The 57,478-nt window shown below is 57.5% G+C and carries 53 protein-coding genes, 1 tRNA gene and 2 pseudogenes (1 of these 56 cut by a window edge); 30 read left to right on the forward strand and 26 right to left on the reverse strand.

All coding sequences use genetic code 11. The annotated features are described in order from the left end of the window. Positions 1-150: 150 nt before the first annotated feature. Positions 151-227: transfer RNA gene (locus tag QZ869_RS21100), tRNA-Met, on the forward strand. A 119-nt stretch (positions 228-346) separates the two neighbouring features. Further along, positions 347-1,359 (forward strand): annotated as a pseudogene (locus QZ869_RS21105) (IS3 family transposase); the annotation flags it as partial. A 103-nt stretch (positions 1,360-1,462) separates the two neighbouring features. Here the strand turns inward: QZ869_RS21105 and QZ869_RS21110 are convergent. After that, a pseudogene (locus tag QZ869_RS21110) lies at positions 1,463-1,708 on the reverse strand (SOS response-associated peptidase); the annotation flags it as partial. Between the two features lie 248 nt (positions 1,709-1,956). Further along, positions 1,957-2,643, reverse strand: coding sequence for a GntR family transcriptional regulator (locus QZ869_RS21115; RefSeq protein WP_296107158.1), 687 nt, complete (start codon positions 2,641-2,643; stop codon positions 1,957-1,959). 168 nt (positions 2,644-2,811) lie between these two features. On the opposite strand from QZ869_RS21115, the gene QZ869_RS21120 reads away from it, so the two are divergent. The 6 genes from QZ869_RS21120 (at position 2,812) to QZ869_RS21145 (ending at position 11,037) form a co-directional block, all read left to right on the forward strand. Then, positions 2,812-4,752: an ABC transporter substrate-binding protein gene (locus QZ869_RS21120; protein WP_296107161.1), complete on the forward strand. Its 1,941-nt coding sequence runs from the start codon at positions 2,812-2,814 to the stop codon at positions 4,750-4,752. A 72-nt stretch (positions 4,753-4,824) separates the two neighbouring features. Beyond that, on the forward strand, positions 4,825-5,811 hold the full coding sequence (locus QZ869_RS21125) for an ABC transporter permease (RefSeq protein WP_062426921.1): 987 nt from the start codon (positions 4,825-4,827) through the stop codon (positions 5,809-5,811). Continuing rightward, positions 5,808-6,956 carry an ABC transporter permease gene (locus tag QZ869_RS21130; RefSeq protein ID WP_062426922.1) on the forward strand — a complete coding sequence of 383 codons (1,149 nt, stop codon included), beginning with the start codon at positions 5,808-5,810 and terminating at the stop codon, positions 6,954-6,956. Before QZ869_RS21125 ends, QZ869_RS21130 begins: the two co-directional genes overlap by 4 nt. Continuing rightward, positions 6,956-8,647, forward strand: coding sequence for an ABC transporter ATP-binding protein (locus tag QZ869_RS21135; RefSeq protein WP_296107163.1), 1,692 nt, complete (start codon positions 6,956-6,958; stop codon positions 8,645-8,647). Before QZ869_RS21130 ends, QZ869_RS21135 begins: the two co-directional genes overlap by 1 nt. A gap of 12 nt (positions 8,648-8,659) precedes the next feature. Further along, complete coding sequence (manD, locus tag QZ869_RS21140) at positions 8,660-9,868, forward strand: D-mannonate dehydratase ManD (RefSeq protein WP_296107165.1); 1,209 nt, start codon at positions 8,660-8,662, stop codon at positions 9,866-9,868. 14 nt (positions 9,869-9,882) lie between these two features. Then, complete coding sequence (locus tag QZ869_RS21145; protein ID WP_296107167.1) at positions 9,883-11,037, forward strand: mandelate racemase/muconate lactonizing enzyme family protein; 1,155 nt, start codon at positions 9,883-9,885, stop codon at positions 11,035-11,037. A gap of 63 nt (positions 11,038-11,100) precedes the next feature. On the opposite strand, the gene araH is transcribed toward QZ869_RS21145, so the two are convergent. From araH to QZ869_RS21165, 4 genes are all read right to left on the reverse strand, one after another. Then, entirely contained in the window at positions 11,101-12,054 is a 954-nt protein-coding gene (gene araH / locus QZ869_RS21150; protein ID WP_296107169.1) for an L-arabinose ABC transporter permease AraH, read from the reverse strand. A 17-nt stretch (positions 12,055-12,071) separates the two neighbouring features. Beyond that, the gene (gene araG, locus QZ869_RS21155; protein ID WP_296107172.1) at positions 12,072-13,577 is read right to left on the reverse strand and encodes an L-arabinose ABC transporter ATP-binding protein AraG; all 1,506 of its coding nucleotides are present in this window, start codon (positions 13,575-13,577) and stop codon (positions 12,072-12,074) included. 69 nt (positions 13,578-13,646) lie between these two features. Then, positions 13,647-14,627 (reverse strand): arabinose ABC transporter substrate-binding protein, encoded by a 981-nt coding sequence (locus QZ869_RS21160; protein WP_296107175.1) that lies wholly within the window; start codon positions 14,625-14,627, stop codon positions 13,647-13,649. A 99-nt stretch (positions 14,628-14,726) separates the two neighbouring features. Next, complete coding sequence (locus QZ869_RS21165; RefSeq protein ID WP_296077510.1) at positions 14,727-15,500, reverse strand: FadR/GntR family transcriptional regulator; 774 nt, start codon at positions 15,498-15,500, stop codon at positions 14,727-14,729. A gap of 176 nt (positions 15,501-15,676) precedes the next feature. Between QZ869_RS21165 and QZ869_RS21170 the strand changes: the two genes are divergently transcribed. The 7 genes from QZ869_RS21170 to QZ869_RS21200 all read left to right on the forward strand — a co-directional run bounded on the left by QZ869_RS21170 (position 15,677) and on the right by QZ869_RS21200 (position 23,785). Continuing rightward, positions 15,677-16,648, forward strand: a complete 972-nt coding sequence (locus QZ869_RS21170) for a substrate-binding domain-containing protein (protein ID WP_296107177.1) — start codon at positions 15,677-15,679, stop codon at positions 16,646-16,648. An 88-nt stretch (positions 16,649-16,736) separates the two neighbouring features. Continuing rightward, a complete protein-coding gene (locus QZ869_RS21175; protein ID WP_296107180.1) occupies positions 16,737-18,263 on the forward strand; it encodes a sugar ABC transporter ATP-binding protein in 1,527 nt (508 codons plus the stop codon). A gap of 13 nt (positions 18,264-18,276) precedes the next feature. Further along, entirely contained in the window at positions 18,277-19,284 is a 1,008-nt protein-coding gene (locus tag QZ869_RS21180) for an ABC transporter permease (RefSeq protein ID WP_296107181.1), read from the forward strand. A gap of 7 nt (positions 19,285-19,291) precedes the next feature. Beyond that, positions 19,292-20,182 carry an aldose 1-epimerase gene (locus tag QZ869_RS21185; protein WP_296107185.1) on the forward strand — a complete coding sequence of 297 codons (891 nt, stop codon included), beginning with the start codon at positions 19,292-19,294 and terminating at the stop codon, positions 20,180-20,182. Positions 20,183-20,203: 21 nt separating this feature from the next. After that, entirely contained in the window at positions 20,204-21,829 is a 1,626-nt protein-coding gene (locus QZ869_RS21190) for a GMC family oxidoreductase (RefSeq protein WP_296107188.1), read from the forward strand. A gap of 13 nt (positions 21,830-21,842) precedes the next feature. Further along, positions 21,843-22,991, forward strand: coding sequence for a galactonate dehydratase (gene dgoD / locus QZ869_RS21195; protein ID WP_296078030.1), 1,149 nt, complete (start codon positions 21,843-21,845; stop codon positions 22,989-22,991). 14 nt (positions 22,992-23,005) lie between these two features. Continuing rightward, positions 23,006-23,785, forward strand: a complete 780-nt coding sequence (locus QZ869_RS21200) for an SDR family oxidoreductase (RefSeq protein ID WP_296107190.1) — start codon at positions 23,006-23,008, stop codon at positions 23,783-23,785. 329 nt (positions 23,786-24,114) lie between these two features. On the opposite strand, the gene QZ869_RS21205 is transcribed toward QZ869_RS21200, so the two are convergent. Together QZ869_RS21205 and QZ869_RS21210 are read right to left on the reverse strand one after the other, a co-directional pair. Next, the gene (locus QZ869_RS21205) at positions 24,115-24,498 is read right to left on the reverse strand and encodes a type II toxin-antitoxin system VapC family toxin (protein WP_296107193.1); all 384 of its coding nucleotides are present in this window, start codon (positions 24,496-24,498) and stop codon (positions 24,115-24,117) included. Then, positions 24,495-24,695, reverse strand: coding sequence for a type II toxin-antitoxin system VapB family antitoxin (locus tag QZ869_RS21210; protein WP_296107196.1), 201 nt, complete (start codon positions 24,693-24,695; stop codon positions 24,495-24,497). The genes QZ869_RS21205 and QZ869_RS21210 overlap by 4 nt, the downstream gene beginning before the upstream one ends. Positions 24,696-24,914: 219 nt before the next feature. Between QZ869_RS21210 and QZ869_RS21215 the strand changes: the two genes are divergently transcribed. Together QZ869_RS21215 and QZ869_RS21220 are read left to right on the forward strand one after the other, a co-directional pair. Further along, complete coding sequence (locus QZ869_RS21215) at positions 24,915-25,169, forward strand: plasmid stabilization protein (protein ID WP_296107198.1); 255 nt, start codon at positions 24,915-24,917, stop codon at positions 25,167-25,169. Next, a complete protein-coding gene (locus tag QZ869_RS21220; protein WP_296107201.1) occupies positions 25,166-25,585 on the forward strand; it encodes a type II toxin-antitoxin system VapC family toxin in 420 nt (139 codons plus the stop codon). Before QZ869_RS21215 ends, QZ869_RS21220 begins: the two co-directional genes overlap by 4 nt. Before the next feature lie 62 nt (positions 25,586-25,647). Here the strand turns inward: QZ869_RS21220 and QZ869_RS21225 are convergent, their stop codons facing one another. The 8 genes from QZ869_RS21225 to QZ869_RS21260 all read right to left on the reverse strand — a co-directional run bounded on the left by QZ869_RS21225 (position 25,648) and on the right by QZ869_RS21260 (position 33,032). Further along, positions 25,648-26,379 carry a hypothetical protein gene (locus QZ869_RS21225; protein ID WP_296107203.1) on the reverse strand — a complete coding sequence of 244 codons (732 nt, stop codon included), beginning with the start codon at positions 26,377-26,379 and terminating at the stop codon, positions 25,648-25,650. Continuing rightward, a complete protein-coding gene (locus QZ869_RS21230; RefSeq protein ID WP_296098029.1) occupies positions 26,379-27,410 on the reverse strand; it encodes an alcohol dehydrogenase catalytic domain-containing protein in 1,032 nt (343 codons plus the stop codon). The genes QZ869_RS21225 and QZ869_RS21230 overlap by 1 nt, the downstream gene beginning before the upstream one ends. A gap of 29 nt (positions 27,411-27,439) precedes the next feature. Beyond that, positions 27,440-28,297: an ABC transporter permease gene (locus tag QZ869_RS21235; protein WP_296107207.1), complete on the reverse strand. Its 858-nt coding sequence runs from the start codon at positions 28,295-28,297 to the stop codon at positions 27,440-27,442. Then, entirely contained in the window at positions 28,290-29,057 is a 768-nt protein-coding gene (locus QZ869_RS21240) for an ABC transporter ATP-binding protein (protein WP_296098034.1), read from the reverse strand. The genes QZ869_RS21235 and QZ869_RS21240 overlap by 8 nt, the downstream gene beginning before the upstream one ends. A 49-nt stretch (positions 29,058-29,106) precedes the next feature. Beyond that, positions 29,107-30,129, reverse strand: coding sequence for an ABC transporter substrate-binding protein (locus QZ869_RS21245; protein WP_296098036.1), 1,023 nt, complete (start codon positions 30,127-30,129; stop codon positions 29,107-29,109). Between the two features lie 129 nt (positions 30,130-30,258). Beyond that, positions 30,259-31,182 carry a LysR family transcriptional regulator gene (locus tag QZ869_RS21250; RefSeq protein ID WP_296107209.1) on the reverse strand — a complete coding sequence of 308 codons (924 nt, stop codon included), beginning with the start codon at positions 31,180-31,182 and terminating at the stop codon, positions 30,259-30,261. A 7-nt stretch (positions 31,183-31,189) separates the two neighbouring features. Further along, a complete protein-coding gene (locus QZ869_RS21255) occupies positions 31,190-32,107 on the reverse strand; it encodes an alpha/beta hydrolase (protein ID WP_296098041.1) in 918 nt (305 codons plus the stop codon). 16 nt (positions 32,108-32,123) lie between these two features. After that, positions 32,124-33,032 (reverse strand): LysR substrate-binding domain-containing protein, encoded by a 909-nt coding sequence (locus tag QZ869_RS21260; RefSeq protein ID WP_296098044.1) that lies wholly within the window; start codon positions 33,030-33,032, stop codon positions 32,124-32,126. A 110-nt stretch (positions 33,033-33,142) separates the two neighbouring features. Between QZ869_RS21260 and QZ869_RS21265 the strand changes: the two genes are divergently transcribed. After that, positions 33,143-33,961 (forward strand): shikimate dehydrogenase, encoded by an 819-nt coding sequence (locus QZ869_RS21265; protein ID WP_296098046.1) that lies wholly within the window; start codon positions 33,143-33,145, stop codon positions 33,959-33,961. Beyond that, entirely contained in the window at positions 33,954-35,219 is a 1,266-nt protein-coding gene (locus tag QZ869_RS21270) for an FAD-dependent oxidoreductase (RefSeq protein WP_296107212.1), read from the forward strand. Before QZ869_RS21265 ends, QZ869_RS21270 begins: the two co-directional genes overlap by 8 nt. 638 nt (positions 35,220-35,857) lie before the next feature. Here QZ869_RS21270 and QZ869_RS21275 read toward each other — a convergent pair. From QZ869_RS21275 to QZ869_RS21295, 5 genes are all read right to left on the reverse strand, one after another. Next, on the reverse strand, positions 35,858-36,253 hold the full coding sequence (locus QZ869_RS21275) for a hypothetical protein (protein ID WP_296098050.1): 396 nt from the start codon (positions 36,251-36,253) through the stop codon (positions 35,858-35,860). Positions 36,254-36,375: 122 nt separating this feature from the next. Further along, positions 36,376-37,020 carry a hypothetical protein gene (locus QZ869_RS21280; protein ID WP_296107215.1) on the reverse strand — a complete coding sequence of 215 codons (645 nt, stop codon included), beginning with the start codon at positions 37,018-37,020 and terminating at the stop codon, positions 36,376-36,378. A gap of 173 nt (positions 37,021-37,193) precedes the next feature. Then, positions 37,194-37,688 (reverse strand): hypothetical protein, encoded by a 495-nt coding sequence (locus QZ869_RS21285; protein WP_296107217.1) that lies wholly within the window; start codon positions 37,686-37,688, stop codon positions 37,194-37,196. A gap of 268 nt (positions 37,689-37,956) precedes the next feature. Beyond that, positions 37,957-38,835, reverse strand: coding sequence for an abortive infection family protein (locus QZ869_RS21290; protein ID WP_296107219.1), 879 nt, complete (start codon positions 38,833-38,835; stop codon positions 37,957-37,959). Positions 38,836-39,154: 319 nt separating this feature from the next. Beyond that, positions 39,155-39,520 (reverse strand): tyrosine-type recombinase/integrase, encoded by a 366-nt coding sequence (locus QZ869_RS21295; protein WP_367115340.1) that lies wholly within the window; start codon positions 39,518-39,520, stop codon positions 39,155-39,157. A gap of 10 nt (positions 39,521-39,530) precedes the next feature. Between QZ869_RS21295 and QZ869_RS21300 the strand changes: the two genes are divergently transcribed. Next, positions 39,531-40,061 carry a recombinase family protein gene (locus QZ869_RS21300; protein WP_296098062.1) on the forward strand — a complete coding sequence of 177 codons (531 nt, stop codon included), beginning with the start codon at positions 39,531-39,533 and terminating at the stop codon, positions 40,059-40,061. 365 nt (positions 40,062-40,426) lie between these two features. Here the strand turns inward: QZ869_RS21300 and QZ869_RS21305 are convergent, their stop codons facing one another. Genes QZ869_RS21305 through QZ869_RS21325 form a run of 5 tightly spaced genes read right to left on the reverse strand, consistent with a single transcriptional unit; the run spans position 40,427 to position 46,228 of the window. Then, positions 40,427-41,548, reverse strand: a complete 1,122-nt coding sequence (locus tag QZ869_RS21305; RefSeq protein WP_296098065.1) for a glycerol dehydrogenase — start codon at positions 41,546-41,548, stop codon at positions 40,427-40,429. A 28-nt stretch (positions 41,549-41,576) separates the two neighbouring features. Next, the gene (locus QZ869_RS21310; RefSeq protein ID WP_296037438.1) at positions 41,577-42,359 is read right to left on the reverse strand and encodes an SDR family NAD(P)-dependent oxidoreductase; all 783 of its coding nucleotides are present in this window, start codon (positions 42,357-42,359) and stop codon (positions 41,577-41,579) included. Between the two features lie 31 nt (positions 42,360-42,390). Then, positions 42,391-43,962 carry a GMC family oxidoreductase gene (locus QZ869_RS21315; RefSeq protein WP_296098068.1) on the reverse strand — a complete coding sequence of 524 codons (1,572 nt, stop codon included), beginning with the start codon at positions 43,960-43,962 and terminating at the stop codon, positions 42,391-42,393. A gap of 54 nt (positions 43,963-44,016) precedes the next feature. Then, positions 44,017-45,555, reverse strand: a complete 1,539-nt coding sequence (locus tag QZ869_RS21320) for a UxaA family hydrolase (protein WP_296107222.1) — start codon at positions 45,553-45,555, stop codon at positions 44,017-44,019. 1 nt (position 45,556) lies between these two features. Next, positions 45,557-46,228 carry a GntR family transcriptional regulator gene (locus QZ869_RS21325; protein ID WP_296078593.1) on the reverse strand — a complete coding sequence of 224 codons (672 nt, stop codon included), beginning with the start codon at positions 46,226-46,228 and terminating at the stop codon, positions 45,557-45,559. Positions 46,229-46,538: 310 nt separating this feature from the next. On the opposite strand from QZ869_RS21325, the gene QZ869_RS21330 reads away from it, so the two are divergent. The 10 genes from QZ869_RS21330 to QZ869_RS21375 all read left to right on the forward strand — a co-directional run. Then, positions 46,539-47,651, forward strand: coding sequence for an iron-containing alcohol dehydrogenase (locus QZ869_RS21330; protein WP_296037450.1), 1,113 nt, complete (start codon positions 46,539-46,541; stop codon positions 47,649-47,651). A gap of 58 nt (positions 47,652-47,709) precedes the next feature. After that, positions 47,710-48,750 carry a sugar ABC transporter substrate-binding protein gene (locus QZ869_RS21335; protein ID WP_296037453.1) on the forward strand — a complete coding sequence of 347 codons (1,041 nt, stop codon included), beginning with the start codon at positions 47,710-47,712 and terminating at the stop codon, positions 48,748-48,750. A gap of 95 nt (positions 48,751-48,845) precedes the next feature. Next, positions 48,846-50,351, forward strand: coding sequence for a sugar ABC transporter ATP-binding protein (locus QZ869_RS21340; RefSeq protein WP_296037456.1), 1,506 nt, complete (start codon positions 48,846-48,848; stop codon positions 50,349-50,351). Next, complete coding sequence (locus QZ869_RS21345; RefSeq protein WP_296037458.1) at positions 50,348-51,328, forward strand: ABC transporter permease; 981 nt, start codon at positions 50,348-50,350, stop codon at positions 51,326-51,328. Before QZ869_RS21340 ends, QZ869_RS21345 begins: the two co-directional genes overlap by 4 nt. An 11-nt stretch (positions 51,329-51,339) precedes the next feature. Continuing rightward, a complete protein-coding gene (locus QZ869_RS21350; protein ID WP_296098075.1) occupies positions 51,340-52,329 on the forward strand; it encodes an ABC transporter permease in 990 nt (329 codons plus the stop codon). A gap of 14 nt (positions 52,330-52,343) precedes the next feature. Beyond that, positions 52,344-53,381 carry an aldo/keto reductase gene (locus QZ869_RS21355; protein ID WP_296107224.1) on the forward strand — a complete coding sequence of 346 codons (1,038 nt, stop codon included), beginning with the start codon at positions 52,344-52,346 and terminating at the stop codon, positions 53,379-53,381. A 50-nt stretch (positions 53,382-53,431) separates the two neighbouring features. After that, positions 53,432-53,854, forward strand: coding sequence for an RbsD/FucU domain-containing protein (locus QZ869_RS21360; protein WP_296037467.1), 423 nt, complete (start codon positions 53,432-53,434; stop codon positions 53,852-53,854). 28 nt (positions 53,855-53,882) lie between these two features. After that, positions 53,883-54,707, forward strand: coding sequence for an amidohydrolase (locus QZ869_RS21365; protein ID WP_296107226.1), 825 nt, complete (start codon positions 53,883-53,885; stop codon positions 54,705-54,707). A gap of 40 nt (positions 54,708-54,747) precedes the next feature. Further along, complete coding sequence (locus QZ869_RS21370; protein ID WP_296037470.1) at positions 54,748-56,181, forward strand: aldehyde dehydrogenase family protein; 1,434 nt, start codon at positions 54,748-54,750, stop codon at positions 56,179-56,181. A gap of 41 nt (positions 56,182-56,222) precedes the next feature. Beyond that, a protein-coding gene (locus QZ869_RS21375) for a sugar ABC transporter ATP-binding protein (protein ID WP_296107229.1) crosses the window boundary here: on the forward strand, positions 56,223-57,478 show its 5' portion. Its footprint extends 271 nt past the window's final position; only the first 1,256 of its 1,527 coding nucleotides appear in the window; the start codon lies at positions 56,223-56,225; its stop codon lies beyond the right edge, outside the window.

Raw genomic sequence — 57,478 nt, forward strand, 5'->3', positions numbered from 1 at the left:
CTTTTGCACCTCTAAAGCTTACTCGACATCAAAGTCGATCAAAGTCAACGAGGGCTCGAGCAGCCCCTGCCGAACCGCAGGAAGCAAAGCTTCCGAGGACCGGCAAAACAAAAACATCCGGGCAATCACTCGGACATCGCTCAAAATCAACGCGGGGTGGAGCAGCCCGGTAGCTCGTCAGGCTCATAACCTGAAGGCCGCAGGTTCAAATCCTGCCCCCGCAACCAAAAACACAATATGCAACAAAGCCCCTCGGCATAAGCCTTGGGGCTTTTTGTGTTTGGGCCTGCGCCGAGCGCCGTAGAAGCTGAATTGTCCAACTAGCGCTGACGTGCCCCCGTTAAATAAGGCGGGAATTTCGGACGCGACGTTTTACAAATGGCGCAAAAAATACTCAGGTCTGATGCCCTCGGAGATGAAGCGGCTACGACAGCTTGAGGAGGAGAATGCCAAGCTGAAGCGGATTGTTGCCGACCTGTCGCTGGACAAGGCCCTGCTGCAGGATGTGCTTTCAAAAAAGCTTTGAGGCCTGCCCGCAAGCGCAAGCTTGTCGACACGATCAAGGCGGATTGGAAGGTTTCGATCCGGCGTGCATTCTCAGTGTTGAAAGTCGATCGGTCGCTCTATGTCTACAAGTCCAGGCGTGGTGAGCAGGCCGAGCTAAAGCTGAAGATCAAGGACATCTGCCAGACGCGGGTACGCTACGGCTACGGGCGTGTGCATATCCTTATCAAGCGTGAAGGCTGGTCTGTGAACCCGAAGCGAATCTATCGTCTTTACAAGGAGATGGACCTCCAGCTTCGCAACAAGGTTCCCAAGCGCCGGGTCAAGGCGAAGCTGCGGGTTGAGCGCACGGAGCCGACCCATTCCAACCATGTTTGGGCGATGGATTTCGTTCATGACCAACTGGCCACTGGTCGCAAGATCAGGGTTCCGACGGTTGTTGATACCTTCTCTCGCTTCTCGCCAGTGGTGGATGCTCGCTTTAGCTACAAAGGCGAGGATGTCGTTCAGACATTGGAGCGGGTCTGCCGACAGATCGGATATCCGGCGACCATACGTGTGGATAATGGCAGCGAATTCATCTCCCGAGACCTTGACCTCTGGGCCTATCACAAAGGCGTCGTACTTGACTTCTCGCGGCCAGGCAAACCGACCGACAACAGCTACATAGAGAGTTTTAATGGCAAGTTCCGCGCCGAGTGCCTGAACGCTCACTGGTTCATGAGCCTTGACGACGCGCGGGCAAAGATGAAAGATTGGCGTAGAGACTATAATGAGTTCCGGCCACACAGCGAAATCGGCAACAAAGTGCCGATCGCGCTCACGAACGGCTCATCGGCACCAGCGCCGACATGAGCCATAACCACGGAAAATTCCAGTTCCGGCTGGCCCAAAATCGGGCAGCACTTCAAAAACCGCTGGAGCGAACTAAAGACTGGATAAAACTTCGGGGCAAGGTCAGCTCGTCCATATCGACTGCCTGACCCTTGGCCCTCAGTTTGTCCGCTCGAGCTTCCGCAGCCTTCTTCTGGACGACAATCGGTGATGGCAGCCCCCAGTGGGCATGGACGAGCTGCTTCTTTCCGTTCGCCGTGTTGCGGGCAATCGGCCACATCTGGTCGGGGGTCATCTGGTAGGCCGGCATCAGATTGATCAGGCTTTCGGCATCCTGGGCCCATTTCGCGATCCAGTCCTTGTCTTCCATGCGATAAAGATCATAAATCCGACGCCATCTAATTCGACCAGCTTATAGAAGACAATCTAGCGGGTGATGCGTGGGATAGCGAGGTTTCATCCAGTCTACGCGTGAGAGGCGCAAAATCGGCTGTCTCCAGCACAATCATATGCATACATCATTTCAATGATGCCGAGATTACGGGTCTTAGGTCCGTCTCCCTTCAAGGTGAGGAAGTACGTCGAGCTTCGCGCCAAATATTTTGTCAGAATATGAACTCACATTCGTCGTTTAATTAGACGCATATGCTCGATGATATGACGGCCAGAGCCCTCCACGTGTTGTGCAATGATCGCTGCTGCGCCATCAGCGTCCTGCTTCTTGATGCACTGAATTAATCCGCGGTGTTCGTTCACAACGCTTGTCTGGCGGCTAAGCGAGGTCGGGAACTGGCGGCTGATCGCGGAGAGTATTTCGCGGTGTCGCCACCACAAATCGACGGCATGGCGGTTGTAATGCCGGTCGTACATGACTTGATGGAAAGCCATGTCGAGTTTTGAATGAGCATGCTGATCGGCGAAATTCAGGATCTCCATCTGCGCCTGCAAGTCTTCCAAGGTGTCAAGATCCGCCTTGGTGGCAAGGCCAACAAACCATCGCGTCAAAGCAGGTTCGATCAGGACCTCAATCTCAAAAATATCACGCACGAAAGTTTCGTCTATCGTTCGCACGCGTGCGCCGCGGTTTGGCATCATGACGACGAAGCCTTCGCCACGTAATTGCTGCAACGCCTCTCTCACGGGATTGGTTGATGTGCCCATCCGTTCGGCGAGTTCAGAAACCTTAAGACGTTCATTGGCAACAAACCGGCCCTGAATGATGTCGTCACGGAGCCGTTCATAGATCGAGGCCTCGCCAAGATCTGTCTCCTCCGTCACCCGCTTAAATTCGGCAATCTTGCTCATAGAGTTCTACTAACCGAAAAAACTCGTGACTGCCAAGTGCGAAAAATTCTATTTCGCACATCGTTATTGACAAATAATGTACGATCTGAAAACTTCACGCCATCTTAGCGGCGAAGACTGCTGGACGTGTCTGAGGAGCGGGCACTCAAAAGCTGGAGGAGTTTTTACATGAGCTATCAGCGCAAGCTGCGTGACCTCGTCGTTTCGACGGGGCTATTGGGAATTTTCGTGTGCGCGATGATCGCACCGGCCTTCGCACAGGACTTCAAGCAGGCGCCTGCTCTTGAAGAGGAGGTCAAGACAGGCAAGCTTCCAGCCGTCAACGAACGGCTACCTGAGAAACCTTTCGTCGAAACGATGATTGATGGCGTCGGCAAATACGGCGGCACTTTGCGCACGACGATCCTTGCCAACGGTGACCAGTATAACCTGACTCGCACCATCGCCAACGAGTTGCTCGTTCGCTGGGATCCACAGTGGAAGAAGGTCGTGCCATCGCTGGCCGAAGAGTTCACCGCATCCGACGATGCGACCACCTATACATTCAAGCTGCGCAAGGGCTTGAAGTGGAGCGACGGTCAGCCGTTCACAGTCGATGACATCATGTTCTGGTACGAAGACGTATTCATGAACAGCGCGCTGACGCCAGCGAAAAGCCCGACATTCACGGTAGCTGGTAAGCCGGTCAAGGTTCGCAAGATCGATGAACAGACCGTCGAATTCAAATTCGAAACGCCTTATGGTCTGTTCATTCAGCAACTGGCCTATGGCCAGGGCCATGCGCCGGTCATCTATCCGAAGCATTATCTCAGCCAGTTTCATGAGAAGTACAACAAGGATGGCATCCCTGCGCTTCTGAAGTCCAACCCTGCCGCCGGTGACTGGGTGGCATTGTTCAACTCGAAAGTCTCGCTGACTTTCCAGCCTGTTTACTGGCAGAACCTTGAACTGCCGACAATGAACCCATGGGTTCTGACCGTGCCTTATGCGGATAGCGAACGTGTTGTCGCCAAGCGTAACCCTTATTACTGGAAGGTCGACACCGACGGCAACCAGTTGCCGTACATCGACGGCATCACATGGGCAAAGCTTGATGACCCGCAGTTGATGGCTCTTAAAATGACATCGGGTGAATTCGATTTTGCTTTCCGTCACATCAACAATTCCACCTTCAAGTCTGTCCTCTTCGACGGGCAGGAAAGCGGTAATTACAAATTCGTAGATGTGAAGGACCTGCCCGCAAACGACGCCACCATTCTGCTCAACCTCAACTCCACCGATCCGGCGAAGAAGAAGCTGTTCCAAAACAAGGATTTCCGTATCGCTCTTAGCCATGCGATCAATCGTCAAGAAATCATCGATCTGGTTTATGTGGGACAGGGCACGCCCGCGCAGGTCGCCGTTCAGCCTGAACATGAGTTGTATAATGAGCGCGAAGCCATGCAGTACACAGAGTACGATCCGGCAGCGGCCAACGGTATGCTCGACAAGATGATGCCCAAAAAAGACGGCGAAGGTTATCGTCTGGATGAGAGCGGCAAGCGCCTGACCATCAACTTCATGGTGGCGGATGTCTTCGGTCTCTCCTACCCTGATGTCATGCAGATGGTGCAGCAATATGCAAAGGATGTCGGCATCGACATCCAGCTTCGCACGACCGACCGCGCACGCCTGAACACAATGTGGGCGGCAAACGAGCAGGACGCCTACATCTGGAACTGCGTCGGCGGACTTTCGGAAGTCTATACCGATCCACGTTGCTATATGCCGTTCCAGAAGGCCGACATCTTCTTTGCCGTGCGCTGGGCTGAATGGTACGCCAATCACGAAACAGGAGAAGAACCGCCCGAAGAGGTGAAAGCGCTGATGGCGGCCTATGACAAGGTCAATGCTGCCGCCAATGATGCCGACCGGAAGACGAAGATGGAAGAGTTCCTCAATCTTTCCGCCGACAACTTCCTGAATATCGGAATTTCGCGCCCGATGCCGAAATATATGATGGTTTCCAAGAACCTGAAAAATGTCGTCAATGGCATTCCGATCACCGGAAACCTGTGGCACCCGGCGCCTACGTTGACACAGTGGTACTTCGACAAGTCGGCCGAATAAGGCTCCTCCCGCTGACGGTGGCGCGAATGCCACTGCCGGCTCCCCTTCGATCCAATCGAACGGTCCAATTCCATGCTTCGATATATTGCCAAGCGGCTGGTGTTCGCGATCCCGACACTATTTGCCGTCTCCATCATCGCGTTCATCATTATCCAGCTGCCGCCGGGAGATTATCTCACGACCCTGATGGCTGACTGGGCAAGCCAGGGCGGTGCCGTGGAGGCTGGAACCGTGGCTGCCATGCGTGAACGCTACGGCCTCGATCAGCCGATGTATTTCCAGTATTACAAGTGGATGTTCGGCATCGTCACCCGTGGTGATTTCGGAATGTCGTTCGAGCTTGGCAAACCGGTCACGGAGCTGATTTGGAGCCGCCTCGGTTTCTCGATGTTGCTTTCGCTGCTGACGCTTTGCTTTGTCTGGGCCATCGCTATTCCCATCGGCATTCTGTCCGCCGTGCGCCAATATTCGATCTCCGACTACACAGCCACTTTCTTCGCATTTTTCTTTCTCGCCGTACCTGACTTCCTCGTGGCGCTTTCTGCCATGTATCTGATGTCGGTCTGGTTCGGCCAGAGCGTCGGCGGTCTGTTTTCTCCCGCCTATATCGATGCGCCCTGGAGCTTTGCCAAGCTTCTGGATTTTGCCCAACATGTCTGGCTTCCGGTCATCGTCATCGGCCTTGGCTCTCTTGCAGCATTGGTCCGCATCATGCGCGCCAATCTTCTGGATGAACTATCCAAACCCTACGTCACGACAGCGCGCGCCAAAGGCATGTCGGAATTTGAACTGCTGATCCGCTATCCCGTGCGGCTGGCCCTCAATCCGCTGATCTCGACACTCGGCTGGATTTTGCCCGCGGTCATCTCCGGTGAAATCATCGTGTCAGTGGTGATGAGCCTGCCGACCACCGGGCCGTTGCTGCTTCGCGCCCTTCTTGCTCAGGACATGTATCTCGCAGGGTCGCTGATCCTTCTGATCTCGGTTCTGACGATCCTCGGGACATTGATTTCCGACATCCTGCTCGCGCTTACCGATCCACGGATACGCCTCCAATGACAGATATCACACATCTACCCGCTGATACCGGGCCATCGATACATCTTCATGGCAAGGACATCGCCGTTGCAGGTCAATGGAAGCTGTTCTGGCTGAAGTTCAAGAAGCACAAAATAGCGCTCGTCAGTCTTGTTGTGATCTGCGCCATGTATCTCGTCGCAGCCTTTGCGGACTTCATCGCCCCGGTCGATCCGAACGCGACTAATGCGCGCTTCACCTATGCGCCACCCCAAGGCATCTCGCTGTTTCACGATGGCTCGTTCATGCCGCATGTGGATCAGCTAAAGATGACGCTGAACACGGAATCCATGCGGCGGGAGTTTACCCCGGACCCCGCCAAGCCATTACACGTCGGCTTCTTCGTCCCTTCGCAACGCTATGACCTCCTTGGCTTTATTCCCATGCAGACGAAGCTGTTCGGTCTGGTCGATGCCAAGCCGGGCGACAGTCTCTACATTTTGGGTGCTGACCGACTGGGCCGCGATATCTTTTCGCGTGTGGTACACGGCGCACGCATCTCGCTCTCCATCGGTCTCGTCGGCGTGTTCATGAGCCTTATTCTGGGCGTGACGATTGGCGGCATTTCCGGCTTCTTTGGCGGATGGGTTGATCTATTCATACAGCGCGCGATTGAGCTTCTACGCTCTATTCCAACCATTCCGTTGTGGATGGGGTTGGCGGCAGCCATTCCCGTTGGATGGCCACCGCTTCGTACTTACTTCGTCATCACCCTCATCGTGTCGCTCATTGGCTGGACGAGCCTTGCACGAGAGGTGCGCGGCAAATTCCTGTCGCTTCGCCATGAGGATTTCGTTACCGCCGCACGTCTTGACGGCATGAGCGAAATCGGCATCATTTTCAATCACCTTGTGCCGTCTTTCATGAGCCACATTATTGCGACCGTCACGCTGGCGATCCCGACGATGATCCTTGCCGAAACGGCTCTGTCCTTCCTCGGCATCGGGCTTCAGCCGCCAATCATCTCCTGGGGCGTGCTGCTTCAGGAAGCACAGAATATTCGTGCGGTTGCGCAGGCGCCGTGGCTGCTATTCACGCCTGCGGCGGCAATTGTCATCGCCGTTCTTTCCCTCAATTTCCTTGGCGATGGCCTGCGTGATGCCGCAGACCCATACGAGTCGGTGTGATGACCATGACAAGTGACACAATCCTCAAGGTCGAAGACCTGAAAACCTACTTCCCCACCCGCACGGGCGTATTCAAGGCAGTCGATGGCGTTTCGTTCGAGTTGAAGCGCGGTCGGACGCTATGCGTTGTCGGGGAATCCGGCTCGGGAAAGTCAGTGACAGCGCGTTCGATCCTGCAAATCGTAGATAGACCGGGCCGTATCGAAAGCGGCTCTATCATCCTTGCAAAACGGGAAGGCAATGCGGTTGATCTCGCCAAGCTTGACCCGCGTGGCAAGGAAATCCGTGATGTTCGTGGCAAGGAAATTGCCATGATCTTCCAGGAACCGACGAGCTCGCTCTCGCCCGTCCACCGGATTGGTGAGCAGATTGGTGAAGCGCTGCGAATTCACTTTGGCACGCCTAAAAAGGAAAGACGCGAACGCGTTCTCGAACTTCTGCGGCAGGTGGAAATACCGCGGCCGGAAACCGCGATCGACCGCTACACCTTCGAATTTTCCGGTGGCATGCGCCAGCGCGTGATGATTGCCATGGCACTCGCGTGTAAGCCGTCCGTCCTCATCGCTGACGAACCGACAACGGCACTCGACGTCACGACACAGGCGGAAATTCTCGACCTCATCAAGAAGCTGCAACAGAGCCACGGCATGGCGGTGCTGTTCATCACTCACGATATGGGCGTCGTTGCCGAAATCGCCGACGAGGTGCTAGTGATGTATCGCGGCAAGGTCATGGAACATGGTCTGGTCGACAAGATATTCCATGCCCCGCAGAACGATTACACCCGCGCCCTGATCGGTTCTGTTGTAAAGCTGGAAAAGAAAGCCGAAGTCCGGCTTTCCCGTCCGCCAATCAAGCCTGATACGCCTGCACTGGTGGAAGTCAAAAATCTGTCGCTGCAATTTCCATCCGGCCTTAAAGCCGTGAACGGCGTATCCCTGACGGTACGCCCCGGCGAAACCCTCGGCATCGTCGGTGAATCCGGTTCCGGCAAAACTACGATGGGCCGCTGCCTGCTGCGCATTTATGACCCGCAGGAAGGCGAAATCAACTATCGCCGACCGGACGGCAATATTATTGACCTGTGTTCTTCCAACAAAAGCGAATTGAAGAATATCCGCCGTGAAGTCCGCATGATCTTTCAGGATCCGGTCGGCTCCCTCAGCCCGCGCAAAACAGTCGGTCAGATCATTGCGGAGCCATTGAAACTGGCGGGCATGAAAGGGAAAGAGCTGGATGACCGCGTCGCTGAACTGATGCAGCAAGTGGGGCTGGAACCGGCATGGCGGGAGCGTTACCCGCATGCCTTTTCCGGTGGCCAGCGCCAGCGCATTGGCATTGCCCGCGCCATTGCCGTCAAGCCTCGCCTGATCGTTGCCGATGAAGCGACATCGGCGCTGGACGTATCGCTGCGTTCACAGGTTCTGGACCTGATGATGAAGCTTCAGGACGAACTCGGCTTGTCGTATGTCTTCATCTCTCACGATATGTCCGTCATTCGTTACATGTGCGACCGCGTAGCCGTTATGTATCGCGGCCGGATCGTGGAAGAAGGTGAGACCGATCAGGTCGTCAATCATCCTGCCCATGATTACACACGCGCACTTCTTTCCGCCATTCCCCATCCCGATCCGCGTGATCGCCGCATCCAAAAGCGCTTTCGCTACGCCGATGGCCAAACTGCTCAATAAACGGAATTCGTCATGAAAATTACTCAGGTCAAAGTCATCGTCTGCTCTCCAGGGCGCAATTTCGTTACCGTCAAAATCTTCACGGATGAGGGTTTGACAGGTGTTGGCGATGCAACGCTGAATGGTCGGGAAAAGGCTGTTGCTTCCTATCTCGAAGACCATATTGCACCGCTGCTGATCGGGCGCGATCCATCCCGCATTGAGGATATCTGGCAGTATTTTTATAAGGGCGCTTACTGGCGTCGCGGTCCTGTGACGATGGCCGCGATTGCCGGTATCGACACCGCACTTTGGGACATCAAGGCAAAAGCCGCCAATATGCCGCTGTACCAGCTGCTCGGTGGTGCCAGTCGTGAAAAGGTTCTATGCTACACCCACGCACAAGGTCGCGATATAGCAGAAGCCGTCGAGGCTGTCGGTCGCCGCAAGGACGAAGGCTACAAAGCCATTCGCGTACAATGTGGAATACCCGGCCTGCCGGATGTCTACGGCACCGGCGCGAAATCGGTTACCAACAATGCTGAAGATGACGCAGTGCCGCATGAGGAAATGTGGTCCACGTCTAAATATATGCGCCACATCCCCAGGCTTTTTGAAGCCGTTCGTGAAGCCCATGGCTGGGACATTGAGCTTCTGCACGATGTCCACCACAGGCTGACACCTATCGAAGCCGCGCGAGTCGGCAAGGATCTGGAATTCGCCCGGCTTTTCTGGCTGGAAGACACGGTTGCGGCCGAACACCAAGAAGGGTTCCGTCTGATCCGCAAGCATACCACGACACCGCTTGCCGTCGGCGAAGTGTTCAACACGATCTGGGATGCTCGCCTTTTGATGGAAGAGCAGTTGATCGACTATATTCGCACAACCTGTGTGCATGCAGGCGGTGTGACTGCGCTACGACGGATTATGGATTTTGCCAGCGTGTACAATGTGCGGACCGCCTGCCACGGCGCTATGGACATGTCGCCGGTTTGCCTCGGTGCCAATCTGCACCTCGATCTCTGGGTGCCGAATTTTGGCATTCAGGAATACTCGGGTTATCTGCCGGAAATTTTGGAAGTTTTTCCCGGCGCATGGAGCCTCAAGGATGGCTACCTGCATCCCGGCGAGGCAATCGGTCACGGTGTCGATATCGATGAAGGACTTGCGGCAAAGTACCCCTACCGGCGCGCCTACCTGCCGGTGAACCGTCTTGAGGACGGCACCCTGTGGCACTGGTAGGGCAGGAGAGAGACATGAAAATTACTGCGATAAAAACCTATGCGGTCAAGGTGGGCATCCGTAACCAACTACTGGTAAAAATAGAGACCGACGAAGGCATTTTCGGCTGGGGCGAAAGCGGTCTTTCAGGCCGTGAGAAAGCGGTCGTTGGCGCACTTGAGCACTATGCTGAATTCCTGCGAGGGCGCGATCCTTTCAAGATCGGCTCACTGTGGCAGGAAATGTACCGCAGCCAGTATTTCGAAGGCGGGCGCGTCCTTCAGGCCGCCGTTTCCGCCATCGATATCGCGCTTCACGATATCAAGGGCAAGGCGCTCGGCGTGCCAGTCTATGATCTACTCGGCGGCAAACAGCGCGATCATATCCCAACCTTCGCCACAACCTTTGCCGCACCCGGCCCTGAAATGATCGATCAGGCCAAGATGCTAGTTGAACACGGTTGGACGGCGCTGCGCCTTTCTCCCGCAGGCCATGAAGAAAGGCAGATTTATGAGCCACGCGAACACATTGCCACAACCGCTAAATGGCTGGTGAAGGCGCGTGAAGAACTCGGAGACGATGTCGTGCTCGGCATTGATTACCATCACCGGCTGACGGTGGCGGAAGCCGCCAGTTTCTGTCAGAAAATGCCATCGGGCACGCTCGACTTCCTTGAGGAGCCCATTCGCGACGAGTCTCCGGGCGCTTATGAAGCCTTGCGGCGATTGACCGATGTTCCCTTCGCCATCGGCGAGGAGTTTTCATCGAAATGGCAGTTCCAGCCCTACATCGAGCGGGATATCCACCAGTTCAATCGGCTTGATGTCTGTAATGTCGGTGGATTGACTGAATCCATGAAGGTCGCCGCATGGAGTGAAACTCATTACGTCGATATGATGCCGCACAATCCGCTAGGGCCGATCTGCACGGCTGCGACCATCCATTTCTGTGCGGCAGTCGCTAACTTCTCCTGGCTGGAAACCCGTGCCAGCCCAGCAGAAACCCATCTGGGTTTCGATAATTCAGACTTCTTTTCGACGCAACCACGATTGGAAGGCGCGGTTTACCCTGTTTCAGATGCTCCGGGCCTCGGGGTCGAGGTCAACGAGGAGCTCTTGGCAAAACAGAGTTTCGAGTTCTGGGAGGCACCGCATCTAAAGCGACGCGATGGATCTGTTACGAATTGGTGAGCTGGGTCTTTGCCAACGTGAATTAGAGGCACTGTGGTTCATATCAACGTAAGGCGGCCACGGCTAAAATCGACCTCGTCCCGCCGCTGACGATCGCATATTGTCGAGGAGAACAGCGATGAGCAGAATGATGCCGCGCACGACATATTGGTAAAAGGCCTGAATATTGAGCAGGTTCATGACGTTTTCGGCAATGCCCATGATGAGGACGCCGACGATGACGCCGGTCATGGTGGCGCGGCCACCAGCAAGCGAAACGCCGCCGAGAACGCAGGCAGAAATCACCGAAAGCTCAAGCCCCGTTGCCGCGTTGGGCTGGCCGGAGGTGATGCGCGAAGCGAGAAGAATACCAGCAATGCCGCAGACCAGGCCCTGAAGCGCAAATATCCAGATGCGCATTCTGACGACATTGACGCCTGCCAGACGGGATGCTTCCGGGTTGCCGCCGATAGCCAGCGTGTTCTTGCCGAAGACCGTGCGGTTCAGCACGAAACCGAAGACGATGAACAACGCGACCATGATCCAAATCGGCGTCGGGATGGTGAAGACGCGTGACAGTGCAAGCTGGTAGAAATCAGGATCATTGATGCCGACTGCACGGCCATCCGAGGAAATCAACGCCAGACCGCGCACGATCTGCATCGTGGCAAGTGTCGTGATCAGCGCATTGATGCGGAATTTCGCAATGACGACGCCGTTCACGAAGCCGACAATGCTGCCGCAGATCAAGGCACCCAGCAATCCGAGAATAATAGATCCGGAGGCGTTCGAGACCATGACGGCGATCATGCCTGAAAATGCCACTGTTGAGCCGACCGAAAGGTCGAAGTCCCGCGATGCAAGGCAGAACATCATGGTGCATGAAACGATGCCAATGGTGACGACCGATTGCAGTAGGCCCAGCATGTTGCGCTCTGTCAGAAAGTTCGGCACGGACAGAGAGACGATGACGAAAGCTATGGCGAAGATGAAGACGAGACCCTGTTCGCCGAGCAGAATTTTCTTCAGAGAGGTCATTGATCAGGTTCCTGAAATTAGACGGTGCAAGCGAGGTTCTTGTCGGGCAGGGCTGCGGTCAGAATGGTACGTTCATCGAAATCCGAGCGCGGAATATCGGCTGCAACTCGGCCCTGGCACATGACCATCATGCGGTCTGAAATGCCCATGACTTCCGGGAGTTCGCTGGAGATGACAATGATCGCCGTGCCGCCTGCGGCAAGCTCATAAAGGATTTCGTAGATTTCCGACTTCGCACCAACATCGATGCCGCGGGTCGGCTCATCGATGACCAGCACCTTCACGCCCTGTTCGGAGAGCCAGCGGCCAAGAATGACCTTCTGTTGGTTACCGCCGGAAAGGTTGATGATGTCCTGCTTGCGCGAGGGCGTCCGCACCCGCAGCTTGGCGATGAACTGTTCCGCGACGGATGCCTCTTTCTTCGGGTTCACTATGCCGAAAGGTGAGAAGTGCCGCCGCGAGGAAATGGCAATATTTTCCTCGATCGAGCGACCCTGAATGATGCCATCGTATTTTCGATCTTCCGGGCAAAGCACCATTCCAGCGGTAATTGCCGCCTTGGGGCTGTCGGGAGCCACGGCTACGCCGTCGATGGTGATGGAGCCTTGCTGGCGATGGTCTGCACCATAAAGCAGCCTTGTCATTTCGCTTCGGCCAGCTCCGATCAGGCCGAAGAAGCCGAGAATTTCGCCCTTTCGAACGGTGAAATTGACGGGCGTGCGCAGCTTTGGACCGGAAAGATTTTTGACCTCCAGTCGCACCTCTCCGAGGGGGCGCTCTCGCCAGCCCCAGATATTGCTGATCTCGCGGCCAACCATTTCCGAAATAATCTGGTCGCGTGTCGTGTTCTTGATGTCGAGGTGATGCGCAGCCAGCTTCCCATCGCGCAGGACCGTCAGGCTGTCGCAAAGCCGGAAGATCTCATCCAGCCGATGCGACACGTAAAGGATGATGGTGCCGTTCGCTTTCAGTTTCTCAATCAGCGAAAACAGGATTTCGCTTTCTCGTGAAGAGAGGGAGGATGTCGGCTCGTCCAGCGCAATGACGCGCGCATCCAGCATGACGGCTTTGGCGATTTCTACCATTTGCCGCTCGCCGATAGAAAGGGTGGCGACCTTAGCATTCGGATCGACAGCGATGCCGATTTCCTGAAGTTTTGTCCCTACCGTTTCGACAAGCGTGCGGCTATCGATAACGCCTGCCTTGCCGGGGAAACGTCCAAGCCAGAGATTTTCCGCCACGGTCAGTTCGGGAACCAGCTGTAATTCTTGATGGATGACGACCACGCCAGCGTCGAAAGCATCGCGAACCGAACGGTAGGACTGCTTTTCGCCGTTGATCACGATGCCGCCAGTATCGGAGGACTGATCGCCGGAGAGAATGCGTATAAGGGTGGATTTGCCCGCGCCATTTTCACCCATCAGGCCGTGGACGGCACCCTTTTCAACGGCGAATGAGACACCGGATAATGCCTGCACGCCGGGATAGGCTTTGGATATGTCGTTGAACTCAAGAAAAGCCATCATCGCCCCTGACTTTACAAAGAATAGCCGGCGGCAGTGGCCGCCGGTGGTCAATGCAGAGGTTCTGGCTTATTCGATGCCGAGGTCGGCGCGAACTTTTTCGTAGTCGCCGCGAACAGCAAGCGAACCGGATGTCAGGATCAGCTTCTCCGGCTCCTTGTTATTGGCAATCCACTCATACATGTTGAGCGCGGTTTCATAGCCATGACGCTTCGGCGAGATGATGACTGTGCCGTAGAAGCCGGTAGCAGAAGGCTTCTTGAACTCGTTGATCGCAGATTCCGCGCCACCGATGCCGACGCCGATCATATTGTCAGCGGAAATGCCGACGGATTCGGACGCACGTACCGCACCAAGTACAGCTTCGTCGTTCAGGCCGAAAGCGATCCAGTGCTTGATGTTGGAATGCTTGTTGAGAACAGTGGTCGCTGCGTTGAGGGCAGCTTCCGTATCGGTCTTTGCCTGCGGTGCGTCATAGATGTTTTCGGCAGGGAAGCCCGCTGCTTTCAGCGCAGTAATCGCGCCTTCCACACGGTCTACCGCTGTTGGAAGCTGGTCGTAGGAAACGCGAATTGCGCCCACGTCCTTCATGTCCCAGCCGCGCTTCTTGATTTCTGCGGCAATCGACTGACCGACCGTTTCACCGATCTTGATTGCGGAAATTCCCATATGGGGCACGTCTTCCAGCGGCTTGCCATCCGCGCCGACCAGGCGGTCATCAACCGTCATCAGCTTCAGGTCGTTGGCAGTTGCCTTGGCAACGATGCCGGGACCGAGCTTCACGTCGGGTACGCAGATAATGAAACCCTGTGCGCCCTGTGCGCCGAGATTGTCGATGGCCGACTGAACCTTTTCGCCGTCTTCAGCGCCGATCTTGACCAGCGCAAAGCCCTTTTCCTTGGCGGCCTGTTCGGCGAATTTCCACTCGTCCTGGAACCACGGCTCTTCCGCCTGCTTCACGACGAAGCCGATTTTAACATCGGCCGCAAATGCAGCGTTGGCGGTCAGCGCAATGGCGCTAGCCATGATGATAGCCTTCAATGAACGCATGTCTTATCTCTCCCTTCGACCCCGCGTGCCTCCCGCGGTCTTTCTTCATTATTCTTCAAAAATCATACCAGTCAATATTATATGTATGATTTTATTTTTCTATGCACCTTTGATCAGCTCGCCCGGTTTGCGGGTCTTTCTAAGGGCATCGGTCATTTCGGATCTTGCAACGCCGATCAGCTGTTCCATGGAATGGCGGGCGGCCTCCGGTCGCTTCATTCGAATGGCTTCCAGTACGTTCTGATGGGTCAGGATCGCTTGCTCATGAGACTGGCTTTCGCGATTTGTCAGCCGGAAGCTGGCGAGCAATGCGGCACGGATGGCGCTTGCAAATTGTCGGAAGACCCAGTTTCCGCTGGCATTAATGATGGCAGTGTGGAACTCCAGATCGGCGCGGCTCCAGGCTTCATTGTCGCGCGAATTCGCCTCCACCATGTCTTCGAATGCTTGGGAAATAAGATAGAGCTGCCGAGCATTGGCGTTGGCTGCAGCCTGCGCCGCAGCTGCCGGTTCCAGCAGTTGGCGCGCATCTATCAGTGACGAGTAAAAGCTCTCGTCGCCGCCAACCGTCAACATCACGTCGAGCACGATGGGATCGAGATAGTTCCAGTTTTCTCGCGGCAAAACGATGGTGCCAGCCCGTGTGCGTGATCGGACCATGCCAAGCGCCGAGAGATACTGCATTGCTTCTCGCAGACTTGTGCGGCTGACGCCGAATTGCTCGGTCATATCGATTTCATTGGGCAATGTCGCGTTCTCTGCGAAAGTGCCGGATACAATCAATTCCACCAGTCGGCGCAAGAGGGCCTCCCGAACACCCCGCTTACCCTGCTGGGCAATCGGCTCCCCCTGGTGCGTTAGAAACTGCTCCATAATTCTCGTCCCCTGCCGTTCGATCTCCGAATGGGTAGTATGAATGAACAAATACTCCGCATCAAATCGAAAATAAATCGTACAGAAATTGACATGTGTGGGACTAATGATAATGTCCCGGCATAGCGACCTCAAGACAATAGGTCGCCATAAAACTCGTCATGGGGGAGGAACCGATGAAAATCACCAAGCACATAGGTATCGTTGCAGCTGTTCTTTTGGGCAGTGTCGCAACCTTGTCGGCGCAGGAAAATCTAAAGGTTGGCGCGATCTATATGGACGCACAGGGCTTTTATGCCGGCGTGCGCAAGGGCATCCAGATCGGTGCGTCGGAAGCTGGTCGCAAGCTCGATATTGTCGAAACCAATGCGCAGGGAGACGTCAGCAAGGAATCTTCCTTTATCGACTCCCTGATTTCTGCTGGCGTTCAAGCCATCATTGTATCGCCGGTGTCTGCCGATGGTTCCTACCGCGCGATCCGTCGAGCGCATGATGCCGGTATTCCGGTCGTCTGCTACAACACCTGCCTCAACGACAAGGACATGAAGGATTATATCTCCGCCTATGCGGTCGGCGATCCCTTCGATTTCGGTCATAAGCTCGGTGACGCGGCTGCCGACTACTTCATCGCGCAGAAAAAGGAAGCGCCGAAAATCGCAGTTCTGAACTGCGAATTCGTGGAAGTCTGCGTTACGCGCCGCAAGGGCTTCGAAGAAGCGATGAAGGCCAAGGTGCCGGGTGCGCAGATCGTCGCCAATCAGGAAGGCGCTGTCCTCGATAAAGCGGTTTCGGTTGCCAGCACCATGTTGTCTTCAAACCCGGATATCGATGCTTTCTTCGGTGAAGCCGGGGGTGCGACGCTGGGTGCTGCCCGCGCTGTGAAAAGCCAGGGCAAGGTCGGCAAAGTCGTCGTCTTCGGCGGTGACATGACTACGGAAATCGCGCAGGAACTTTCCGACTTCTCGGTCATCAAGGCCGTTGTCGATATTTCCGGGCAAGGTCTCGGCAAGCTTGCGCTCGCGCAGGCCATCAAGTCCATCGACGGCCAGCCGCCTGAAGGCATCAAGGTCGCTTACAATATCGATCTCTATAAGTCGTCCGAAGATGGCAAGGCCTGGCTGAAGGCCCACGCCGACGGCATTCCCTGATCGACCTTCTCATCGCTGCGGCTCCGCTTGAGCGCGCCATGTAGCGCCGCCGGGTATCCGGCGGCCTCCAAAGCAATGGAAAGACCCAATGACATCTGCTTCCCAGAACAGCTTGCCGGATGGCTCCACCGTCGCTTCGATAAGAGGTTGCACACGGCAATATCCCGGCGTGCTTGCTCTTGACGATGCCACATTCGAAGTGGCGCCAGGCGAGGTGAGAGCCCTGCTCGGCAAAAACGGCGCGGGGAAATCCACGCTGATCCGAATGCTGACCGGTGCTGAAACACCCGACATCGGGACCGTCATGATCGGCGACGCCGAACTTACCTCTCACGGCTCCGCCCGTGCGCAGGAATCCTTTCAGAAAGGCGTACGCGTCGTTTATCAGGAACTCAGCCTTGTTCCGGGCATGACGCTTGCCGAAAACCTGTTTCTCGGACGCTGGCCGCGCAAGGGCGGTGTCATTCAATATGCAGCCATGGAGGCAGAAGCGGCGGAAGCCATGGCAAGCCTTGGCCTCAATCTGCCGCCGGATCGTCTCGTGACGGGCTTGAGTCCTGCGGAGCGGCAGTTGCTTGAGATCGCTCGCGCCATGATTGGGCGGCCAAAGATAGTCATTCTCGACGAACCGACAAGCTCGCTGGCCGCCGCCGAAGCGGAAAAGGTGATGGCCGCGGTGACGAGGGTTGCCGCACAAGGAATCGCGGTTATCTATGTCAGCCACCGCATGAATGAAATTCGCCAGATTGCGCATTCCGCCACCATCATGCGCGATGGACGGATCATCGCCACCGTCGACGTGAGAGGTGCCGATACGCGCGAGATTGTCCGGTTGATGCTCGGCTCCGAGGCTTCACAGGCGGCAGAGTTGGAAAGTCACGCCTCTTCGGAGGTGGTTCTGCAGGTGCGCGATCTGGCGCTTGCGCCAAAGCTTTCCGCCATCTCTTTCTTGCTTCGTAAGGGGGAGGTGCTGGGCATCGCGGGTCTGCTCGGCGCTGGCCGCACGGAACTGCTGCAAGCCATCATGGGCGTGCGCGATTTCGATAGCGGCGATGTGCTGGTGGACGGCCGCTCTGTCAAGTCCGCCGGTTACAAGCAGATGGTTGATGCAGGTTTCGGCTATACGCCGGAAAGCCGCAAGGAGGAGGGCATCGTGCCGCTTCTCGGCGTGGATGAAAACACGCTTGCTACGAATTTCTCCGGCGTCAGCCGTAACGGCGTCCTTTCGGGCAGCCGCATGGCGCAGGCGACGCGGGATATCATCGAGCGCCTGCACATCAAGACGGCAAGTACCGATACGCCGATTGGCACGCTTTCGGGCGGAAACCAGCAAAAGGTCGTCATCGGTCGCTGGGTCTATGCCGGAAGTCGCGTTCTTCTTCTCGACGAGCCGACGCGCGGCGTGGATATCGAGGCGAAAGCGCAAATCTACGCCATCATCCGCCAGCTCGCGGCAGAAGGCCGAAGCATCATTTTCGTTTCCAGCGAAATAGAGGAACTGCCACTCGTCTGCGACCGCGCGCTGGTTCTGCGCGATGGCGCGTTGCGCGAAGAGTTCAAATCACCAAACATCGATCAGGACACCTTGATGGCTGCCTGCATTTCCGGACATTGAGGGAGGCAAGACAATGTCGCTCGATCAAACTACCAAAACGGCCGTTTCAAAGCGGGCATCAAAGCGGGGATTCACCCTGTCGAAGCATATGAACGAGCTTAGCCTGTTCTTTGCCATCGTCGTCCTCTACGTCATCTTCTCATCCACCGCGCCGGGCTTCATGTCCTTCAACAATCAGGTGAATATCCTGCGTGACGCGGCGACAATCGGAATTGCTGCATGGGCAGTCACGCTCATAATCATCGCAGGTGAGATCGATGTGAGCGTCGGTCCGATGGTCGCCTTCATTTCCGTGGAACTAGCATTCCTTTTGCAATGGGGCGTGCCCACGCCCGCAGCCTTCGTGCTGGCCATCGTACTTGGCGCGCTGCTCGGTTCCATTTCCGGCATTCTGCGCGCTTATTTCGATGTGCCTTCCTTCGTCGCGACGCTTGGCATGTGGAGCGCCCTGCGCGGCACGGCGCTGTTCGTTACCGATGCCCTGCCGGTGTCCATTGGTCGCAATGATATGCTGGATGCGCTGGACCGCTCAGTCCTCGGCATTCCTCCAGCCGCGATCATCATGCTGGTGCTGTTTGCAGCCTTCGCTTTCGTCAGCCGCAAGACCGCCTTCGGTCGCTCGGTTTTCGCCGTGGGTGGCAATGCCCATGCGGCTTTCCTCAGCGGTATCAATGTCGCGCGCATTCGCGTGGCTCTTTTTGCCATCGGCGGCGCGATGGCAGCCATTTCCGGTATTCTGCTGGTGTCCCGCCTTGGCTCGGGCAATGCCACGGCGGCGAACGGTCTCGAGTTCGATGTGATCGCTGCAGTCGTTGTCGGCGGTACGGCGCTTTCCGGTGGCCGTGGCTCGATGCTGGGAACGCTGCTCGGCGTGCTGGTGATTACGCTCATCGGTAACGGTCTGGTTCTGCTCGGCATCAACCCGTTTTTCCAACAGGTTGTTCGCGGTCTTATCATCGTCATCGCGGTGCTTGCCAATATTCAGGCGATCAAGCGCAGCCTGTCGCGCAATAAGGGATGAGTGCTGCATGGCTGTTATTGATCTGAAATCCGGCCAGCTCTCGCTGAGTCTCTCAACAAAAGGCGGCATCATACTCGGCTTCTGGAAAGACACCGATGCTGGTCGTGTGCCACTGTTTCGGCCCGCGAAATCGAGTGATTCGGATGCGCTCGGTTCCTCCTGCTATCCGCTGGTGCCATTTGGCAACCGCGTCAAGGGCAACAGCTTCGGGTTCGATGGCAGAACGTACACGCTGACGCCCAACACGGGGTGGGACCCGCATTACCTGCACGGTGAAGGCTGGCAGGCCGAATGGTCGGTGGGCAAAAGCACACCGGCATCCGTTGAAATGAGTTTCATCTGTGACGGACATTCCACGCCCTATCGTTATCGGGCAGTGGAGACATTTACGCTTGAGGATGATCGTTTGTCGTTGAGCCTTTCCGTGGAAAATATGGGAGAGCGCCCACTGCCCTTCGGACTTGGCTGGCATCCCTATTTTCCGCTGACGCCAATGACGACCCTGCAAGCGCGCGCCGATCATTTCTGGACCGAAATCGAGGGCTGGTTGCCGGGTGAAAGAACCGAGATCCCTGCCGACCTCGATTTCAGCGAGCCTGCTCCACTACCGGAACGCTGGGTCAACAACGGCTATGAGGGATGGTCCGGCGAAGCGACCATCGTCTGGCCGGAGCGTTTTACCCAGTTGAGATTGACCGCCGATCCGATATTCAGACACGCCTTCGTCTTCGTGTCCGACACTGCTTTCGATTCTTCTTTCGATCGCGATTATTTCTGTTTCGAACCCATGTCGCACCTTGCAAACGGGCATAATCTGCCGGATTTGGGAGACCTTAAAGTGCTGGCATTCGGTGAGAAACTAGCGGGCAGTATTACGCTTGAGCCGCGGAGTTTATGAGCATGCATGCGGAGTTTGGAAATGGCCGATAGCCATGGGTTCGACTACATCATCGTCGGCGGCGGCAGTTCAGCATGCGTCGTGGCTGCGCGTCTTGTGACGTCTGGTGCGCGCGTGTTGTTGCTGGAACGTGGACCGGATAAGGCCAATCCGATCATGCATATCCCTGCCGGCTACATGAAGTTTCTGGCGAAGGATACATACCTTGCCATGCATCAGACAAAGCCGCAGCCACAACTGGGCGGTCGGGGCCCCATCGTGCCGCAGGGTAAGGTTTTGGGCGGTGGAAGCACTGTCAATGCCATGGTCTATATGCGCGGACAGGCAGCGGATTTCGATCTGTGGAACGAGCTCGTCACAGCGCCCGGCTCTAACAATGATGGCTCATGGTCATACAAAGACCTTCTGCCCTACTTCAAGGCGCAGGAAAACAACGACCATCTGGGAGGTGAATTTCACGGTGTCGGCGGGCCGCTGAAGATTTCGCATCTCGGCCACACCAGCCCGATGACGCGCACTTACGTCAAAACCCTCCAGGGCATGGGCATTCCCTATAATCCTGATTTCAACGGTGCGGATCAGTTTGGCGTCGGCTTCATGCAGCACACGATAGACTGGAAGACGCGCAAGCGCTCCAGCGCGGTCGATGCTTTCTTGGCACCGGTTATGAACAATCCGAAGCTGACCATCGAGACCGGCGCGACCGTGACCCGCATCCGTATGGACGGCGACCGGGTGGTCGCCGTGGACTATGTTCAGGGTGGGGCGCGCAAGACTGCGGAAGCAGGCGTTGAAGTAATTCTGGCAGCGGGCGCTTACCAGACGCCGAAGCTGTTGATGATTTCCGGTATCGGACCGGAAGAACATCTCAAGCAGCATGGCATCGCCACGAAACTCGCGCTTCAGGGCGTGGGCAAGAATCTTCAGGATCACTATGAATGCCCGGTCGTCGCCACGACGAAGGGCGCGTTTGGGTATTACAAGCAGGACCGTGGCTGGCCGATGATCAAGGCCGGATTGCAATATCTGATGTTCAAGTCCGGTCCAGCTTCGACCACCGGCGTGGAAACCTGCGCTTTCTACGACCCGGATGGAAACAATGACCGTCCAACGATCCAGATGTTCTGCGTCCCGACCGTCTATCTCGACCGCGATGTGATGGGCACCGATCCGGGCGATGGCGTAACGATCAACTCGCTGCTGCTGCGCCCAAAAGCACGCGGCTCCGTCACGCTTTCCTCCAGCGATCCCTTCGCCAATCCGATTGTCGACACGCAGATATTCGGCCACCCCGATGACTTGAAGCTGACCATGGCTGGCTTCCGTTTCGCGCGTCAGGTGCTGGCGGCATCCCCGATGCGTGACCTTATCGACAAGGAAATCTTCCCGGGTGCAGAAGTGACCAGCGATGAGGCGATTGCAGCCCATTGCAAGCGCACGGTCAAGACCGGATACCACCCTGTTGGCACATGCAAAATGGGCCATGACGGCGACCCGGACGCGGTGCTGGACACCAAGCTGAATGTACGCGGAACGCGTGGCCTGCGGGTCATCGATGCATCGCTCATGCCAACCATTGTTAGCGGTAATACCAACGCAGCCGTTTATGCCGCGGCAGGGAAGGCAGCGGATCTTATTCTTTCCTGATTGGATTAATCTCATGAAGATTACTAAGCTAACCACCTACATCGTTCCGCCGCGCTGGCTTTTCCTCAAGGTCGAAACTGATGAAGGCATCGTCGGCTGGGGAGAGCCGGTTGTTGAAGGCCGTGCGCTGACCGTTGAGGCTGCCGTGCAGGAAATGGCCGATTATCTGATCGGCAAGGACCCGTTCCTGATCGAAGATCACTGGACTGTGCTTTATCGCGGCGGCTTTTATCGTGGTGGCGCAGTGCACATGTCGGCGCTGGCGGGCATCGATCAGGCGCTTTGGGACATAAAGGGCAAAGCACTTGGCCAGCCGGTTCACTCGCTTCTTGGTGGACAGCTCCGTGACCGGATCAAGGTCTATTCCTGGATCGGCGGCGACCGTCCGTCGGATGTGGCACAGAATGCTAAGGACGTGGTGGCACGCGGTTTCAAGGCCATTAAGCTTAACGGCTGCGAGGAAATGCAGATCGTTGACACCAATGAGAAAGTGGAAAAGGCCGTTGAAACCATTGCCATCATTCGTGAAGCCGTTGGCCCGCATATCGGCATCGGTGTTGATTTCCATGGCCGCGTCCATCGTCCCATGGCCAAGGTTCTCGCAAAGGAGCTTGAACCTTACAAGCTAATGTTCATCGAAGAGCCGGTTCTCTCCGAAAACCGCGAAGCGCTGAAGGAAATCGCAAACCACACCTCGACGCCGATTGCGCTGGGTGAGCGTCTCTACTCGCGCTGGGATTTCAAATCGGTTCTGGCGGACGGCTTCGTCGATATCATCCAGCCCGACCTATCACATGCCGGTGGCATCACCGAATGCCGCAAAATCGCGGCCATGGCAGAGGCCTATGATGTGGCGCTGGCACCGCATTGCCCTCTTGGACCGATTGCACTCGCGGCCTGCCTACAGTTGGACGCGGTCGCCTACAACGCCTTCATTCAGGAACAGAGCCTCGGTATTCACTACAACAAGAGCAATGACGTTCTGGACTACCTTTCCAACAAGGACGTGTTCCAATACGCAGACGGCTTCGTGTCCATACCGCAGGGATTGGGTCTCGGGATCGAGATCGACGAGGCATACGTCATCGAGCGTGCCAAGGAAGGCCACCGGTGGCGCAACCCGATCTGGCGTCATGAAGATGGCAGCTTTGCTGAGTGGTGAGGGAGGAAAACGCCATGACGGCAAGACTTTCAGGAAAACGCATTTTCATTACGGGTGCTGCGCAGGGCATTGGCCTTGCGCTTGCCAAGGCATTTCTGCACGAAGATGCTGCTTTGTTTCTTATCGACCGCGATGCCTCTCTCTTGAATAGAGAGGCTGAAGTACTGAAGGAAAGCGGCGGCCAGTTCGGCTGGATGGCTGCCGACATAACGGATACGAAGGCGATCGCTTCTGCCGTGGCACAAGCAGCGGAGGAAGTCGGCCCAATCAACGCGCTCGTCAACAATGCGGGCGTCAACGTTTTTGCTGAGCCCTTGCAGACGAGCGACGAAGAGTGGCAGCGCTGCTTTGACGTGAATCTCAAGGGCGCATGGAACTGCTGCAAGGCCGTGCTTCCAGGAATGATCGAAATGGGGGGCGGCGTGGTGCTGAACATTGCATCCACCCACGCCTTCACCATTATTCCACATACCTTCCCGTATCCGCTGGCAAAGCATGCGTTGTTGGGAATGACGAAATCGCTGGGTATTGAATATGCGCCGAAGAATATCCGGGTGAATGCGTTGGCACCTGGCTATGTCGCGACACAAAAGGTCATCGACTACTGGAACAGCTTCCCTGATCCCGTCGCTGCCGAAGCCGCGACGATGAAGTTGCATCCCGGCGGGCGCATCGCAACCCCTGAAGAAATCGCGATGGCTGCCGTCTTCATGGTGTCTGACGAATGTCCGTTTATGAATGCAACATGCCTCACCATCGATGGGGGCTTAAGCGTCCAGCAGCATTCAAATTGACTTCCACGTGCTCGTCAAGTCTATGAGACTAAACGCGAGCGAAGGTCGTGCAAATCACACTCCTTGGCCGTTAGGCAACGCTTTAGATCTAAAGTGAGACCCGCGGGCTTCTGCCGCAGGTTGTTGCATTTAGAGCCGATGTATTCAGTCACGACGCCTGTCGAGGTATGTAGAGAACCTACTGACCTAGATTACAGATAGTCCAGTGAATATGTTTGAACTCTCCCGTTGTTGGAGACTGCTCCACCGCTCGATGAGCCGTCGGCTCTGCAGGTGGTCCGATTCCTACCAAGAGCAGGAGTTTCACTCAAGGGTTCGTAACTTTATTTCTAATGAGGACTATGCGGAGATGGATAAAGCGCCGCGCCAACCTTTCGAGCCGCTGCCGCTAGGCGCTTATCTCTCGTCCACAAGCTGGATCGCCGGTCCAAGAGAGTTGAAGTCAACAAGTGTGCATCAGTATAGCCGATCCCCATGCTGAATATCGAATGGCGATCAATGACCGTCATAACCTCCGCATGGGTTGCAACTACTGCTCCACGCTGAGCTGTGAGAAACGCTAATACCGCATCCCGTTCTCGCAGACTACCCAAGGCCAGTTCACCTACAACGAAAGGGTGGCAAAGCAACTGATCATCTCCGATGATTTTGACTAGCTCTTGGTTTACGTGTCGGAAGTGATCGATCCAGATTGAACTGTCGACAAGGATCACTTTCCCGCTTCGCTCCGGCGACGAGGCGCTGCCTCAGCCTCAGGCATAGTGCCTCCAAGAGCGATTAGCCGCTTGCCAGACTCGACTCGCACCAAAGTTTCTAGTGCTTGACGCACAAGAGCCGCTGTTTCCTTCGTGCCCGTTAGGGACTTGGCTCTTTCCATAAGGCTGTCGTCGAGATTGATGGTCGATCGCATAACTAGCTCCAAAACGTTTATATGCAAATAGCACCAATTGGTGCTGAAATCTACGCCCATCAAGCGCGCTTTTTCCCTGCTTATTGCAGCTACGGTTCGGATCTCTACAAGGCGAAAGATCGCGCATAGTTACCAATGTCCGGCTCACAGTAAGACTTGAAATTGCTATCATTTCTGTGATAGTGATATCATAACGAAAGTAAATTTAGGATCGGATAAATGGCGGCGGTGACCATACGAAACCTATCTGATGAAACTCATAGGGCGTTACGCGCAAGAGCAGCATACCACGGTCGTAGTACAGAGGCCGAAATTCGGGACATTCTCGAATCCGCTGTTCGTCCTTCTGGACGCGTGAAACTCGGTTCGCTTCTCGCGGCCATTGGCCGTGACGCCGAAATGTCAAACAATGATGTCGAAGCGCTGCAACAACAGCGCGACAGGACCCCGGCAGTCCCGATGACTTTCGAATGATCTTGCTAGACACTGATGTAATATCTGAGCCTTGGAAGCCAGCCCCTGATATTTCTGTGCTGACTTGGCTGGATGAACAGGCTGTCGAAACGCTGTTCATTTCTGCGATTTCAATTGCCGAACTTCGTTTCGGGATTGCCTCAATGCCATCGGGGAAGCGTCAGACAATTCTCCATGATCGACTTGAAGGTGAAGTTCTACCAATTTTCGACGGGCGCATTCTTCCTTTTAATGTAGGTACCTCCCAAGTCTACGCGGATCTGATGGCCAGCAGCCGAACATCTGGGAAGGCGATCGGGAAGGCTGATGGATATATTGCTGCTACGGCTGCAGAAAACCATCTCGCGGTCGCAACGCGAGATACAAGCCCATTTGAAGCAGCCGGATTGATAGTTATCAATCCCTGGTCCGCCTAAGACTTCAAAATTACAGTTCGCCGGTTCTAATCTCATGAAGGCAATACGTCTGAACCGATAGGTCATGGGTCCGAAAAATCTGATTTACGACTTGAAACTCTGGTCGTATGGATTTTCGATCGGTCTGTTGGAAACTCATCGCCGCGATAGCTGATTAACATCGTGAAAAGGTCGTTACGCAGAATTCTCCGAGGTTGGAGCGTGGCTTGGATCTGCTCGTTTAACATATTCTGTACGTCAGAAAGCGATTGAACGGATTCGCCTTCGGCGATTACCACCACGTTGACAGTGTCCGGGTCGGTCTTCTCGTCCTGCGAAAAAACCTCGTAAATCTGGTTTGGTTCGGCAAGAGCCACTCTGAAACTTATTAGGCGGAACTGCGTGATCAAATGGTACAACTCTGTCTCGAGTGCGCGCACCCATGCTTGCGCTTTGCCTCGATCTACGGAGTAAGCCTGAACGTTCGCGGCTCCACCAATTCCTTTTCCTCCAGTTGCCGCGATCTTGCCTGGAATTCTAAGGACCTTTGAGAAATTTCGACGCATCTTGAGCGACCAGGGGGTGGGGTTGCGTACGAGGTCGATATAAGCGGGGTGTTCGATCACGCTAATATCCTCAAGATCGTAGAGCGTGAAATAGGTTTCGATTTGGCTGGCCGACACGTAACGGCGTGCGGCCTCCATGCCTGGTACGGTCAAACGCTCGGGCACGTGCTCGAACGTGTGCCATGATGCGTACTCTTCGGCGAGGTCTGCCGGATAATCGTTCCAGAGCGCGAGAATGGCTGCGGCCATCAAACCTCTCCCATATGTAAAATCACTTTGGAGGCGACATGATCATGCGCAGCCTGAAAGCCGGTGAGAGCGTCAATTAGTGGCAGGGTGTGCGAAATCAGTTGCCGTATCAAATCCTGATGGCCATCAAGAAAGGCGATGACGCCGTCCCAATCGGCTGCGGGGGCTCGATAGGATCCACGTATTTGCTGGTGCATGCGCACAAGTGTTGTAAGATCGATCTCGGCGGGTCTGGGATGGATGCCGACGACGGTGAAAATTCCGCGCTTCTTAAGAAATGGCAAGGTAGCGGCGACCAGCGTCGGCACACCTGCCGCTTCGATGATCGCATCGAACGGAGCAAATTTGGAAAGCGCGGTTTCAATGTCGACATCGCTAGTATCGATCAGATGCTGAAAACCAGCAGCGGCAAGGTTTTTGAGACGTGGCCCATCATCGCGGCCCATGATGACGACTTTCGCGCCGCGCGAGCGCGCCAGGATTGCTATACCCTGGCCGATGAAGCCCGGCCCAATGACGAGTATGGTCTGACCTGCCGCAACCTCGGTCGTCGCGACGGCCTCTGCGCAGACAGTCATCGGTTCCGTTAGCGCAGCGATATCCATATCGAGACTGTCCGGCAGCGTGTGACAATTGCTGTAGGGAACGCAGACATAGGAGGTGAACGCACCGTTTCGGCCAATGCCAACGCCCTTGCGTGAAGTGCAATTATCTTCGTCGCCCTTCAGGCAGGCCTCGCAATGGCCGCATGTTGTAGAGGGTCGGGCGGTGACACGGGTTCCGATCACGTCGGCTGGGACGTTTTTTCCGACTTGTTCTATCGTGCCTGAAAATTCGTGGCCGAGCGTGACGGGCATGGCACTTTCCATCGACTCGTAGCCCGGCGTCCATTGGGCGATATGCAGGTCGGTCCCGCAGATGCCGGCGAAATGCACACGGATCAACACCTCGCCAGCGGCAATGTTTTCAGGCTTGGCTATCGTATTGAAGTGCACGCCACTGCCGGGCCGGACTTTTTGCAATGCCAGCATATTCAATCTCCATTGATAAGGTGCAGGTATTAGCCGCGCCAGCTTAAAAAGCGCTTCTCGACCTGTCCGATTGCGAAGTTCACGATCAGGCCCATGACAGAGAGGATAGTGACACCGGCAAACAGCTTTTCGAGATCATAGAGCGAACCTGCCTCGAGAATGTAGGAGCCGACACCATATTGGGCACCAAGCATTTCGGCCGCGACGAGGAGGATAATGGCAATCGAGATCGACACCCGTAGGCCCGACAGGATGGCAGGGAACGCACCAGGCAGGACAATCTTGCGAACGATCGACCACCAGCTTAGCCCGAAACTCTGGCCCATACGGATCAGGGTGCGATCGACATTGTCGACGGCGCCGTAAGTCGCGACCACGGTTGGCGTGAATGTGCCGAAAGCAATCAGGGCGTATTTCGACGTCTCATCGATGCCGAACCAGATCACGAATAGCGGCAGAAGCGCAATCTTCGGGATTGGAAACAGCGCCGCGACCAGCGGCACCAGCCCTGCGCGAAAGTAGCTGAAAAGGCCGATCATCACGCCGATCGATATACCAACAGCGATGCCCATTAATGCGCCGATGAACAGCCGCTGAAGCGATGGCAGCAGGTGTTTCAAGAGCAATCCAGTCTGCCAGAGCTGCACGAAAGTATCGAGTACGGCGGAGGGGCGCGGCAGTGTCAGGTTTGAAATGAAACCGCTGCGCGTTCCAATCTCAGCAAGGGTGATCAGGACCACGAACACGGCGATGCCCAAACCGCGCACTGGGATCGGCGCAAAGCCGCCGCCGCGAAATGCGACGGGGCGTACCAGAGCAGTTCTGATTTCTTTCCTGTCGTCGCCGGATGTTCCGGCAGCGTTGGCAAGTGTGGTGACGTTAGACATTGACCAACTCCTTGTCTGCGGCCATGGCCTCTTCGCGCATCAGGTCCCAGAGCTGCTTTTGCTTCTCTTCCAGCACGGGATCGCCAAGATGGCGGTCGGACAGCGGGATATCGATATCGACGATTTCGCGGATTTGGCCTGGTCGACGGGAAAGGACGACGACTCGGTGGCCAAGCCGCACTGCCTCGTTTAGATTGTGGGTCACATAGACGGACGTGAACGGCTGACGTGTCCACAACGCGACAAGGTCATCCATCAAAAGCTCGCGCGTCTGGCTGTCGAGTGCTGAAAGCGGCTCGTCCATCAGCATCACCGCGGGACGGACTGCCAGTGCCCGGCTGATCGCGACACGCTGGCGCATGCCGCCCGAAAGTTGCTTGGGAAGCGCCGTGCGGAAATCCGTCAGGCGGGTACGGTCAAGAACGTCTGTGACGATCTCGTCCATTTCGAGCCGACTGAGCTTGTGATCTTCGAGCACAAGCCGGATATTGCCTTCTACAGTGCGCCAGGGCAGCAGGGCGAAATGCTGGAAGACGTAGGTGAGGGGATTGAGTGAGCCGGGTGGAGGATTCCCGATCTGCAGCACCTCGCCTGAACTTGGTCGTTCAAGGCCGCCGAGAAACCGAAGCAATGTCGATTTGCCACAACCGGATGGCCCGATCAGACAGATGATCTGCCCTTGCGGAATATTGAGTGAAATATCTTTCAGAACCTCTACGGCTCCGTAGAAATGGCTGATGTTCTTCAGCTTCAGATCCATGGTTCCTCCATGCGAAGGCCGTTAGGCCTCCGCGATAATAACTGGCTGATCAAATGGTTTTTACGTAGGACGTCTCGAACAGCTGTTCGTTCGTAATTGCGTCCTTGACCATGCCTTCTGCCTTGAACCATTCGAGCTGCTCGACACAGCTGCCAAGCGACAGTGCCAACCCTGCATTGATGCGCATGGCGCCATCGATCAGATTCTGCTTGGCAGCGTCGAACGGGCTATCGCTTTCGACATATTTGTGGACGATTTTCGCCAGAGCGTCGCGTTCCGCATCGTCAGCCGTGTTGTCTACGAAGGCGGCGTTGTAATCGTCAATTGCGCGTGAATAGGCTTTGACGAACGCTGCCGTCATCTCGCGTTCACTGGCCGCATTCTTGGTCGAGGTGAAGGCGGTGGTGACCTGATAATCCGGCGCGTAATCCGAAACCAGACCGATCTGCTTCGCGGCACCCTCGCGGATCATCTTCTTGGCGACGTTCGGCTGGATCGCCCATGCATCGATCTGACCTGTGGTCAGGGCTCCGACGATGGCCCCCAGTTTCTGCAACGGGCGCAGTTCGATATCCGACAGCTTGATGTTGTTTGCGATGGCAATCTTGTGCGCCATGAAGTGGAACGAGGAGCCTGCCGTGGTGATGCCGAAGCTTTTGCCGGACAGCTTGGACGGGTCAGTGAGACCCGCCTCATAGGCTTTGTTCGATGCAAGTATAATTGCGCCGGTGACGCCCTTCTCCTCGGTCAATGCGCCGCCGATAACCTTGATGGCGTCTTTCTGGGCAAGACTGATGAGACCACCGCTCATTGAGGTTACACCGAAGTCAGCATCACCGGAGGCGATCGCGACGGCCATCGGTTGAGCGGCTTCGAAGAACTTCAGCTGTATATCCAGTCCAGCTTCCTTGTAATAGCCGCGCTCGAAAGCAATGAAGCTTGGCGCATGGCTGGCAAGGTGAAGCACTGCAAGATTGCGGGTTGCAGCGCGTGCGGGCAGACCGAAAGCCGCAGCGCTGCCGAGTGCGCCCATGCCGATAAGCGCCTGACGGCGGCTCAAAAATATATTCATTCTGTTTCTCCTCCCAAAGATGACGTGTCCGAGACGCCATTCGCTCTTATTGCCACCGGCTGAAAAGCAAGACAACGAACAATGATTATGTCTCCCATGCCCTTGAGGCATGCGGATGGTTGTTTTCAATCAGGCGAGCGGCGGCAGGTCGGCCAATCTGCGAGACAGAATTTCAGTGAGTTTGCGCAGATTGGCGGAATGCGAGCGGCGGCGGTTCCATAGAACCGATATCGAGAATTGTGGGGCGTCTTCGATGGGCCGAACGACGAGGTTGCTGCCGACGGGTCCGAGCGTGGTGACGTAGTCAACCAGCACGATGCCCATTGCTTCATTCGCTAGCGCCAGTGCGGTGTCCGAAAATCGCGCAACAGCACGCGTATTGACTTTCAATTTCTCGCGATTGAGAAATCGATCGACGACTGTCTGATGAGCGCCGCCTGGGGCAAAAGCTATAAAATCCATATCCGCCAGATCGGCCGCTCGTATGACAGGCGTCATTGCAAGGCTATGATCCTTGTGAATGACCGCGACCAGATCGACCCGCCCCACGTGCTCGATAGCAATGAGCGGATGATCTGGCGTGGCGATCGTCACAACCGCTTCTCCGCGTCCGGTAATCAGGTATTCCTCGATCTGGTCTACCGGAAGTACGTCGAAGAAAAGCTCGATACCGGGCACCTCGACGGACAATGTTCTTAGAGCCTGTGGCACCAGCGCGCGCGCCACACTGGCTGTCGATCCAACCCGGAATACAGCCGTTTCACCGCGTGCGATGCGGCCTATCTGGGTGCCGACGCCGGTCAGTTGCCGTATCAGCGGGTCGATCTCGGCATAAATCTCAAGTGCTTCGGATGTAGGGACAAGACCGTTGCGGTCGCGTGTGAAAAGCGCAATGCCAAGCAGGTCTTCGATTCGACGGATCGTACGGCTCAGCGCTGGTTGAGAGACATTAAGAACCTTTGAGCCACCAGTGATGGAGCGCGCCTGCATGACCGCATGGAAAACCTCCATCTGCCGAAGGCTGAGGAGACCGTCATCAGGCCGTTGGGCCATCGAAGTTTCATAATTGTCCTGGGACATCGATCGCCTTTTCAAGGAATGGCAGGAGATCTTCGAGCATTTCGCTGGCGGCGGTCTCCGGCAGCAGATGACCACCACCAATGCCCTTCCCTTGAACCTTAGATGACCAGTCTGCCCATATATCGAGTGGTTCGCGACCGCCGCCATAGAGCCTATCCTTCTCCCAGAATAAAAGGACAGGTACCTGGATTTTGCGGTCTGACATGCGATCAGCAAGATCGTCAGTTTCGTCTGTTGCGGCACCAGCCCGATAATCCTCACACATGGCGTGGCGAACATCGGGATTGTCGAATGCGAACCTGTAGTCTTCCAACGCCAGTGGATCGATCCGTTCAATATTCTCAGCCATTTTGCCGAGCGTGAGATCGATGAGAAAACGCGGATCCGCGGCCATCAGTTTTTCGGGTAGAGGCGCGGGCTGGGCCATCATGAACCAGTGCCATGCTCCCATGCCGAAGGCTTTGCTGACACCTTCCCACGTTTCCGGTGTGGGGACGACGGTGACCGAGACGAGTGCCGTGATCGTTTCTGGAAAATCAAGCGCCATGCGATAGGCAACCCTGCCCCCACGGTCGTGACCAACGACAGCATACCGGAGATGTCCTAGCGCCAGCATCATTTCTCCCAGGCTTTTCGCCATGCGACGTTTGGAACCCATTCCTTGCCAGTTGCCAGTGACGCGGCTTTCACCATAGCCCGGGAGGTCTGGAACAACGACGGTATAGTTTTCGGCAAGTACCGGCGCGATCCGGTGCCATGCCGAGCGGGTTTGCGGATAGCCGTGCAAAAGCAGGATCACGGGACCGCTGCCGGCTGTCAGAACGGCGAAACTGATGTCGGGCGTTTCGATGCGATTTTCTTCAAAGCCTGGAAACAGCTCGTTGGCGCGTCTATACATTGATTAACTGTACCTTTTAAGCGTGTGAGGTCACTGCGGCTATGTTCCTCAGCGCCTCGATCAGTCTGTCTACGCCCTTCTGTCGCGGGCGAAGATGGCAGATATGGACGTAGGCGGAAACGCTGACGCTTTTCTCGATCGGTATTGCCACGAGCCCGTTTGCTTCGCAATCGATAGCGGAAAATGCGTCGAGTATCGTGATGCCAATGCGTTCTGTGACGAATGATAGTGCGGCCTCGACAAAATGCACATAGACCGCCGTGTTTCTCGATATGCCCCAACGCCGAAAGGTCTCGTCAATCAGAAGACCATGTGTGGTGGTGGTTCCGAAAGAGATCAGCGGTTCACCAGCAAGCGCCAGCGGCGTTACTGATTTACAGCCAGCCAGCGCGTGATCATTCGGGAGGACACAGACGAGACCGGCGCTGGCTATTTTCGCCGTTTCTATCACCGGATCGTTGACCTCTGCGATCGTTGCAACACAGGCACCCTGGCCGAACAGCAGGTAGTCGCGAACATCGCGCTGCGATAGTGAGTCACTGTAGTAGGTGCCCGCAGCCCCTTCCAGTTGCAGGCGTCTCAATGCCTTCGGAACCAATCGCATGCCAAGACTTGGCGTCGAGCCGAACCGAAAGACAGAGGCGTCGCCTCGAGCAATCGAGTAGATGACATCAGACAGCATTTCGGATTGCTGGTGGACGCGCTCGACCTCGGTAAAGATCAGTTCCGCTTCCTGAGTCGGCACCAGTCGGCCGGAAATGCGTGCAAATAGCGCGATACCAAGTTGGTCTTCGAGACGCTTGATGGCAATCGACAGGCTCGGCTGCGAAACACCAAGGTGACGGGCTGCTGCCGTCAACGAATGCGTCGCCATGATCGTGCGAAAAATTTCGATCTGCCGTTCTCTGAGTTTGGGATTTGGCATCCGTGCTCGCATTGCTTCTATAAATCCAAGTTATAGGATGGGTTTAAAGTTATATTGGCGTCAATAGGCAATGGTCTCATATCGTCGCTCCGAAATTGGGAGGGAGCTTTGTGATCGGAAGCGAAACACGGGTGGTGGCGATCATCGGATCGCCCATTGTCCAAGTGAAATCGCCGGGTAATTTCAACCGATATTTTGCCGATGAGGGTGTGGATAGGGTAATGATCCCCATCGATCTCGCCCCGGAGCGCGTTGCCGATTTCGTTACGACGGTGCGTGGCTGGCAGAATATGGATGGCTTCGTCGTCACCATTCCGCACAAGGCAGCAGTCGCCGCGCTGGTCGATGAGCTCAGTGCAACAGCGCAGTTTCTCGGTGTTGCGAATGTGGTGAGGCGTCACCCGAATGGACGGCTTTCTGGCGACATGACCGACGGCGAGGGTTTCCTCACAGCCTTAAGGGCGCAGGGTTTCGCTTCCAATGGCAAAGTCGTGCTGGTGGTCGGAGCAGGAGCTGCTGGCAGTGCGATTAGCTACACGCTTGCACGCGAAGGCGTTTCGCATCTGTTTATTTCCGATCGCGACAAGGCTCGTGGCGCCAGTCTCTGTGCTCGTCTGTCCAGCGCTTTCCCAGCCGTTTCTATTTTGGCAGGAGCAGTACCCCAGCGCGCCTTCGATCTTATCGTCAACGCGTCTTCGTCGGGTATGCAGCATGACGATCCACTGCCGGTACCTTACTCAACGCTGGCATTGGTGCCACCAGAAGGTCTGGTGGCTGATGTCGTGACGAGCCCGAAAATGACGCCGATGCTCACACTTGCGAAAGCTCGGCTGCTGAAAATTCAGACGGGTGAGGAAATGGCCAAATCTCAACTTTTTGCGCTTGGAAAAGTGATGGGCATATTCGGTGGAGTGCCAACTGATGTCTAAAGCCCGAGGTGGACGATACGACGTCGTGGTCGTTGGAGGTGGCGCGGCCGGAATGAGCGCGGCTGTAGCTGCTACCCGCATGGGTGCGAAAGTCGCACTCATCGAGCGATACGGTTTCCTGGGCGGAGCGGCTGCCAATTCGTTGGTTTTAGCCTACTGCGGCTTCTTCCTGAAAGGTCCTGAGCCTGTTTTTGCAGTTGGAGGAATCGGTGTCGAACTGCTGGCTATGCTTGCGAAGATTGGGCAGGATATCGCTCCGATACGATCTAGCAGCGGCAACTGGATTGTCATGCTGGACCCCGAGGCGGTCAAGCTTGCATTCGACCAATTGACCGACATGAATGGCCTCGAAACCCTGTTGCACAGTCGCGTCACTGCGGTGTCCACGAAGCCGAGTGGAATTGGCGCCATCACGGTGACTGACCATGCCGGTAGCTACGGGATCACCGCAGACGCGTTTGTAGATGCCAGCGGTGAAGCTGCTCTAGCGTCGCATGCGGGACTTGAGATGACGACCGACAGCCGCGCTGGTGATCACGTCCAACCCGCGTCAATGCCCGTTCGTATCGGTGGCGTTTCAGCGGGTGTGACATTCGACCGCGAGCAGATGACGCAACTGATCGCCGAGCACAACGCTTGCTCAGATGTTCCAATTCATCGAACCGACGGCGGCGTCATGTTGCGGCTGCCGACGTCGAACGATTATTGGTGGATGACGATCGATCTTGTGACCGATGGTTTGAGCGGTGCCAGTCTGGGCAATGCGGAACGCGAGGCACGACGGCAAGCTTGGCGGAATTTGCAATTGCTCCGGCAGATGCCTGGCTTCGAAAACGCGTTCATCTCGGCCACGGGGCCACAGATAGGTATTCGCGAGACACGCCGTCCGCATTCGCGTAACGATTTGACCGCTACCGCTTTACGCGAAGGTGACCGTCGCGAAGATGGCATCGGGCGTGCTGCATGGCCCATGGAGGTTCACGAGGCACCCGGTCGGGCACATTTCGTCGATCTTGGCGGCGACGGCTTTGCTGATATACCAATGGGAGCCATCCAAGCTGTCGGTGCGGATAATCTGTTCCTCGCGGGTAGGGTCGCTGGCGCAGATGCTGCTGCCTATGGTTCTTTGAGAGTCATGGGTACAGCCTTTGTCACCGGTCAAGCAGCTGGAATTGCGGCCGCCTTGAGTGCTTCATCAGCGTCCGTTTCGGCTTACAGCGTCAGAAAGCATCTTTGTTTTCAAAATGCGATAATTTGAAAGCCTGAAGAGCGAACAATGCGATCTGAGAAAAAAGTTGCGTCACTTTGGACCGATTCGGTCCAGCGAAACGCATCTCTTCTATAGCGTTGCCGAAGCGGGATTGATATCTGCAACACGCGCTATACCATCTATTGGCGTAAGACGAACTGTCGGCCCGTGGATAAGCAATTTCAGCGTGTTAGCTCCATTCCAATGGCAGGGCCGACGGTCCTGATCCTTTCAAGAGCAAAAGCCAATACTGATGCCCGCTGAATTTGAAGCTGGACGAGAAGCAGATACAACAGAGCCTATTGGTCCAGAGCTCACTCAATCGCAACAGCGTCAGGTAAGATCCAGCTTCCGTCGACTACATTGATGTGTGTCCTAGCCCCACATCCAGTTCAACAAACTCGCTCTGATGGTACATCCGTACAAGCTTGTCATGACGTATGCGGAACTGGCTTCGCCTTTTCAGGCCGGTTGCCGGGTCGATTTTCAGGGCCGTATCGTAGGAGACCGCGCCGTTCGCTATTGCCCGCAGGAACAGGGGATCTGGTCTTCGGTCATCTCCGGCTCCTCCGAACAGCCGCGAATGGTCCAGAAAACATGCAGATCCACATCCGCTAAATTCTCAGGAAGCGTGGGAATCAGAGGCTTTACAGACGCGGAACGCTGGTGATCAGTCCCCGGACAACGGTATCGTTGTCAGCCTGAATGCGGCATACGGCCTCTAACCGCTGGCCCGGCATACTACGCTCGGCCAGGAATGTCTCGACATTCGGTTTTTCCTCCTCTGTCGGAGGGCTGCATTTCACCCAGGCATCTTTCAGATAGAACGGGACATCCATGGGATACCCGAGATATCTGCGGCTCTCCTGGTGGTTTTCGACATCAACCAGGATCGCTCTGAGACCGCTCTTGTAGGAGATCGAAAATGCCCCTTCAGGCATATCCGGGCGGGTGAAGTAGCCGGCACGGTAGTAGTCCCATACACCGTAAGCCACATATCCTAGCACAGCGACCGCGATGCCTCGTTTGAGCCAAAACCACATACCCGGATCCCCACGCGATCAATCTTGGTCAGTTCTAGTTGCTGTAGCGACGAAATTCAACGCAGACAGGCGCGACTGACCCATGATTTAAAGGGTTGCAGCACATCGCACCCACTGCCATATCAAGGCTTAGCAGTGATCACCGCTGCAACCCGGCTATGTTCGTCGATCCAGCGGGCCGTGTCCGGCGAAATGTAGCTGATCAGCTCGATGATCGATGCGTAGTCCGCAGCAATATTGCGGTTCAGGATCGGTTCGTGGTGCGCGATCCGGTTACGCAGCCGGCGGAGATCATCAAGCGGCTGAAAGATCTGCGCACGGGTGAGGGGCCCCTCTGACTGGAAGACCTTGCGGAAGTGCGAGCGCCACAATTGCTCGTAGCGTTTGGCAAGAAGCCCCGTCCAGAACCCCCAGTTCAACTCTGCCACCACGCGCCCGTGATCCGCGATGCTTCCGTGACGGCCAAGATCGGTGCGTACCTTCAGGAGCATGTCGGGCAGGGGGTATTGCAACGCCGGCCCGGGATTAAGATCAAACCAGGTCGGGCCAAATGCAGTCTTCAACCGGTCGCCAAGCCCGTTGCGTAAAGTTATCTCAAGCCCTTGCAACGGCGTGTAAAGCGCCTGAGACAATGCGCTGTTCCAGGCATACAGCTGGAGCCCCAGCACCTTGTCGTTACCGGCAAGGGCGTAGTAAGGTCCCAGCCGTTCGGGGGAGTGGGATGACTCCAGATTCGCGATAATCGTCGGCATATACTCAAAAACCACTTGAATATCTCCTCAATTTATTCCATCTTGTCTTCGTGAGCCTCGGTAGCGCCTCTGCATTGCAAGCGCCCGGGGCATTGCTTTTTATGAGCCTGCCACAGCACTGGGCCAGCTGTCTCGTCTGACGGACAGTGAGGTCAACAATCCTTCCTGTCGATTGCGGCCTCGCCCGCTCAAGAGCTCGGCGCGTTGTTGTTCACGACAAGCTTGGGCTTTTTGCGCTTCACCCTGTCCTTCTCGTCCTCAGACTTCTTTTTGGCAGCCGCGATCTTCTCAAGCGCATGCGGCGTGCAGGCCGCGATCAGCCCGTCAAAGCGATAAAGGTTGGTCTGGCTCCCGAACTTGCTGTGCCGGCGCTCGTCCCGCGTGATCAGCCCGATCTTCTGCATTCCGGTGATGCGCTTCTGAATCGTCCGGGGCGTCACGTTCAACGCTTCCGCGATCGTGCCGACCGCAGGACGTGGCACGTTGTCGTCGGTCCACCAGTACTGGATCAGGTGCAGCAGGATATTGACGTCTAGAGCGTCCAACCCCAAGGCGCGTTGTTTCTCGATAATGATGTTCGGGATGGCGCTCCACCCCGCCTTCATCAGCGTCGGCGTCCATTTCTTTTCATTCTGTTTGAGCGCCTGGACATCCGGCGACTTTGCTTTTACAGTTTCTTCCATGTCGGTCTCCCGTGTTTGCGTATGCCCTCTATATCAGGCTGTTTCGCGCGATTGGCGAGACGCTACGGGGCGAACCTAGGTTCGGGAGTGGGCGAATTCAGGTTCGCACGCCCCCTGTTTCTGAGTTAAGGGTGGTACGAACGCAGGTTCACCCAAAGTAGATATACTGATAATCAGGATATTCGGAAAACAGGAAGAACCAGCAGCAGAGTAACAGTATATAGGTACCACCCGTCTCCCGGTTCACCCGGGTATCGGAAAATTCCTATCAGGCTACTGGTTTGACAGCATCTGTCGGCGCGAGAGCGCCTTCTGCTTTACGAGCCCGCCAGGTTTCTACAAGAAAAGTCGCCATGGTTCCGGATAGATTGACAGCGAGCTCAGCGAGTCGCGGTTGCGGCTTTGCTTTTTTGGGGCCCGGGCTATGGGCGTCACCAAGTTTGCTTCGAAGGGATCCCAGAAGTTCAACGATTTGCTGACAGCTGCCGAGGAGCTGCTTGAAAGTCTGCTCCGTGTGGTCATCCGGTGCGAGGCGAAGAACCTTGGCAAGCCTACGGTAAAGAACAGGTAGATCAGCATTATCTGGATATTCGGCTTCTGCTTCATCCAGGATCCATTTGCACACGTCCTCAAGGAGGGTGCGGGCAAGAGTGATAGCGCCCTGGGGATCGTCTGCACGCCTTTCCACTGCCGCGATCCACCGACCATGAACATCGTTCGGGTCAAAGGCCTGCAGGGCAGCACTGATGCCATGGTCGGCCGGGCTGCCAAGGATCGCGCGCTGCATCTTGTAGATTGGCGAGCCTGATACCTTGCCGGTCATGGCGAGACGGAAACCATCGTGTTGTAGATGAGAATTTAGGTCAGCGACCAAGGCCGCCTGCGCCTCGAGGGTTTGAACGACAGGCGCTGTCAGTTCCTCCAGGAACCGGAATAGCTGGCGTTGGGAGCAGCTGAGAAACCCAAGGTGGATCAGCATCTCGTCGGTTCCCCAGTCGTAGTTGCGAACCGTATGCTGATAGATATCCTCTAGGAGACCGCCAGACGACCCGTAAGGAGGAGGAATTTCGGCTACTGGCCAGATACGCTGGATGGATTCGACTTCATCCAGCTCCGTTGTCAGGGGACGCGTCTTGAGGACAGACAAGATTCGCCTGCGAGTAATCTCTGTGACTGCGGGTTGGTCGATCTCTTCAAATTTGGCGACCTGTTCCGAGAGACGGTAGTTGGTGACCTCTAGGAGCAGCTTTTTGCCATAGGCAAAAGACCTTCAGCTGGTACGGCCGACAGCCTGCTCATGGCATACTTGTACTTGCTATTGAAGGCTTCTGAACCGTCCCCATCTGCGAGGCCCAGGCGGGTACAAACGCCCGGCGCGTCATAAGCTTTGAAGTCAGAAATGACGTTTGCGATGTCGCTACGTAATTCGCGGATCATTTGGGGAGATGGCGTTGTCATAGGCTCGATCAAATCAGGATCCGCTCAACCTCGTCCAGACTGACATCATCGCTCCGGCGGTCGTAGAGCTGTGTAGTCCGGGTGGATGAATGGTTGGCGATGTTCGCGGCTTTCTCCAGCGTTCCCCCATTCTTAAGGTAGGCCGTAATCCCTGTGGCACGGAACGTGTGATTGCACACGGCGGTACTAATGCCGGCCGCGACGGCGCGGCGTTGGATCATGGCGTAGGCGTTGGCCTGGGGCAGCGCCTTGCCGGACATTTCAGACGTGCCTTGGTGGAAGGTCTGGAACAGCGGCGCACGAGGAGCGTCCCTCAGGCCTGCGCCGTCGAGATAATCATCCAGGTAGGCCTCAAGGGAATGGTGGCACGGCAGTTCGACCTGCTTGCCAGCCTTTGCCGCCGGTTTTCATGTCGAGCCGCGCCGGATCGTTACTGAGACGATCTCCGGCAGTACCGCAATCGCACAGCGCCGCGGCTTTTCACGGTTAATGGACAAGCTGGAGTCCGGCGATATTCTCATAGTGACCAAACTCGACCGCCTCGGCCGTGACGCGATCGATGTCAGCACCACTGTGAAGGCTCTCGCCGAGATGGGCGTACGCGTTTACTGCCTTGCCCTCGGCGGCGCAGACCTGACCAGTTCGTCCGGCACGATGACCATGCAGGTGCTCAATGCTGTCGCGCAGTTCGAGCGCGACTTGCTGATCGAACGAACCCAATCCGGCCTCAAGCGTGCAAAGTCGGAAGGTAAGACCCTCGGTCGGCCATCTACACTCAGTGATGAGCAGAAGATGGATGTACGCGATGATCTCGCAAAGGGAATGAGCGTTTCGGCTATTGCGCGAAAATTTACGACTAGTCGACAGACGGTTATGCGGGTTCGCGACGAAGGTTCACGGTCCGTTCGATCTTAGCGTGTCGCCAGGAACACATCTTGTTCCGACCCCAAATCGTTAGCGAAAATCTGGGCTATTTTTGCGCGCTAACTCTAACAGACGTATGACGTTCTGCAGTTTGAAATTCCAAAGTAAAAGCGACAATCTCTCACGCGTCTCGTGTGGGCGCTTCGCCCGCTCGCCGGTCGGAGCCTGCGGGGTCGAGCGAACCCACTTCGTTACGCCCGTGCTTTGCTGTCTGTGAATTGGCATTCTTTGTGCATGACCACCAGTCAGCGGGAAGTGCTCACTTCGAAGTATGAACTGTCACTCCTCAAGATAGAATATAAAATCCATCATAATTGTCGGCAAGAGTGCCCGTATTGCTGCCGAGCGATCCGGGCTTAAGCTCCATTATAGCCTCGAATTTTCCGCGTTTCCGCCAATCGGCTGGCAGTCCAGATGCAATCCGCAACGAGCGATTCTGAGAGATTCACCGGAACCGAATGAATGACGTTTGACGGTAGCATGGCGAGCTTGCCGACTTCCGCCATGTCTTCTGCAGTCACATCCTGAAGACCGAGATCCGATAGGGTGGTGGGCAGGCCGAGGTCGATACAAAAGTCCAGCGCTTCGTTGAGATCTTCCGGCGAGCGGTTTTCCAGCACCAAGAGGCAGATGACGCCGAAGGCAACCTTTTCGCCATGGAAGAAGTGGTGCGTAGGTTCCAGCGCCGTCAGGGCGTCGTGCACGCCGTGTGCGGCCGAAACGCCGCAGTTCTCGAAGCCAAGGCCGCTCAGCAGCGTGTTGGCTTCGATGATGTTCTCTACGGCTGGCGTCAGTCGGTCATCCCTTGCCGCAGCGAAGGCCGAGCGGCCATCGCGCATCAGTACTTCGTGACAAGCGCGTGCGATGTGAATGCCGGCTGCCGTTGTGGCATAGCCGTCGCCGATATAGTTTTTGCTGCGTGACTCAATGTTCGAGCGAGCCTCGTACCAGGTGGAGAGGGCATCGCCCATGCCGGCCACCAGAAAGCGTACCGGCGCCTTGATGATCAGCGAACTGTCGACGACCACGACGTCCGGGTTGCGGCCGCAGCGCACGACCCGATCGTAAACGCCCTGTTCCGAGTAGATGACGCCGATGGAGCTGGTGGGCGAATCCGTAGAGGCGATGGTCGGCACGGTGACGATGCGGGCGCCGATGTTGAAGGCGGTGATCTTCGCGGTGTCGAGCGCCTTTCCGCCTCCCACGCCGATGACGACACCGGCATCGCCGGCCTTGCCCTCGTCGACGCAGCGCGCGACTTCCTTGTCAGTCGATTCGCCGCAAAATTTGACGAAGCGGCTTTTGACGCCTTGCTCCTGGAGGCTCCGCTCGATCTGCGGGCGCAGGCTATTCCAGAAAAAGGCATCGATGATGATAAGTGCAGACTTCGAAAGCGGAGCGATATAGATGCCAAGGTCGGCCAGAACGCCTGGGCCTTGCACATAGCGCAATGGGCCGCCGTAACCGCGTTGTGTCATGGTGAAAATCTCCTGGAAATGAACCCGATCAGCGAAGCGTCAGACCGCCGTCGACTGTGATTATTTCTCCCGTGGTAAAGGAGGAAGCGCCGCTTGCGAGGTAGACGATGACGCCGGCCAGTTCGTCCACCGTTCCGATGCGGTTCTGCACGGCGCCCTTTGCCCAATGGTCGCGGACGACGTCGGGATGATCCTTCAGCACGTCTTCCGTCAGCTCTGTCATGATGTAGCCGGGAGCGATAGCGTTGACGCGGATGTTGTGCTCGGCCCACTCTGTGGCGAGGCCCTTGGTGAGCATGTGCACCCCTGCTTTCGAGACATTGTAGGCGGTGTGTCGGAAGGGCCAGTTGACGATCCGGCCGGACATGGAGCCGATGTTGATGATCGAGCCATCCTTCTGCCTGATCATCGCCTTGCCGACTGACTTGGAGACGAGAAAGACGCCGTCGAGATTGACGGCCATGGTCTGTCGCCAGTGATCCAGTGAAAACTCCTCTGCGCTACCGGGAAAAATGATGCCGGCATTGTTGACGAGAATGTCGATCCGGCCCCAGCGTGCCAGCACGGCTTCCGTCATGCGCTCGACGTCCGCCTCATCGGCGACATCGGCCTGGATCGCGAAGCTGTCGACGCCCATGTCGCGCAGCTCGGCGACGACACCTTCTGCCCTGTCCACGGTGGAGCGGACGACGATGGCAACATCGGCGCCATGGCTGGCAAGCGCTTCCGCCAGCGCCTTGCCAATCCCGCGCGATCCGCCGGTGACGATTGCCTTCTTTCCCTTGAGATCGAAGATCTTGCTGTAATCCATCGGTTTCTCCTCCCGATTGTAGGTCTTTGGATCAGGCGGTTGTCGGCGAAGCTGTCGTCATGGTGATAGGGGCCATTGCCATTTCTCCCCATTGCTTCAAAATCTGCTCCCCGGTGCGCTGCGCTTGGGCGACGATCGTCAGCGACGGGTTGAGAGCGGTAGAGGATGGCAGGAAGGACGCGTCGACGACGTAGAGATTGTCGACATCCCAGACCTTGCAATGCTGGTCGAGAACGGAAGTCTTCGGATCGTTGCCGAAGCGCGCCGTGCCGCACTGGTGCATGGAGACCTTGATGTCCATCTTCTGGGTGATGATCAGCGGGTAGCCAAGCGAGCGCATGTGGCGTCCCCAGACTTTGACGAGTTCGCTATGGGATTTCAGGTTGTTCTCCGTATAGCTCAGCCTTAGCTTGCCATCCGGATCGACGGTGACGCGGTTGTTCGGATCCGGCAGATCCTCCGACATGATCCACCAGTCGACGCTGCGTTCGGCAAACTGGTTCATCAGCCATTCCGGTGCCCACTTGGCGTTGGCCGTCAGCATGCCGCCCTGCAGCTTGCCAAGCCCCTGGACATTGCCAAGCGGGTAGGGCTTCTCGCTGTTCGCCAGATAATAGTCGTTGACCGCCATCGATTTCTGGAAGGTGACGCGGTTCTTCTTGAACGGCGAAACCGCCATCATGGCCGTGTTGTTGTGGGCCATATAGTTTCGGCCCAGCTGGTCCGACATGTTGTTGCCGATACCGCGTTTGTGGGCATCGTTGGCGGAGCGCAGCAGGAGAGCTGCCGAGTTGATCGCGCCGGCGCTGCAGATATAGGTGTCGCCCGTCACAATCTTCTTCTCGCCCTGATGGGTGAGCTCGACACCGGTGACGCGCTTGCCGGTTGGATCGGTCAGGATGCGGTGCACCAGCGTCTCGGTGATCAGATCAATATTGCCCTTGGCAATGGCCGGGTCGATGAGGCGGACTTCGGCATCGCCCTTTGCGCCGAGTTTGCAGGCAAACCCGTCGCAGGTCCGACAGCGAATGCAGCTGCCGCCCTGATGATAGTCGATGGCAATCGGCAGCGGGAAGGGTTTCAGGCCCTTTTCGCGCAGCTTCTTTTCGAAGAAGGCGATTTCCGGCTCGTGGCCGATCGCCGGATAAGGCATCGGGCCCGAGCGGGGCGGCTCGGTCGGATCCATGCCGGCCGTACCGTGGGTTCCCATCAGCCGCTCGGCGACATCGTAATAGGGTGCGAATTCCGAATAGGGAACCGGCCAGGCAGGGGCAATGCCGCCCTCGTGCTTAAGATCACCAAAGTCCTCGGCGCGGAAGCGCAGGGTCGCAGCACCGAAAAATTTGCTGTTGCCGCCGACATAATAATAGGTGCTGGGGTTGAAGATCACCCCGTCCTTGTCGCGCCACTCTTCCTTGGCCACGTACTTCCTCGTGTGGAAAACGGCGTCGACGCTCCAGTTGTCGGCTTCGCGCGGCAGGCGCGGGCCACGCTCGATCATCAGGATGCTGCGCCCGGTCTCGACCAGACGGTTTGCCAGAGCTCCGCCGCCGACCCCGGCGCCAATGATCACGACGTCGTAGAAGTTCTTCAGTTCTGTCATCTTCTCTCTCCCGGGCATCTCATGGCTTTCGCGCTCAGATGCCGCTCCTCCAAATCACATGATCGCGCCTACCTGCCAGGGCACGAACTCGTTGTCGCCGTAGTTGAAGATCTCGCTGGACGTCTGCTTGCCGGAGGCGGTGTCGAGGATCATCCGGAAGATCCTCTCCCCGACCTGCTCCACCGTCTCATCACCCGTGACGATCGTGCCGCAGTTGATGTCCATGTCCTCTTCCATCCGCTCGTACATCGGCGTGTTCGTCGCGAGTTTGAGCGATGGGGCCGGCTTGAAGCCCGAGACGGAGCCTCGGCCGGTGGTGAAGCAGATGATATTGCATCCGCCTGCGACCTGGCCCGTGACTGCGATCGGGTCGTAGCCCGGCGTATCCATGAAAACGAAGCCGGCTTCGGTGATTGGCTCGGCATATTCGTAAACGGCGTTGAGGCGAGACGTGCCGCCCTTCGCTACGGCGCCGAGCGACTTTTCGAGAATGGTCGTCAGGCCGCCGGCCTTGTTGCCGTGCGACGGATTGTTGTTGAGTTCGGCCTTGCCGCGCTCCGCGTAGTCGCGCCACCACTCGATGCGCTGCAAAAGCTTTTTGGCGACATCCGGCCTTGCGGCACGGCGCGTCAGAAGGTGTTCGGCGCCATAGATCTCCGGCGTTTCGGCCAGACATGCGGTTCCGCCATGGCGCACCAGCAGATCGGCAGCGTAGCCGAGCGCAGGATTGGCCGATATGACGGAGTAACCGTCCGAGCCGCCGCATTCGAGCGCCAGCTTCAGCATCGATACCGGCTGCGGAGTGCGCTGGATCGCATCGACCTTGGGCAGCATCTCGTCGATGACCGAGATGCCCTGCTCGATGGTCTTGCGGGTGCCGCCGGTTGTCTGGATCGTCATCGTGCGGAAGGTATCGCCTTCCGTCAGGCCGTGGGCGGCAAGGATGGCCGGGATCTGGTTGGTTTCACAGCCGAGGCCGATCATCACGACACCGCCGACATTGGGGTGGGTGGCGTATCCGGCAAGCGTCCGCGTCAGGTAGCGATAACCTTCGGCATTGGTGTTGATGGCGCAGCCACCGGCATGGGTCAGCGCGATGATGCCATCGACGTTCGGATAAGCTTCAAGGCGACCCGGAACGGAAAAATGCGCAGCGATGGCCTTTGAGACAGTGGCCGAACAGTTCACCGACGATATAATGGCGATGTAGTTTCGCGTGCCCGCAGGCCCGTGGGGGCGTGCGTAGCCCATGAAGGTTGCGCGCTCCTCCGGTGCCAGGAAATAGGGCTCGTGTGCGTCGACACAGAATTCGTGCTCCAGCACCACGTCGCCCATCGCCATGTTGTGCGTATGGACATGGTCGCCAACGGCGATGTCAGCGGTAGCGAAGCCGATAACCTGGCCGTATTTCACGATCTTTTCGCCTTTGCCGAGTGCCGCTGCCGCGACCTTGTGGCCCTGCGGGATGCGCGTATGGACAAAGACACCGCCGAGTTCGTCGCAGTTTCCGGGTTCCAGGGGAACGCGGGCGATGGCAACATTGTCGCGCGCGTGGAGCCGCAGCAGGGGGGACGACGTCGAGTAATCTGTCATGTCAGGCGTCCTTCTTCTCAAACAGGGAAACCTTGTCCTCGTACATGTTGGCCATCACCTCGAACGAGGAATCCAGATGGATCCGCATGGCCAGCTCAGCCTGGTCGGCGCTCCGGTTCTTGAGGGCGCGGACGATTGCCTCGTGCTGTTCCGTCACCATGGCCAGGTGGCCAGGTACCGGTGCACTCAGCTGCCGCATGCGATCCAGGTGGACCTTGGCGAGCGTGATGAACTTCCAGATCCGTGGATATCCGCTGATGCCGGCGATGGCGCCATGCAAGGCGTCGTCCGCGTCCAGATAGTCTGCCAGCGTGTCACGCTCCAGAATCCCCCGCATCTCGCCGATGATCGTCTGCAGGCGTGCGAGATCTCCGTCCGTGATCCGCGATGCAGCCTTCCGGACGCTCTCGATTTCCAGCGAGCGGCGGATGACGAAACCTTCCTCCGCGACATTGAACGAGATCCGGCTGACATAGGTGCCAGAGTGCGGAAAGATATCGACGAGCCCCTCGTCGGAAAGCTTCTGCAGCGCCTCGCGGACCGGTGTCCGTGACACGCCGAACTCCGTGCAAAGATCCTTCTCCGAGATCACCGCACCCGGCTGCATGTCCAGATGGACGATGGCTTGTCGCAATAACCCATATATGTGTTCTGCTTTTGGGATTAGTCTCATAGTCCGTATGCTCGTTGATTTCTCTTCGTAACTGCCGTCTTGTAGGGCCTTCGGAAAGTTTACGATTTGCCGTTGACAGCAATTCGATGTTCTGCCTTTTATAACTCATATATTAGTCGGCGGCGCAAGAGGAAAAGTTATTGGCGCCGTCAATGAAGAGGAAAAGCCAAGGTGCGGACGCACCGAGGTGCTTCCAGGACGAAATACGGCCTTTCGGCCCGTTGCGACTTTGGTCAAGGCAGGTGCGGTAACGCCGCAGCCGCCTGCTGGATCGCGATCACCTGAAAAGCGGAAACCAGGACATATCGCCATGGCAACGATCAACTACCTGACACGCATCGAGTTCGACGATGGCGCAATATCGCGTCTTCCGTCGCTTCTGGCCGAGCTCGGGGTCAAGCGTCCGCTGATTGCCACCGACAAGGGACTGGTCGCAACAGGCATCGTCGAAAAGGTACTTGCCCTGTTCGAAACGCGCCCCGTCGTCTTTGACGGCACGCCGGCCAACCCGACGGAGGACGCCGTTCTCGCCGCCTACGAGATATTCAAGAGCGAGAATTGCGACGGCATTGTCGGTCTCGGTGGTGGTTCATCCCTGGATCTTGCAAAAGCGGTTCGTCTTCTCAGCGGCCATCCGGGGCCGCTGGCGCAATATACCGCCGTTGCCGGTGGTGCTTCCAGGATCCACGGCAAGATCTGTCCAATGATTGCGGTGCCGACGACGTCCGGTACAGGCTCCGAAGTCGGCCGCGCTGCGGTCATCATCACGGCGGAGGGCCGCAAGCTCGGTATCCTCAGCGGCTTCATGCTTCCATCGATTGCGCTTTGCGATCCGGAGCTGACCTACGGCCTGCCGCCGTTCCTGACGGCTGCGACCGGTATGGATGCGCTTTCGCATTGCCTCGAAACCTACATGGCACCATCCGTCAATCCGCCCGCCGAAGCCATTGCACTCGATGGGCTGAAGCGCGGCCTTCCCGCGCTACGCACCGCCGTCAAGGAAGGCCAAAACCGGGATGCCCGCTGGAACATGATGATGGCTGCGCTGGAAGGCGCCATGGCTTTCCAGAAAGGCCTTGGCGCCGTGCATGCGCTGACCCATCCGCTCGGAGCCATCCGCGAACTCAATCTCCATCACGGAACGCTGAATGCCGTCCTGACACCGGCCGTCCTGCGCTTCAACAGACAGGCCATCGGGAAGAAGTGGGATGTGCTGGCCGAAATGCTTGGCGGCGTCCCGGACGAGGCAATTGCGCAGCTGAACAAGGAAATCGGCATGCCGTCCGGCCTCGAAGCGATGGGCGTGACGCAGGCGATGATGGAGAAGGTTTCGGGCGAAGCGCTCAAGGACCATTGCCATGGCACCAATCCGCGTCTCGCGACGCAGGAGGAGTATCTGGAGATCATGCGCGACTCTCGTTGAGTGCGATGGAGAGGAAATGGCTGGGCTGTTCCGGCCATCGATCGGGAGGATCAAATCAATGTCCGAATTTGAAAATGAAACCAATGATCAGGCATCCTACCTGTCGTCCCTGAAGCTGACGCGCCGCGGCGTGTTGAGCGCCGGTGCTGCCCTGACCGTGGCGGCGGCGCTGTCGAAGCCGAAGTTCGCCCAGGCCGCAGACCTGCAGTTTTGTGCTTCGCTCGGCTGGACCGTCTGGGAATCGGGGCGTCACATCGTCAACGGCTACAAGGACGCCGTCGAGCGGCTTGGCGGCAAGTTGACGATCGCCGACGCCAATTACGACATCAAGAAGCAGGCCGACCAGATCGCCGCCTTCGTGGCGTCCAAGCCCGCGGCCATCTTCATCACCCCGGCCGACGCTTCTGCGATCTCGCCTGCGGTGCAGGCGGCCGTTGCCTCCGGTATCCCGATCTTCTGTGGCGACAGCTACGTTCCGAACACCACGGTCACCTCGACCGCCATGTCGAACAATTTCGGTCTCGGTGCCGCCGGCGCGGAATACATCGCCAAGCGCCTGAACGGCAAGGGCAGCGTCGCGCTGGTCAGCTTGCCGTCCAACGAATCCTGGGATCAGCGGACGCTGGGAGCCAAGTCGGTTTTCGCCCGCTTTCCTGACATCAAGATCGTTTCGGAAATCGCCTTTGCGCTGGGCGGCACGACCACGCCTCGCCAGGTCGTCGACAACATCCTGACGGCCAATGCAGACCTGAACGCCGTCTGGTGCGCGTGGGACGGCGCTGCCTCTGAAGGCACTCTCGCCATCCGTGCTGCCCGCCGCGATGTCTTCATCACCGGTATCGACGGTGGCAGGCAGTCGTTCGAATATATCAAGGCCGGCTCACCCTTCGCCCTCACCATGGCTCAGAGCTTCTACGAAATGGCCTACATGAACGCCTTCTATGCCCATGAGGTCATCGCCGGCCGCAAGGCTCCCCGCTTCGTCATCACGCCCAGCTACGCGGTGACACAGGAGAGCCTGAAGAGCCTGCCTTCTATTCCTGACACCTACGACAAGCCGGGCGAAGCCATCAAGCTCGGCTGGTCGCGCGCGCTGTAAGGCAGAACGAAGTGCGCCGGCCCGGTACCGGCGCGTTTTTCGGAGGAAAGCAGGCAGCGGCATTCGCCGCGCCTGCAGACTGTTGGGACGAGACAATGGCAAATGTAATCAGCATGCGCGCTATCGAAAAGCGCTTCGGGGTCGTCAAAGCACTCGATGCCGTCAGCTTCGATCTTGAGGTCGGCGAGATCCACGCCTTGCTCGGCGTCAACGGTGCTGGCAAGTCGACGCTGATCAAGATCCTCTCGGGGGTCTACAAGAAGGATTCAGGCGTCATCGAGATCGGTGGCCAGAGCGTCGAGCTCGGCAGCCCGGCTGCGGCCATCGATTGCGGTATCGCATCCGTCCAGCAGCATCCCGAACTGGTGGGCGACTTCACCGGGGTCGAGAACATCTATCTCGGCCAGGAATCGAAGCGGGCCGGGTTGACGGGTCGTATCGACCGCAAGGCCATGCAAATGGCTGCGCAGAAGCTGTTGAAGCGCTTTCCCATCGAGATCGACCTCGATGCCCGCGTCGGTGAAATGGCTGCCGTCGATCGCGAAATCGTCGCGATCCTGCATGCGCTGCGCCGCGAGGACATCCGCATTCTCATCCTAGACGAGCCGACCTCGACGCTGACCGAGCGCGAGAAGGCGTCGCTGTTCCAGCTGATGCGGACGCTGAAGGCGGCCGGCATCGCCATCATCTATATCACGCACCGCCTCGAGGAAGTCTTCGAGATCGCCGATCGCTTCACCGTCTTTCGCGGTGGCCGCAATGTGGCGACGATGACGATTGCCGAGGCGCGTTCCAATGCCGTCTCCATTCCCGATCTGATGCTGGACCAGAAGAGCGGGGCCATATTCCCTCCCAGGGATGACCGGGCCGGGGGTGAAGTCATGATGACAGTGGAGGGTCTCGAAAAGCGCGGCCTCTTCTCCGATGTCAGCTTCACCCTGCGGCGTGGCGAGATACTGGGCATTTTCGGGCTGATCGGATCCGGTGCCGACGAATTGTCGAAGGCGCTGTTCGGCGTCATCCGCCCCGATGGCGGTTCGATGACCATCAAGGGCAAGCCTGTCGTGCTGAAAGACCCCCACGATGCGCTGCGTCGGGGCATTTTTCTCGTTCCCGGCGATCGGCGCACCGAAGGTCTGACGATGACGAAGGACGTGGTCTTCAACACCACGCTTGCCCATCTCGGTAAGGCGTCCTGGATCGGTGGCCTGCTCAAGCTCGGTCGTAACAAGGCGATCGCCGAAGAACTGGCAAGGAAGGTCGCGCTGCAACCGCTGAAGCTCGATCGTCCGGCCAGCGCCTTCTCCGGGGGCAACCAGCAAAAGATCGTCATTGCCAAGGGTCTCTATCGCGACAGCGAGATCTACATCTTCGTCGAGCCCACCGTCGGCGTCGATATCGGCGCGCGCGCGACGCTCTATGGGCTGATGCGCGAGCTTTCGCAGAAGGCGGCTGTGCTCGTCATCTCATCGGACTGCGACGAGGTCTACGGCGTCGCCGACAGAACGATCGCGCTCTACAAGGGCCAGCCTGCGACGTCAGCAGACACGCCGTCCCGCGACCAGCTTCTTGCCGCCGGCATCATGGGAGTAAGATCATGAAAGAGGAGTTCAAGGTGCCTCCTGTCGTTCTCCGGCTCGGTGCGTTCGTCGTGCTGCTGGCCATCATTGCAGGCGTGTTCCAGTCCTTCGCGCCGTCCTATCTCAGCAATGGCAATCTACATGCGCTGCTGCGCCACATGTCCGTCAACGGCCTCACGGCGATTGGTCTCACCTTCGTCATCGTCGTGCGCCATTTCGATCTGTCGTTCCCAGGCATTGCATCGCTCGGCGCCATGACGATCGGCTGGCTTCTTGCCAATGACTACAGTCTTTACCAGAGCATCGGCGGCGGCATTGCCGTTGGCCTTCTCGTCGGCCTGATCAACGGCACGGCCATCTCCTATTTCCGTCTCCCGGATATCGTCACGACGATTGCCACCGGCGGCGTCTCGGTCGGCCTCTCCTATTTCTACAGCAACGGCACGTCGCTTTCCGACAACTTCTTCGGCTCGGGCATTCTTGATCTCAACGATGCGAAGGTGATGACGCTGGATATGCCGGTCGTCATCCTGCTGATCGCTGGAATCATCGCCTTCGTCGTGCTGCACGCCTCGCGCTTCGGCCGTGCCTTTTACGCGACCGGTGAGAACAAGCTTTCCGCAGTCTTTTCCGGCGTCAGGGTCAAGGCCTATGTGCTCGCGGCGTTCGCACTCTGTGGGGCCATGGCCTGTCTCGCAATCACCTTGCTGGTCGCATCTTCCGGTGCCGCCAACGTGACGGCCGGCAGCCAGCTGCTGATGCCGGCGTTTGCGGCCGTCTACCTGGGTGCGGCCCTTTTCGGGGCGCCTTCGATCCCGGCAACGCTGGCCGGAACCCTGCTGATGTCGGCGATGCTGAACGGCTTCACCTTGCTTGCCATCCCCTACTACTACAGCGATGCCATCGTCAGCACCGTGCTGATCGTCGCCATCGGAATGTTCGATCCAAAACTCACGTCTTTCATCGGCGGGCTGTTTTCCAGTCGGCCGGCTCGCTGAGGAGATACGGGATGACCGCATTGTCCGAAAACATCAGAAGCCAGCGCCCGGGCTTTGACTACCAGACCTTCTTCGTGCGCTACGGGCTGTTTTTCTTGCTCGCCATCACCTTCATTGCTTTTGCATGGCTACGTCCGACCTTTGTCAGCGCCGGCAATATCAACGACATGCTGCGCTCGGCCAGCATCGCTGCGATCATGTTCCTGGCCCTGACGTGGATCATCGCAGCCGGCGAGATCGACGTCAGCTTCATGTCAGTGGCGGCGCTCGCCAACATGATCGTTGCCGGCCTTGCCAGCCACGGATACGGCTGGCCCGTCGCATCGCTCGCAGGGCTTGCCGCCGGTATTGTCTTCGGCGTGATCAATGGCGGCCTGGTTGCCATCTTCCGGCTGCCGGCGTTGGTCAGCACCATCGCGACCGGAGGCCTGGCGGGATCGATCGCCGCGGCAATTGGTCTCGGCACATCCATCTCGCTGTCCTCAACCGGTTTTGTCGGCGCGCTGCTGCATGCCAATATCGGCATCGTGCCGGTCCTGACGATCATCGTCATCCTGCTTTATGCGCTGGCCTATTACCTTCAGGAACACCTGACGTTCGGCCACTATCTCTACGCTATGGAGCAGAACCGCGCAGCGGTGTCCGAAGCGGGCATTCCGGTAAACCGTATTCTCTTCCTGCTCTACATCCTTTCCGGCGTGCTCTCCTCGATCGCCGGCATCCTGCTCACGGCGGATCTATCCTCAGGCCAGCCATACATCGGCAGCTCGTATTTTATCGACGGCTTAACCGCGGTGCTGCTCGGCGGCATGGCGCTGAAATTCGGCAAGCCGAATGTCATCGGGACGATCGCCGGCGTGGCGCTGCTAGCTTCGCTTCTCAGCGGCGCCGCCCTGCTTGGCTGGACGGATTCCCAGCGACAGATCGTTCGCGGCGCACTGCTCTTGGTCGGCGTCGCCATCGTCGTCTGGGCCCGGCGCAAGAACCGCGCACATATCTGAATGAAGGTCTGATCATGAACAGCAAAATCACTGAACTGCGCAAGGTCGGCAACACGGGCCTCAGCGTGACGGCACTCGGTGTCGGTAGCGCACCGCTTGGCGGCCTCTACGCCCCGGTGGCAACGGCCGATGCCGTCGCCATGTTGACTGCTGCCTGGGAAGCCGGCATCCGCTATTTCGATACGGCGCCCATGTACGGCAATGGCCGCTCCGAGCATCTGGTCGGCCAGGTCCTGCGCGAAAAGATGGAGGGCGAGCGAAACTTCGCGCTCAGCACCAAGGTCGGCCGGCTGATGACCACGCAGCGGGCCGGACGCGCGCTGCCGCCGGAGCCGCCAAAGAACCCGCTCGATCCCGGTTGGTACAACGGCCTACAGTTTCGCGAAGTCTTCGACTACAGCTACGACGGCGTGATGCGCAGCTTCGACGATAGCCAGCAGCGCCTCGGCTTCCCCAATCCCGATATTCTCTATGTCCATGACATAGGACAAGTGACTCATGCGGACCTGCATGACCATCATTGGAGCGCACTTACCAAGGGCGGCGGCTTCAAGGCGCTGACCGAACTGCGGGCTGCCGGCGACATCAAGGGCTTCGGCCTCGGCGTCAACGAGTGGCAGGTCATCCGCGATGCGCTTGATGAGGCCGACCTCGATTGCTCCATGCTTGCGGGTCGCTATACGCTGCTCGATCAGGATGCGGCACGCGAATTTCTTCCGCTGGCGCAGAAGCGCGGCATGGCACTCGTCATCGCAGGCGTCTTCAACTCCGGCATCCTCGCCTCCACGACGCCCGGACGCCGTAAGTTCAACTATGCCGACGCGCCGGAAGAGGTCATCGCCCGTGCCGACCGTCTGAGGGAGATCTGCACAGGCTACGACGTGCCACTTCCGGCCGCAGCACTTCAGTTCCCCATGCGCCACCCGGCCACCACCTGCGTTGTCATCGGCGCAAAGACGGCGGCCCAGGTGACCACCAATGTCGAGTGGTTCGAACAGCCTATACCGGAGGAACTCTGGAGGGCGCTCGAGACCGAGGGCCTTATCGGCTGATCCGACCAGGCTGCCGAAAACTTCACTTCCACTAGAAAGCGAGTATTCCCATGCTGAAAACGCTCAATCCGCTACTCACCGGCCCGCTGTTGCAGATCCTTGCGGATATGGGGCATGGCGACGAGATTGCGATCGTCGATTGCAACTTTCCGGCAGCCACCGTCACCAACCGCGTGATCCAGATTCCCGGCCAGACTGCACCGGCCGTTCTCGATGCCGTGCTGTCGCTCTTCCCGCTCGACGACTTCGTCGACCAGCCGGCGGGCGTCATGGATGCACCGGGCGACCGGCCTGCGATGTATTCGGAATTCGAGGCTGTGATCGCAGCGCAGGAAGGCCGCAAACTGGAACTGGCCGTGATTGACCGTTTCGATTTCTACGATCGGACCAAGTCGGCTTTTGCCGTCATCTCCTCCGGCGAACGCCGGCTCTATGGTAACATCATCCTCAAGAAGGGTGTCGTGCGCGCGTAAACCAGACCGAAAGGGAGGGGAGGGGACCATGCTCGACAGCCATCAGCATTTCTGGAAGGTCGAACGGGGCGATTACGGATGGATGACGCCCGATCTCGGTGTCATCTACCGCGATTTCATGCCGGACGATCTGCGCCACGAAATGAAGCGCGCCGGCATCACGAGAACCATCGTGGTGCAGGCGGCCGAGACGGAAGCGGAAACGGATTTCCTTCTGGACCTTGCGGCAAAGACGGATTTCATTGCCGGCGTCGTCGGCTGGCTGGATATGGATGCGGATGGTTTCGAAAGCCGTCTTGCGCACTATCGGCGCAATCCGCTGTTTGTCGGCATCAGGCCCATGCTGCAGGGGCTGGATGACGACGCCTTCATTCTACGCCCTCAGGTGCTGCGGAGCCTCAAGGCCGTTGAAGCGGCCGGGGTGCCGTTTGACATCCTGACCTTTACCCGCCACCTGCCGCATGTCGCGGAAGCGTTGCGCCAGGTGCCCAATCTCAAAGCCGTGGTTGACCATATCTCGAAGCCGGAAATTGCCGCTTCCGCCATCGAACCGTGGAAGTCGCATATCAGCGAGATCGCGGCTTTCCCGAATGTCTCCTGCAAGATCTCCGGCATGGTGACGGAAGCCTCATCCGACTGGGCGCCTGCCGATTTCCAGCCCTACATCGACCATGTCGCTGATATCTTCGGCCCGGAAAGGCTGATGTTCGGCAGCGATTGGCCGGTCTGCCTTCTGGCGGCGAGCCATGCCGAGGTCTGCAATCTGGCGCGGACCCTGCTGCAAGCACATTTCGGCCCGGCCGAGCTTGAGACCATCTTCGAAAAGAACGCGGCGCACTTCTACGGCGTCTGAAACTTCACGCGCGTTGTCGAACCTTACATCGAGAGAAACAATGACAATTCATCAGAACCTGATCGCCGGCGAGTGGAATGGCGCAGCCGGCACCAACAATATCAACCCATCCGATACCAACGAGGTTGTCGGCATCTATGCCGCCGCCACGGCGGATGACGTGGCCAATGCCATCTCGGCGGCAAAGGCAGCCTTTCCGGCCTGGTCCCGCTCCGGCATACTCGAGCGCCACGCCATTCTCAGGAAAGCCAGCGACGAAATCCTGGCCCGCAAGGAGGAGCTCGCTGCCCTGCTGGCGCGCGAGGAAGGCAAGACGCTTCCTGAGGCAATCGGCGAAACCATCCGCGCTGCGCAGATATTTGACTTTTTCGCAGGCGAGGCGCTGCGTCTGGCGGGCGAGGTCCTGCCGTCGGTTCGCCCGAACATCGGCGTGGAGATCACGCGCGATCCGCTCGGCGTCATCGGCATCATCACGCCCTGGAATTTTCCGATCGCGATCCCGGCCTGGAAGATCGCCCCAGCACTCTGCTACGGCAACACCATTGTTTTCAAACCCGCCGATCTCGTTCCCGGTTGCTCATGGGCTATCGTCGATATTCTCCATCGGGCCGGCCTGCCGAAGGGCGTGCTTAACCTAGTCATGGGCAAGGGTTCCGTCGTTGGACAGGCCATGCTGGATAGCCCTGTCCTGTCGGGGATAACCTTCACCGGCTCCGTCGGAACGGGCAAACGTGTTGCACTTGCTTCCGTCGAGCATAACCGCAAGTACCAGCTGGAGATGGGCGGCAAGAACCCGATGGTGGTGCTCGATGATGCGGACCTGACGGTCGCCGTCGAGGCCGCCGCCAATTCCGCCTTTTTCTCGACGGGCCAGCGCTGCACGGCCTCTTCCCGCCTGATCGTCACCGAAGGTATCCATGACAGGTTCGTCGCGGCGCTGACCGAACGGCTGAAAGGACTGAATGTCGACAACGCGATGAAAGCGGGCACCCATATCGGGCCCGTCGTCGACGAGAAGCAACTGAAGACCGATCTGGATTACATCGCCATCGGCAAGCAGGAGGGTGCAAAACTGGCATTCGGGGGCGAGGTCCTCAGCCGCGACACGCCCGGCTTCTACCTTCAGCCGACACTGTTCACCGAAGCCACGAGCACGATGCGTATCTCCCGCGAGGAGATCTTCGGTCCCGTTGCAGCGGTCATCCGTGTCAAGGATTACGACGAAGCGCTGGCCACGGCGAACGACACGTCCTTCGGCCTGTCGGCGGGCATCGCAACCACCAGCCTAAAACATGCGACGCACTTCAAGCGCAATTCCGAGGCCGGGATGGTGATGGTGAACCTGCCGACGGCAGGCGTCGATTTCCACGTGCCCTTCGGTGGCCGCAAAGGCTCCTCCTTCGGCTCGCGCGAGCAGGGTCGCTATGCCAGCGAGTTCTTCACCACCGTAAAGACTGCCTACACCCTCGCCTGAGGCGCGGAGACGTCATGCTGCCCCGGGAGGAGTTAAGGAAAATGCAATCGAAAACGGACACTGGTGCATCGGATCCACCTATCCTGGCCCTGCGCGGCATAGAGAAATCGTTCGGCCCGGTCTCGGTGCTGAAGGGCGTCGATTTCGACGTCCGTGCCGGTGAGGTCCATGCTCTCATGGGCGAGAACGGTGCCGGAAAATCGACGATGATCCGCATCATGTCCGGCGCCCACCAGCCGAGTGCCGGCGATGTGCTGCTGGACGGGGAGATCACGCGCTTCGGCCAACCACGTGCCGCCCAGGTGGCCGGCATATCGGTGGTGCATCAGGAGCTATTGCTGTTTCCGGCGCTGACAGTGACGGAAAACATCTTCCTCGGCCACGCGCCGAAGACGGCCCTGGGGCTGCTGGATCGGCGCGCCATGCGCGACCGTGCAAAAGCACTGCTTGCCAGACTCGATTGCCCTGAACTCGACATCGACGCCCGGGTCGAAACCCTTTCAGTTGCCAACCGGCAGCGCGTCGAGATCGCTCGTGCGCTGTCGCGCAATGCCCGTGTGCTGGTCATGGATGAGCCGACGGCAGCCCTTGCCGAGGCCGATGTAGTGCGGCTGCTGGATGTGGTGCGTGCGCTGCAGAAGGATGGCGTCGGGATTGTATATGTCAGCCACCGCATGGACGAGGTTTTCCGTATATCGGACCGTGTCACGGTTCTCCGCGACGGCAAAACTGTGGCCTCCAAGCCGATCGCTGAGGTCACGGAAGCAAGCCTGGTTTCGGCCATGGTCGGTCGCGAGATCAGCCAGCTGTTTCCGAAGGAAACCGTGCCTTTTGGTGCGTCGGTGCTGGAACTGGAGGGGCTATCCTGTACGGGTCGCGTCGAGAATGTCAGCTTTAATGTGCGGGCCGGCGAGATACTCGGAATTGCCGGACTGGTCGGCTCCGGTCGGACCGAGCTTGCCGAAACCGTCTTCGGCATCTCCCCGGCGTCATCCGGCGTGATCAGGATCGACGGGCAGCCGGTGACTGTCGGGAGTGTCAGGCAGGCGATCGACAACGGCATCGCCTACGTGCCGGAGGATCGGGCCCAGCATGGCTTGGTAAAGAAGCAGACCATCCGCGACAACATCGCCATCACCGTCATCGACAAGCTGACCAATGGCTGGCTGGTCGATACGCGCAAGGAGCATTCGCTGGCGAGCGATGCGATCGCAAGATTTGCCGTGCGGACGCGGGGCCCATCGCAGGTCGTCGGTGAACTCTCCGGCGGCAACCAGCAGAAGGTCGTCATCGCCAA

The organism is uncultured Agrobacterium sp. (genome assembly GCF_913777885.1).
In the GTDB taxonomy this organism is placed as follows: Bacteria; Pseudomonadota; Alphaproteobacteria; order Rhizobiales; family Rhizobiaceae; genus Agrobacterium.

Excerpts from the sequence above, each read along its gene's own strand:
- QZ869_RS21355 (WP_296107224.1), top strand. The coding sequence starts at position 52,344 with ATGAACAGCAAAATCACTGAACTGCGCAAGGTCGGCAACACGGGCCTC.
- araG (WP_296107172.1), bottom strand. The coding sequence starts at position 13,577 with ATGGCTTTTCTTGAGTTCAACGACATATCCAAAGCCTATCCCGGCGTG.
- QZ869_RS21330 (WP_296037450.1), top strand. The coding sequence starts at position 46,539 with ATGGCAACGATCAACTACCTGACACGCATCGAGTTCGACGATGGCGCA.
- QZ869_RS21365 (WP_296107226.1), top strand. The coding sequence starts at position 53,883 with ATGCTCGACAGCCATCAGCATTTCTGGAAGGTCGAACGGGGCGATTAC.
- QZ869_RS21125 (WP_062426921.1), top strand. The coding sequence starts at position 4,825 with ATGCTTCGATATATTGCCAAGCGGCTGGTGTTCGCGATCCCGACACTA.
- QZ869_RS21180 (WP_296107181.1), top strand. The coding sequence starts at position 18,277 with ATGTCGCTCGATCAAACTACCAAAACGGCCGTTTCAAAGCGGGCATCA.
- manD (WP_296107165.1), top strand. The coding sequence starts at position 8,660 with ATGAAAATTACTCAGGTCAAAGTCATCGTCTGCTCTCCAGGGCGCAAT.
- QZ869_RS21165 (WP_296077510.1), bottom strand. The coding sequence starts at position 15,500 with ATGGAGCAGTTTCTAACGCACCAGGGGGAGCCGATTGCCCAGCAGGGT.
- QZ869_RS21315 (WP_296098068.1), bottom strand. The coding sequence starts at position 43,962 with ATGACAGAACTGAAGAACTTCTACGACGTCGTGATCATTGGCGCCGGG.
- QZ869_RS21270 (WP_296107212.1), top strand. The coding sequence starts at position 33,954 with ATGTCTAAAGCCCGAGGTGGACGATACGACGTCGTGGTCGTTGGAGGT.
- araH (WP_296107169.1), bottom strand. The coding sequence starts at position 12,054 with ATGACCTCTCTGAAGAAAATTCTGCTCGGCGAACAGGGTCTCGTCTTC.
- QZ869_RS21345 (WP_296037458.1), top strand. The coding sequence starts at position 50,348 with ATGAAAGAGGAGTTCAAGGTGCCTCCTGTCGTTCTCCGGCTCGGTGCG.
- QZ869_RS21335 (WP_296037453.1), top strand. The coding sequence starts at position 47,710 with ATGTCCGAATTTGAAAATGAAACCAATGATCAGGCATCCTACCTGTCG.
- QZ869_RS21275 (WP_296098050.1), bottom strand. The coding sequence starts at position 36,253 with ATGTGGTTTTGGCTCAAACGAGGCATCGCGGTCGCTGTGCTAGGATAT.
- QZ869_RS21340 (WP_296037456.1), top strand. The coding sequence starts at position 48,846 with ATGGCAAATGTAATCAGCATGCGCGCTATCGAAAAGCGCTTCGGGGTC.
- QZ869_RS21190 (WP_296107188.1), top strand. The coding sequence starts at position 20,204 with ATGGCCGATAGCCATGGGTTCGACTACATCATCGTCGGCGGCGGCAGT.
- QZ869_RS21170 (WP_296107177.1), top strand. The coding sequence starts at position 15,677 with ATGAAAATCACCAAGCACATAGGTATCGTTGCAGCTGTTCTTTTGGGC.
- QZ869_RS21320 (WP_296107222.1), bottom strand. The coding sequence starts at position 45,555 with ATGACAGATTACTCGACGTCGTCCCCCCTGCTGCGGCTCCACGCGCGC.
- QZ869_RS21135 (WP_296107163.1), top strand. The coding sequence starts at position 6,956 with ATGACCATGACAAGTGACACAATCCTCAAGGTCGAAGACCTGAAAACC.
- QZ869_RS21115 (WP_296107158.1), bottom strand. The coding sequence starts at position 2,643 with ATGAGCAAGATTGCCGAATTTAAGCGGGTGACGGAGGAGACAGATCTT.
- QZ869_RS21370 (WP_296037470.1), top strand. The coding sequence starts at position 54,748 with ATGACAATTCATCAGAACCTGATCGCCGGCGAGTGGAATGGCGCAGCC.
- QZ869_RS21350 (WP_296098075.1), top strand. The coding sequence starts at position 51,340 with ATGACCGCATTGTCCGAAAACATCAGAAGCCAGCGCCCGGGCTTTGAC.
- QZ869_RS21360 (WP_296037467.1), top strand. The coding sequence starts at position 53,432 with ATGCTGAAAACGCTCAATCCGCTACTCACCGGCCCGCTGTTGCAGATC.
- QZ869_RS21160 (WP_296107175.1), bottom strand. The coding sequence starts at position 14,627 with ATGCGTTCATTGAAGGCTATCATCATGGCTAGCGCCATTGCGCTGACC.
- QZ869_RS21130 (WP_062426922.1), top strand. The coding sequence starts at position 5,808 with ATGACAGATATCACACATCTACCCGCTGATACCGGGCCATCGATACAT.
- QZ869_RS21285 (WP_296107217.1), bottom strand. The coding sequence starts at position 37,688 with ATGGAAGAAACTGTAAAAGCAAAGTCGCCGGATGTCCAGGCGCTCAAA.
- QZ869_RS21120 (WP_296107161.1), top strand. The coding sequence starts at position 2,812 with ATGAGCTATCAGCGCAAGCTGCGTGACCTCGTCGTTTCGACGGGGCTA.
- dgoD (WP_296078030.1), top strand. The coding sequence starts at position 21,843 with ATGAAGATTACTAAGCTAACCACCTACATCGTTCCGCCGCGCTGGCTT.
- QZ869_RS21145 (WP_296107167.1), top strand. The coding sequence starts at position 9,883 with ATGAAAATTACTGCGATAAAAACCTATGCGGTCAAGGTGGGCATCCGT.
- QZ869_RS21325 (WP_296078593.1), bottom strand. The coding sequence starts at position 46,228 with ATGAGACTAATCCCAAAAGCAGAACACATATATGGGTTATTGCGACAA.
- QZ869_RS21220 (WP_296107201.1), top strand. The coding sequence starts at position 25,166 with ATGATCTTGCTAGACACTGATGTAATATCTGAGCCTTGGAAGCCAGCC.
- QZ869_RS21200 (WP_296107190.1), top strand. The coding sequence starts at position 23,006 with ATGACGGCAAGACTTTCAGGAAAACGCATTTTCATTACGGGTGCTGCG.
- QZ869_RS21185 (WP_296107185.1), top strand. The coding sequence starts at position 19,292 with ATGGCTGTTATTGATCTGAAATCCGGCCAGCTCTCGCTGAGTCTCTCA.
- QZ869_RS21305 (WP_296098065.1), bottom strand. The coding sequence starts at position 41,548 with ATGACACAACGCGGTTACGGCGGCCCATTGCGCTATGTGCAAGGCCCA.
- QZ869_RS21310 (WP_296037438.1), bottom strand. The coding sequence starts at position 42,359 with ATGGATTACAGCAAGATCTTCGATCTCAAGGGAAAGAAGGCAATCGTC.
- QZ869_RS21250 (WP_296107209.1), bottom strand. The coding sequence starts at position 31,182 with ATGGCCCAACGGCCTGATGACGGTCTCCTCAGCCTTCGGCAGATGGAG.
- QZ869_RS21240 (WP_296098034.1), bottom strand. The coding sequence starts at position 29,057 with ATGGATCTGAAGCTGAAGAACATCAGCCATTTCTACGGAGCCGTAGAG.
- QZ869_RS21245 (WP_296098036.1), bottom strand. The coding sequence starts at position 30,129 with ATGAATATATTTTTGAGCCGCCGTCAGGCGCTTATCGGCATGGGCGCA.
- QZ869_RS21235 (WP_296107207.1), bottom strand. The coding sequence starts at position 28,297 with ATGTCTAACGTCACCACACTTGCCAACGCTGCCGGAACATCCGGCGAC.
- QZ869_RS21175 (WP_296107180.1), top strand. The coding sequence starts at position 16,737 with ATGACATCTGCTTCCCAGAACAGCTTGCCGGATGGCTCCACCGTCGCT.
- QZ869_RS21230 (WP_296098029.1), bottom strand. The coding sequence starts at position 27,410 with ATGCTGGCATTGCAAAAAGTCCGGCCCGGCAGTGGCGTGCACTTCAAT.
- QZ869_RS21225 (WP_296107203.1), bottom strand. The coding sequence starts at position 26,379 with ATGGCCGCAGCCATTCTCGCGCTCTGGAACGATTATCCGGCAGACCTC.
- QZ869_RS21215 (WP_296107198.1), top strand. The coding sequence starts at position 24,915 with ATGGCGGCGGTGACCATACGAAACCTATCTGATGAAACTCATAGGGCG.
- QZ869_RS21260 (WP_296098044.1), bottom strand. The coding sequence starts at position 33,032 with ATGCCAAATCCCAAACTCAGAGAACGGCAGATCGAAATTTTTCGCACG.
- QZ869_RS21255 (WP_296098041.1), bottom strand. The coding sequence starts at position 32,107 with ATGTATAGACGCGCCAACGAGCTGTTTCCAGGCTTTGAAGAAAATCGC.
- QZ869_RS21210 (WP_296107196.1), bottom strand. The coding sequence starts at position 24,695 with ATGCGATCGACCATCAATCTCGACGACAGCCTTATGGAAAGAGCCAAG.